The 57671-nt window shown below is 44.5% G+C and carries 43 protein-coding genes (2 of these 43 running past the window's edge); 33 read left to right on the top strand and 10 right to left on the bottom strand.

Translation table 11 applies throughout. From position 1 onward, the window contains the following. The 3 genes in view from EWU21_RS04420 to EWU21_RS04410 are tightly spaced (at most 8 nt apart) and all read left to right on the top strand, a layout consistent with a single transcriptional unit that may run on beyond the window. Window positions 1-3457 carry the 3' portion of a LamG-like jellyroll fold domain-containing protein gene (locus EWU21_RS04420; protein WP_130895602.1) on the top strand. It extends 2609 nt beyond the left edge of the window, so the window shows 3457 of its 6066 coding nt (coding positions 2610-6066); the start codon falls outside the window, past its left edge; the stop codon is at window positions 3455-3457. Between the two features lie 8 nt (window positions 3458-3465). Further along, entirely contained in the window at window positions 3466-4368 is a 903-nt protein-coding gene (locus tag EWU21_RS04415) for a PorP/SprF family type IX secretion system membrane protein (protein ID WP_130895601.1), read from the top strand. 1 nt (window position 4369) lies between these two features. Then, window positions 4370-5734 (top strand): OmpA family protein, encoded by a 1365-nt coding sequence (locus EWU21_RS04410; RefSeq protein WP_130895600.1) that lies wholly within the window; start codon window positions 4370-4372, stop codon window positions 5732-5734. Between the two features lie 33 nt (window positions 5735-5767). On the opposite strand, the gene EWU21_RS04405 is transcribed toward EWU21_RS04410, so the two are convergent. Then, window positions 5768-6922, bottom strand: a complete 1155-nt coding sequence (locus EWU21_RS04405) for a helix-turn-helix domain-containing protein (RefSeq protein ID WP_130895599.1) — start codon at window positions 6920-6922, stop codon at window positions 5768-5770. Window positions 6923-7128: 206 nt separating this feature from the next. Here EWU21_RS04405 and EWU21_RS04400 point away from each other — a divergent pair, with 206 nt between their 5' ends. From EWU21_RS04400 to EWU21_RS04320, 16 genes are read left to right on the top strand one after another with little or no spacing between them, the layout of a single operon-like run. Continuing rightward, window positions 7129-7725, top strand: coding sequence for a hypothetical protein (locus tag EWU21_RS04400; protein ID WP_130895598.1), 597 nt, complete (start codon window positions 7129-7131; stop codon window positions 7723-7725). Window positions 7726-7733: 8 nt separating this feature from the next. Further along, window positions 7734-14807: a hypothetical protein gene (locus tag EWU21_RS04395; protein WP_130895597.1), complete on the top strand. Its 7074-nt coding sequence runs from the start codon at window positions 7734-7736 to the stop codon at window positions 14805-14807. A 20-nt stretch (window positions 14808-14827) separates the two neighbouring features. Continuing rightward, on the top strand, window positions 14828-15106 hold the full coding sequence (locus EWU21_RS04390) for a hypothetical protein (RefSeq protein WP_130895596.1): 279 nt from the start codon (window positions 14828-14830) through the stop codon (window positions 15104-15106). Window position 15107: 1 nt separating this feature from the next. Beyond that, complete coding sequence (locus EWU21_RS04385) at window positions 15108-16067, top strand: hypothetical protein (RefSeq protein WP_130895595.1); 960 nt, start codon at window positions 15108-15110, stop codon at window positions 16065-16067. Further along, window positions 16067-17401, top strand: a complete 1335-nt coding sequence (locus tag EWU21_RS04380; protein ID WP_130895594.1) for a PA14 domain-containing protein — start codon at window positions 16067-16069, stop codon at window positions 17399-17401. Before EWU21_RS04385 ends, EWU21_RS04380 begins: the two co-directional genes overlap by 1 nt. Continuing rightward, the gene (locus EWU21_RS04375; protein ID WP_130895593.1) at window positions 17391-18062 is read left to right on the top strand and encodes a hypothetical protein; all 672 of its coding nucleotides are present in this window, start codon (window positions 17391-17393) and stop codon (window positions 18060-18062) included. Before EWU21_RS04380 ends, EWU21_RS04375 begins: the two co-directional genes overlap by 11 nt. A gap of 1 nt (window position 18063) precedes the next feature. Then, window positions 18064-19950: a LamG-like jellyroll fold domain-containing protein gene (locus EWU21_RS04370; protein ID WP_130895592.1), complete on the top strand. Its 1887-nt coding sequence runs from the start codon at window positions 18064-18066 to the stop codon at window positions 19948-19950. A gap of 6 nt (window positions 19951-19956) precedes the next feature. Continuing rightward, on the top strand, window positions 19957-20535 hold the full coding sequence (locus tag EWU21_RS04365; protein ID WP_130895591.1) for a hypothetical protein: 579 nt from the start codon (window positions 19957-19959) through the stop codon (window positions 20533-20535). Beyond that, window positions 20535-22751: a fibrinogen-like YCDxxxxGGGW domain-containing protein gene (locus tag EWU21_RS11305; protein WP_201738095.1), complete on the top strand. Its 2217-nt coding sequence runs from the start codon at window positions 20535-20537 to the stop codon at window positions 22749-22751. Before EWU21_RS04365 ends, EWU21_RS11305 begins: the two co-directional genes overlap by 1 nt. Before the next feature lie 9 nt (window positions 22752-22760). Next, the gene (locus tag EWU21_RS04350; RefSeq protein ID WP_130895588.1) at window positions 22761-24308 is read left to right on the top strand and encodes a tail fiber domain-containing protein; all 1548 of its coding nucleotides are present in this window, start codon (window positions 22761-22763) and stop codon (window positions 24306-24308) included. Next, window positions 24305-26164 carry a hypothetical protein gene (locus tag EWU21_RS04345; RefSeq protein WP_130895587.1) on the top strand — a complete coding sequence of 620 codons (1860 nt, stop codon included), beginning with the start codon at window positions 24305-24307 and terminating at the stop codon, window positions 26162-26164. The genes EWU21_RS04350 and EWU21_RS04345 overlap by 4 nt, the downstream gene beginning before the upstream one ends. A 20-nt stretch (window positions 26165-26184) precedes the next feature. After that, the gene (locus EWU21_RS04340; protein ID WP_130895586.1) at window positions 26185-28470 is read left to right on the top strand and encodes an O-antigen ligase family protein; all 2286 of its coding nucleotides are present in this window, start codon (window positions 26185-26187) and stop codon (window positions 28468-28470) included. Between the two features lie 2 nt (window positions 28471-28472). Continuing rightward, window positions 28473-29642: an OmpA family protein gene (locus EWU21_RS04335; protein WP_130895585.1), complete on the top strand. Its 1170-nt coding sequence runs from the start codon at window positions 28473-28475 to the stop codon at window positions 29640-29642. 59 nt (window positions 29643-29701) lie between these two features. After that, complete coding sequence (locus EWU21_RS04330) at window positions 29702-32572, top strand: invasin domain 3-containing protein (protein WP_130895584.1); 2871 nt, start codon at window positions 29702-29704, stop codon at window positions 32570-32572. Beyond that, window positions 32569-33384: a sterol desaturase family protein gene (locus EWU21_RS04325; protein WP_130895583.1), complete on the top strand. Its 816-nt coding sequence runs from the start codon at window positions 32569-32571 to the stop codon at window positions 33382-33384. Before EWU21_RS04330 ends, EWU21_RS04325 begins: the two co-directional genes overlap by 4 nt. Beyond that, a complete protein-coding gene (locus EWU21_RS04320) occupies window positions 33381-34625 on the top strand; it encodes a serine hydrolase domain-containing protein (RefSeq protein WP_130895582.1) in 1245 nt (414 codons plus the stop codon). The genes EWU21_RS04325 and EWU21_RS04320 overlap by 4 nt, the downstream gene beginning before the upstream one ends. A 38-nt stretch (window positions 34626-34663) precedes the next feature. Here EWU21_RS04320 and EWU21_RS04315 read toward each other — a convergent pair whose 3' ends face one another. After that, window positions 34664-35965: an alpha-L-fucosidase gene (locus tag EWU21_RS04315; RefSeq protein WP_130895581.1), complete on the bottom strand. Its 1302-nt coding sequence runs from the start codon at window positions 35963-35965 to the stop codon at window positions 34664-34666. Window positions 35966-36040: 75 nt separating this feature from the next. Between EWU21_RS04315 and EWU21_RS04310 the strand changes: the two genes are divergently transcribed. From EWU21_RS04310 to EWU21_RS04295, 4 genes are read left to right on the top strand one after another with little or no spacing between them, the layout of a single operon-like run. Continuing rightward, on the top strand, window positions 36041-36496 hold the full coding sequence (locus EWU21_RS04310) for a DinB family protein (RefSeq protein ID WP_130895580.1): 456 nt from the start codon (window positions 36041-36043) through the stop codon (window positions 36494-36496). After that, window positions 36493-36789 carry a Dabb family protein gene (locus tag EWU21_RS04305; RefSeq protein ID WP_130895579.1) on the top strand — a complete coding sequence of 99 codons (297 nt, stop codon included), beginning with the start codon at window positions 36493-36495 and terminating at the stop codon, window positions 36787-36789. Before EWU21_RS04310 ends, EWU21_RS04305 begins: the two co-directional genes overlap by 4 nt. Window positions 36790-36795: 6 nt before the next feature. Beyond that, the gene (locus EWU21_RS04300; RefSeq protein ID WP_130895578.1) at window positions 36796-37983 is read left to right on the top strand and encodes a parallel beta-helix domain-containing protein; all 1188 of its coding nucleotides are present in this window, start codon (window positions 36796-36798) and stop codon (window positions 37981-37983) included. Beyond that, entirely contained in the window at window positions 37983-38972 is a 990-nt protein-coding gene (locus EWU21_RS04295; RefSeq protein ID WP_130895577.1) for an SO2930 family diheme c-type cytochrome, read from the top strand. Before EWU21_RS04300 ends, EWU21_RS04295 begins: the two co-directional genes overlap by 1 nt. Before the next feature lie 33 nt (window positions 38973-39005). Here EWU21_RS04295 and EWU21_RS04290 read toward each other — a convergent pair whose 3' ends face one another. Next, the gene (locus tag EWU21_RS04290; RefSeq protein WP_130895576.1) at window positions 39006-39845 is read right to left on the bottom strand and encodes a VOC family protein; all 840 of its coding nucleotides are present in this window, start codon (window positions 39843-39845) and stop codon (window positions 39006-39008) included. 166 nt (window positions 39846-40011) lie between these two features. Between EWU21_RS04290 and EWU21_RS04285 the strand changes: the two genes are divergently transcribed. Continuing rightward, window positions 40012-40380, top strand: coding sequence for a BlaI/MecI/CopY family transcriptional regulator (locus EWU21_RS04285; RefSeq protein ID WP_130895575.1), 369 nt, complete (start codon window positions 40012-40014; stop codon window positions 40378-40380). Beyond that, complete coding sequence (locus EWU21_RS11355; RefSeq protein ID WP_130895574.1) at window positions 40373-41770, top strand: M56 family metallopeptidase; 1398 nt, start codon at window positions 40373-40375, stop codon at window positions 41768-41770. Before EWU21_RS04285 ends, EWU21_RS11355 begins: the two co-directional genes overlap by 8 nt. Window positions 41771-42417: 647 nt before the next feature. On the opposite strand, the gene EWU21_RS04275 is transcribed toward EWU21_RS11355, so the two are convergent. Next, entirely contained in the window at window positions 42418-43035 is a 618-nt protein-coding gene (locus EWU21_RS04275; RefSeq protein WP_130895573.1) for a peptidoglycan DD-metalloendopeptidase family protein, read from the bottom strand. A gap of 36 nt (window positions 43036-43071) precedes the next feature. On the opposite strand from EWU21_RS04275, the gene EWU21_RS04270 reads away from it, so the two are divergent. The 3 genes from EWU21_RS04270 (at window position 43072) to EWU21_RS04260 (ending at window position 46700) form a co-directional block, all read left to right on the top strand. Further along, on the top strand, window positions 43072-44148 hold the full coding sequence (locus EWU21_RS04270; protein ID WP_130895572.1) for a carboxypeptidase-like regulatory domain-containing protein: 1077 nt from the start codon (window positions 43072-43074) through the stop codon (window positions 44146-44148). An 84-nt stretch (window positions 44149-44232) separates the two neighbouring features. Beyond that, window positions 44233-45399, top strand: a complete 1167-nt coding sequence (locus EWU21_RS04265; protein ID WP_130895571.1) for a cytochrome-c peroxidase — start codon at window positions 44233-44235, stop codon at window positions 45397-45399. 35 nt (window positions 45400-45434) lie between these two features. Beyond that, window positions 45435-46700 carry a M28 family peptidase gene (locus tag EWU21_RS04260; protein ID WP_130895570.1) on the top strand — a complete coding sequence of 422 codons (1266 nt, stop codon included), beginning with the start codon at window positions 45435-45437 and terminating at the stop codon, window positions 46698-46700. 52 nt (window positions 46701-46752) lie between these two features. On the opposite strand, the gene EWU21_RS04255 is transcribed toward EWU21_RS04260, so the two are convergent. The 3 genes from EWU21_RS04255 to EWU21_RS04245 all read right to left on the bottom strand — a co-directional run bounded on the left by EWU21_RS04255 (window position 46753) and on the right by EWU21_RS04245 (window position 51987). After that, window positions 46753-48207, bottom strand: coding sequence for a RagB/SusD family nutrient uptake outer membrane protein (locus EWU21_RS04255; protein ID WP_130895569.1), 1455 nt, complete (start codon window positions 48205-48207; stop codon window positions 46753-46755). Window positions 48208-48228: 21 nt separating this feature from the next. Beyond that, on the bottom strand, window positions 48229-51441 hold the full coding sequence (locus EWU21_RS04250; protein WP_130895568.1) for a SusC/RagA family TonB-linked outer membrane protein: 3213 nt from the start codon (window positions 51439-51441) through the stop codon (window positions 48229-48231). A gap of 135 nt (window positions 51442-51576) precedes the next feature. Next, complete coding sequence (locus EWU21_RS04245) at window positions 51577-51987, bottom strand: GNAT family N-acetyltransferase (RefSeq protein WP_130895567.1); 411 nt, start codon at window positions 51985-51987, stop codon at window positions 51577-51579. Between the two features lie 69 nt (window positions 51988-52056). Here EWU21_RS04245 and EWU21_RS04240 point away from each other — a divergent pair, with 69 nt between their 5' ends. Next, on the top strand, window positions 52057-52905 hold the full coding sequence (locus tag EWU21_RS04240) for a sugar phosphate isomerase/epimerase family protein (RefSeq protein ID WP_130895566.1): 849 nt from the start codon (window positions 52057-52059) through the stop codon (window positions 52903-52905). Here the strand turns inward: EWU21_RS04240 and EWU21_RS04235 are convergent. Together EWU21_RS04235 and EWU21_RS04230 are read right to left on the bottom strand one after the other, a co-directional pair. Then, complete coding sequence (locus EWU21_RS04235) at window positions 52902-53777, bottom strand: LSm family protein (RefSeq protein ID WP_130895565.1); 876 nt, start codon at window positions 53775-53777, stop codon at window positions 52902-52904. The two genes, EWU21_RS04240 and EWU21_RS04235, sit on opposite strands and share 4 nt — an antisense overlap. Next, the gene (locus EWU21_RS04230; protein WP_130895564.1) at window positions 53774-54412 is read right to left on the bottom strand and encodes a DsbA family oxidoreductase; all 639 of its coding nucleotides are present in this window, start codon (window positions 54410-54412) and stop codon (window positions 53774-53776) included. Before EWU21_RS04230 ends, EWU21_RS04235 begins: the two co-directional genes overlap by 4 nt. A gap of 98 nt (window positions 54413-54510) precedes the next feature. Between EWU21_RS04230 and EWU21_RS04225 the strand changes: the two genes are divergently transcribed. The 4 genes from EWU21_RS04225 to EWU21_RS04210 are packed head-to-tail and all read left to right on the top strand — an operon-like array spanning window position 54511 to window position 57609. Further along, window positions 54511-55950: a DUF2271 domain-containing protein gene (locus EWU21_RS04225; protein ID WP_130895563.1), complete on the top strand. Its 1440-nt coding sequence runs from the start codon at window positions 54511-54513 to the stop codon at window positions 55948-55950. Further along, a complete protein-coding gene (locus tag EWU21_RS04220; protein WP_130895562.1) occupies window positions 55947-56525 on the top strand; it encodes a PepSY-associated TM helix domain-containing protein in 579 nt (192 codons plus the stop codon). Before EWU21_RS04225 ends, EWU21_RS04220 begins: the two co-directional genes overlap by 4 nt. Then, a complete protein-coding gene (locus EWU21_RS04215) occupies window positions 56522-57184 on the top strand; it encodes a hypothetical protein (protein WP_130895561.1) in 663 nt (220 codons plus the stop codon). Before EWU21_RS04220 ends, EWU21_RS04215 begins: the two co-directional genes overlap by 4 nt. Beyond that, window positions 57184-57609, top strand: a complete 426-nt coding sequence (locus EWU21_RS04210; protein WP_130895560.1) for a DUF6174 domain-containing protein — start codon at window positions 57184-57186, stop codon at window positions 57607-57609. The genes EWU21_RS04215 and EWU21_RS04210 overlap by 1 nt, the downstream gene beginning before the upstream one ends. Here the strand turns inward: EWU21_RS04210 and EWU21_RS04205 are convergent. Then, a protein-coding gene (locus tag EWU21_RS04205; protein WP_130895559.1) for a hypothetical protein crosses the window boundary here: on the bottom strand, window positions 57606-57671 show its final stretch. It continues 303 nt past the right edge of the window; only the last 66 of its 369 coding nucleotides appear in the window; its start codon lies beyond the right edge, outside the window; the stop codon is at window positions 57606-57608. The two genes, EWU21_RS04210 and EWU21_RS04205, sit on opposite strands and share 4 nt — an antisense overlap.

Raw genomic sequence — 57671 nt, 5'->3', positions numbered from 1 at the left:
CTTAACAGCGACTACTTATTATCGTGCGGTTGTTACTTTAGGATCTTGTACTGCAGCAACTAGTTCGGTAGCAACAGTAACTGTGAATGCGTTACCTACGGTTTCAGTCAATGTCATTCCAGATGTGACGACATCAGCAACAAGCTTTACCGTTCCTTACACTAATTTGACTGTTGGGGCAGATCAGTACTCATTAACGGCGGGTACTACAGCCATGACAAATTTTGTAGTGGTTTCGAATGCTTCTGTTACAACTAGTCCATTGACCATATCGATTCCAGCGAGTGCTCAGAATAGTTATGATTTTAACTTAACGGTAAAGAATAGTACGACGGGTTGTACATCAGCAATTGTACCATTTGTGTTAAGTGTTAGCGATATAACGCCTGGAACAGTAAGCGGCGATCAATCGATTTGTTATGGTTCTACCCCAGCAACAATTACCAGCTTAACTGACGCTTCTGGAGGGGGTTCGCCTACTTATATTTGGCAAATTTCTACCAATGGTCATTCAGGTACTTATACGGATATTTTAGGGGCTACGTCTGCATCTTACTCGCATCCAGTTGCCTTGACGTCCACGACTCATTTTAGAAGAAAAGCGACGATCGGTGTTTCATTTGCCGTTACACATCCAGTTGAGGTGTTAGTAAATGCGCTGCCTACAATCGCCGTATCTCCGTCATCGGCCTCTATTACAACGGGATCTTCTGTGTCATTGTCTGCCTCTGGAGCGAATTCCTACAGCTGGACTCCATCAACAGGGTTGTCTGCCGCGAATACCGCAGCAGTCACCGCGACACCAACTGTTACAACCACCTACACTGTTACGGGGACGAATTCAACGACTTCATGCTCTTCTGCTGTAACAGTGACGGTTAGTGTTAATCCGGCATTAACTGCCGGAACGATTTCAGCTGATCAAACCATTTGCGTAGGCGCTACGCCGGCTAGCTTAAGCTCAGCTATTGATGCAAGCGGAGGAACTGGGTCGCTTGTTTATGTATGGCAGTCTAGTATTGATGGTACAACCTTTAATACGATTTCGGGCGCTACTTCATCGACCTATTCCCCTGGAGCAATTTCAGTGAATACCTATTTTAGACGCGGAGTGAGTACAGCAATTGATGCGGTGGTTTATACTTCAGCGATTCTAATTACGGTTCAATCAAGTGTGGGTGGAACGATAGCAGGATCTGCAGCCGTTTGTGCTGGAACAAATAGTACAGTGTTGACATTATCAGGTTATACTGGATCGGTAACGAGATGGCAATCTGCTTTAGCGGCGGATTTCTCTGGAACAGTAACGAATATCAATAGTGTTTCAACCAGTATTACGGAAACTAACTTAACGGCAACTAAATATTACAGAGCGGTAGTTAGGGTAGGTGTATGTGCAGCATCAAATAGTTCTGTTGCAACAGTGACTGTGAATGCATTGCCAGTAGTATCAGTTTCACCTTCGGCGCCATCGATTACATCTGGATCGAGCGTTACGTTAACAGCCTCTGGCGCATCGACCTATACTTGGACTCCTTCCACAGGATTGTCTGCGACTAATACGGCTGTAGTGACAGCATCACCTACAGTAACGACGACTTATTCTGTATCAGGAACTAGTTCTTCTTGTTCATCCACTGCTACCGTGACTGTCACCGTGACGACTCCAACTCCAGTAGCTGACACAGACGGTGATGGAGTCACCGATGCACAAGAGGCCATTGACGGAACAAATCCTAACGACGTTTGCTCTTACCTAGTAGCTAGCCAAACGTTGACGCCTACCTCTGCATGGTCAACGGCGGATTGCGACGGAGACGGTACGCCTAACGGAACAGATACAGATCCTAACGATCCTTGCATTCATTTAGCAGGCGCAACTCCAGTAACCACGAATGCGATCTGGCGTGCGGCGGATTGCGATGGTGACGGTGTGACCAATGGAAAAGAAACGGATGACGGAACGGATCCGAATGAGGGATGTTCTTATGTAGTCGCGAGCAGAACCTTAACGCCTAGCACGGCTTGGGGAACGCTAGACTGTGATGCGGATGGAAATTCGAATGCAACGGATCCAAATATTGATGCGCCAGTGGCCTCTAATGATTTGGTTAACTTACCAAGTTCGGGTGCTTTAACGGTTAACATTTTAACGAATGATGATTTCTTGCCAGGTGCAAATACAGAAATTTCGAGACAATTGCCTCCAAATGACGGTACGGCCAAAGGAACCGTCACCTTTAATCCGCTTACGGGCGAGATGACGTATAAGCGCGCTCCATTTGAGACCGGCCTAGTAACGATGGGTTACAAGGTAACTAATAAGGCGGTATCGCCACCGGTTTCTGCGTTCGCTTTTGTGACGATTTTGGCTTGTGACTTACAGGATCCATTATCCGATTGCGACGGTGACGGTGAGCCGAATGGAACGGATTTGGCCCCTACAGATCCTTGCGTTTACGAACCTACGCGTCAAGTGAAAGCGAACGTATCGGATGACTGGAAAGCCTTGGATTGTGACGGCGACGGCGTTTTAAATGGAACGGAATTAGCAGATGGCACTTCGCCTTCCGATGCTTGTTCATTTAAAGCGGGAAGTATTACCATGGCTCCTAGCGCGGCTTGGTTACTATTAGATTGTGACGCGGATGGCGTGACGAATCAGGTAGAAGGAACGCAGGATTTAGATGGAGATGGAATTCCAAATTGCTTGGATACGGATTCAGATGGGGACAGCATCTCGGATAAATTAGAGACGATAGTGGATACGGATAGGGATGGTAAGCCGGATTATTTAGACTTAGATTCTGATAACGATGGTATCCTCGATTCCGTTGAAAACAAGGTGTGTACGGGCACCGGAATTCTCTGTGACACGGATGCAGATGGTACGCCTAACTTCCGCGATTTGGATTCTGATGCAGACCAAATCAAAGACGTAATCGAAGCGAGCGGTTCGGATTATAATCAAGATGGTATCGCGGATGGAAACATCGATGAGAAAGGAATTCCGTCCTCTGCGAATAAAGGTTTAACGCCGCCGGATACGGATCGCGATGGGAAATTAGATCCATACGATGTGGACTCGGATGGAGATGGAATCTCTGACTTTGACGAAGAGTATAATGAAGTGGCGGACTTCGCTGATTGTGATAAAGATGGGATTGTGAATCGACTAGATCCGGATGAGTGTGAGATTTTTGCACCTCAGGGGATTTCGCCTAATAATGATGACAAAAACGATCGATTAGTCTTCAAAGGATTGGTGTTCCGGAAGTTACCGAATCACTTGTCGGTGTACAACCGTTGGGGAACCTTAGTCTTTGAAATGGATGACTATGATAACAGCTGGAGTGGTACGATTCTGCCAGACGGAACCTACTTCTACGTGTTAGATTTCTATGGTAGAAAGCCTACCATCAGTAATTATTTAGCCATCGATCGTACGATTAAATAAGCAAGAAGATGAGAATAGTAATAATAGCAGTCCTACTTTTGGGATCTTATATAACAAACGCACAAATCGAATCGATGTACTCGATGTACCGATTAAACCCAATCGTTGTTTCACCAGCCTTTGCGGGACAGGTGGAACACCAAGGGGAAATCATCGCGATGAACCGCCAGCAATGGGTGGGGATTCAAGGGGCTCCTCGCACGATGGGTTTTACGGGTAATTTTAAATGGAAACCGAACACCGGTCTAGGGTTTGTTTTTCTTTCAGATGTGTCAGGTCCCTCGAAGATTATGACGGCCGCAGGGGATTTTGCCTACCAAGTGAAATTGAATGAAAGCTGGAAGGTTTCCGGTGGCGTTCGCGTGGGGATGTCAAGTCTAGGATTAGATTACGATGGTATCCAAGTCGTGGACCCTACGGATCCCGTTTTCCAGGGCAGTCGCACTACCGGAATGAAGTTCAATACGGGCTGGGGTTTGCGCTTAGCGAATAACAAAGGTTTGTTTGTGGCTATTTCGCAGCCGCGGGTGATTGGCTATGATTTTGGTTCTGGGAATGGGGGTTATAAAGATGTGACGTATCATTATGTGAATGCGGGAACGACCGTTCGACTTTCGAATAGCCTGGCTTTACAGCCTTCGTTTATGGCGCGTATCGCGAAAGATGTGCCGGTTAGCTGGGATGTAAACGTGAATGCTCGCATCGGGAATGCCTTCGATACGGGGATTTCGTATCGCCACAAAGATAGCTACGGTGCTCGTTTAGGCGTGCAGGCGAGTCCTAAAATCTATTTGACCTATATCTACGAAATGCCTATTTCGTCTTTAAGCAAAGTCACTTTGCAGTCTCACGAGATCGCGATTCGCTTATCGATTTTTAAGAAAGACGCACCAACTGAATCAGCCAAATAACATGAAGAACTTTATACTTTTATTGATACTAACGACCCTGTTTACGCCCACTTTTGCGCAGGACAGTACACAAGCCAAAACACCCAAGCGTCAGAGTTTCGCGCTAATCGGTGGCGTCTCCGATATGTGGCACCAAAACTTTGTGACTCGCCGGGATTACGTGCAGAGTTATACGCATTTTGGGATTCAATATGCGGCTGAAGTAAAGCCGAATGTGGATGTCTATGGAACCCTCATTTACGGTATACGAAATGCCAAAGATATGGCCTCAGCCGGCCTAGGTCTTCGTTACTATTTATTAGATCGCGAAACACACAAAAAGTTTAGACCATTTGCGAATTTCAGTGGTGAAGTCGTGGCAGATAACTCGACGCGTACGACCTACAGCGATGTGGATTTGACGGGTTCCGTAGGATCTGGATTTGACTTTAAAATCTTAGGCTCTTTGTACGGTCGCGCCATGGTGAATGTAGGTTTTCCTTTCTTCCAATTAGGTAAGGTAGACTTCACTGACGGTCGTGGTACTTATGCACATTATACCGCAGGTCTAGTGTACGAATGGGGGAACAAGCCTAAGCCAGCCCCGGTGAATGTAGCCGAGCCCTTATCGATCGATACAGACGGCGATGGCATCGTAGATAAAGAAGATAAATGCCCTACGGTAAAAGGCGTTCGTGCGAACAACGGTTGCCCACTAGATACGGATGGTGACGGCGTTATTGATGCAGAAGATAAATGTCCTACGGTGGCAGGTGTTCGGGCTAATGCTGGTTGCCCAGCGGATGCAGATGGCGATGGAATCATCGATGCGGAAGATCGTTGCCCTACACTAGCGGGTATTAAAGCGAATCAAGGTTGCCCAGCAGATTCAGATGGCGATGGAATTTATGACAGCGAAGATGCATGTCCTAACGTAGCTGGAATTGCTTCTTTAAAAGGCTGTCCTGCGCCTAAAGATGCGGATGGTGACGGTGTAATCGATGCAGATGATTTGATGCCAAACGTGGCCGGTTTAGTGGCCCTTCAAGGGGTGCCAGAGAACTTAGTGATCTACTTTAATACGAATCGATTTAGCTTAACGGCAGAGTCGATAAGCACCTTTGATATTGCGTTGGCCTTGTTAAAAGCTCAGCCTAGTCTAAAGCTGAAAGTGACGGGTCACACGGATTCTCGCCAAACCGTACAATACAACGTCGAACTTTCGAAGAACCGTGTATTCGAGGCGCGCAACTACCTGATGAAGCATGGGGTGAAGAAAAAGCGAATGAAATTGGCTTGGTTCTCAGAGTTAGTGCCAGCCGCACCGAATACGACGGTGGATGGCATGAAGCTGAATCGAAGAGTGGAAGTACAGATCGTAAAATAGAAAGAGGAGGCTTCTGAAAAGAGGCCTCTTTTTTTATAAGCTTTCCAAATATTGACTCGGCGTCATCCCCGTTTCCGCCTTAAACGTCGCATAGAAACCAGAGCGCGAAGAGAAGCCAGACTGGGCGCCTATTCCGTCGATGGACAGGGTGTCTGCCTTACCTGCTTTTAACAACTCTTTTGCATGTTCGATGCGTACTGTGGAGCGGTAGGCTGTGAATTTTTTCTGCAGGATCATGGTGAAGCAATAAATGATATGGTGCTTCGGGATGTCGAGTTTTTCCGAGATATCTTCGATGTCAAAATCCGGATATAAATAAGGTTTTTCGTTGTTGATGTAATCGACGATGAGTTGAGCGGTTTCTGCCAAAGGATCCTCCGAATCAGCCTCCTGAATCGTTATTTTAGGCGCCTTTTTAGTCGAGGTTGCGATAGGCATCCCGTATAGTATTTGCGGGAAGAATACGATTAAAACGAGGGGAAGTAAGGCGTAGGCAATTCCAGAAATATTGTAGGTAGGCTCGGATTCCATGATGACGCTGTTAACAGGCGCATCATATAGATCTAGCGTCATCACAAGGAAATTCACCGCCACGATTAAGGTGACTAAAATGAGGGTAAACAGCCAGTTATAGACGAGTTTATTTTGCTTGTTCCCATCTAAGTTTTTCCGCTCTCTCCGATGGTATTTTTGCAAGATGAAAACGCTGGCAATAGCATAGATAATCACCAAGCTAGGTCGTGTCACAAAGGAGATACTAGGTGGAATAAAGAAGCCGCTTCCTAGGGTTCGGACATTGTTTATATTCTCATTGATTAGCCTTGCCGTTTGTAATTTAAAGTCAAATGTGCTGAATAAATAGGGCGCAATATTGACAGTTTGAATGAGAAAAGGCAACAGATGCAGGTAGTCTTTTTTAGATGAAAATAGGCTTTTATCCGTGATGGTATTCCGCGTATACACATACAACATCGGGCCTGGTAAATACCATAAGGGAGAGAGATTACCGTAGAAAATGGCTGTCCAAAAAATGTCGTGGTGGTAAACCGTGAAATAATGGGTTAAGCCATACGTGGAGAATATCCCGAAAATCCCTGTTAATAATAACGCGTTCGGATTAATGCGCCAGTTGTAAATGGCGATAATCGCAGAGGTGATAATAGAGAACAGGGAGATGTATAAAATCATTTAATAAATGAATGCCGTGCAATTTAGTACATAAAAAGGAAAGTATTTTTTCTTGTCCAAGAAAAGATTCTTTCTGGAGTAGTCCAAAAAAACACAATTTGGACTAAATCCATTTTATCCTATAAAGAACAATCGCATTATTAATTCCAATTTTACTTATTAAATGGTTCAGAAAGCAAATTAAATGGCCATTTGAAGGTAAAATTATGAAAAGAATCACGCTTCTTTTATTGTTCGTAATGAGCTCAGTATCAGCTCAAACCTGGAATTTTTCCGTAGGGGCGAACACCACGAACTTTGTTTACACGGATTCGCAGGGGGTTAATCCTACCTATTTAAAGCCTAGTTCTGGGTTTAATATGACGCTAGGTTACGAGAAATCCATGTCGCGTCGTTTCCAATATGACCTGGGTCTAGCCTATTCACAATACAATGCCGTGGGTGATGTCCAAAATATTCCCTTCTCCTACCAGACCGATTTCATGGGACTTTCCGGGGGCATCGGTCCGAAGCTGGAATTTAGAAATGATTTCACTTTAATGCTGAAAGCGAGAGGAGCGGTCCAAAAAATGATTAACGGCAACCAGTTCTTACAAAACCATTACGAGGATTTAGCAGAAGACGAGCAGTTCAAAGGGCTTCGGTATTTCGTAGGATTCTCTTTAGAATTAGAGAAGAAAGTGAATTCAAACTTGTATGTGTATACGCAATACCAGCATTTGGACACGATTCAGTTTGGGACTTCGAGCCTGAACTTTGTACCCTCAACGGTTTCTTTTGGCATTAAGATACAGTCGAAATAGTATTTTTTATGAAGAAAATAAGTACACTCATCGCATTCATCTTGATTTCTTTTGTCGGTTTTTCACAGACCAAAGGAATCTCCTATCAAGCCGTCATCATCGATCCGAACCCGATTCAAATTCCGGGTTCCGATGTGTCAGCGCAACCTTACGTGAGCAAGGAGGTCTGGATCCGTTTTGGAATCTATGCCGGCACGACCTTGCAATACGAGGAACTTCATAAGACCAAAACAGACGAATACGGTCTGGTAAACCTGATTATTGGCGGTGGTGTCAATACCGGCAAAGCGGGTACGTTTACGTCTTTGAGCTGGGATGGCGTCACAAAAAACATCATCACAAACGTGAGTTTTGACCAAGGGGGTCGCTATACCGAGGTAAGTAATCAGAAATTAAATTACACGCCTTACACCTTGCTAGCAGAGACAGCGGTGAAATTAGCGGGGGTTTTACCGATCGCTTCGGGAGGTACGGGTGCGACGAATGCCATCGCTGCGCGAACAAATTTAGGCTTAGGCAATGTGGACAATACGGCGGATATCGACAAGCCGGTGTCTACGGCGACTTTGGCCATCTTAGACGTCAAAGAATCTGTCGCAAACAAATCAACGAACATCATCGCGGACTCCGCCTCGTCCGTAAAATACCCGTCTGTGAAGGCGATTAAGGAATACATCGATAACAGAAACTCCGCCATGGCGCTGCAGTCGCAACAGGCAAATCGCGCTAATTTAGCGGCCAAAGCCACGGCACTAGAAACCCCGCGCACCATCAACGGAATTCCTTTTGACGGTACCACAAACATCACGATTCCAGTAGGTGTAACCCCGCCAGATGCGGATGCAACCACAAAAGGTTTAGTCAAATTAACGGGCGATTTAACAGGAACGGCAGATGCGCCGGCCATTGCTATCGGCGCTGTAACGACCGCGAAAATCATAGACGGGGCGGTTACTGATGCAAAAATCACCTCCGTTTCCGGATCGAAAGTAACGGGAAATATCACCGGGAATGCAGCGAATATAACAGGAATGCTTGCTGTCTCAAACGGCGGAACAGGTGCAACGACGCCTTCTGGTGCCTTAACGAATCTAGGCGCGGAAGCAGTAGCGAATAAAAGTACAGATCTTAGTGCTGACGCAAATTCGACTCAGAAATACCCTTCCGTGAAATTAATTAAAGACTACGTGGATACACGCGTAGCCGCAGCTGGGGTGAGCGACGGGTCGATTACCTCTGCTAAAATCGCAGATGCAACCATCGTCAGTGCAGACATCGCATCGAATGCAGCTATCACAAACGCACAATTAGCGAATAGCTCGCTGACCTTGGGAACGACGAACATTGCTTTGGGTGGAACGGCCACTTCGTTAAGCGGGCTGAGTTCTGTTACGGCTACTGGCTTCACAGGAGCTTTGACGGGTAATGCGACGACCGCGACTTTGGCAGATGCAGCCACAAAACTAGCGGCTACAAAAAACATTAATGGTGTGGCCTTCGATGGTTCTGCTGATATTACGGTGACGGCGGACGCGAATACATTAACTGGGACCTCATTAGCGAGCAACGTATTGAACTCAAGTTTGACATCGGTGGGAACGATTACGTCTGGAATCTGGAGTGCGACTACGATTGATCTGTCCAAAGGAGGTACCGGCGCCACTACCGCAACCGGCGCCTTAACAAACCTAGGCGCAGAGGCAATTGCAAATAAAAGTACAGACTTATCAGTAGACGCGAATTCGACAGATAAATATCCATCTGTCAAATTAATCAAAGACTACGTAGACACCCGCGTGGCTTCAGCCGGCGTTAGCGATGGGACTATTACTTCGGCTAAAATCACGGATGCTACCATCGTAAGCGCTGATATCGCGGCGAACGCAGGTATTACGAATGGACAATTAGCAAATAGTACAACGATTTTAGGAGCGACCACGATGGCTTTGGGCGGTACCGTAACTTCAGTGACGGGCTTAGAGTCCTTGTCATCTACAAGTTTCACCGGAGCTTTAACTGGAAACGCCAGCACTGCAACAAAATTAGCTACTTCACGCGCCATTAACGGGGTGAGTTTTGATGGTTCAGCTGATATTACGATTGCAGCAGATGCGAATACATTAACGGGAACTACACTTGCGAGCAGTGTGGTAAACTCGAGCTTAACGAGCTTGGGAACGATTACGAGCGGTATTTGGAGTGGAACGGCGATAGCTATCGCGAATGGAGGAACAGGATCTACGACGAAAAACTTTGTGGATTTAACGACGGCACAAACGATAGCGGGAGCTAAGACCTTTAGCAATCAAATGACTGTTCCATCGATTGTATTAAATAACGGAACAGCGATTTGGGAGTTTGGAGCAGGGGTAGGTTCGACTGGAATTTCTTTATTACAGGGCGGATGTTGTGGTCGGTTAATGATGGATGATAATGGCAGATTAGCTTTAGGCGCGAATTATGCACCTACCACTTTTCAGTTCGATGTGCAAGGAAATGCCAGGTTTACGCAAGATGTGACAGCCCCTAATTTTCTAGGCAATGCGACTACTGCCACGACAGCGGGTAACATTACTGCGACATCGAACACAACTTTGACATCATTAACCAATTTAGCTACAGTAGGTACAATCACTTCCGGAACTTGGAGTGCGTCCACAATTGATATTGCCAAAGGAGGTACCGGCGCCACAACCGCTGCAGATGCCAGAGCAAATTTAGGCTTAGTGATAGGAACAAATGTACAAGCACCATTAACGGCTGGCTCCGGAATTTCAATTGCTTCCGGAACTATTTCGGCAACAGGATTAACTACTGCGAATTTAAGCTCAACGGCAGGCATAACTGTAGGGCAATTAGCGAACAGTACGACGATTTTAGGTTCGACAACCATGACATTGGGCGGAACGGTTACTTCGGTGACCGGCTTAAGTTCTGTTACTTCCACAAGTTTCACGGGAACCTTAACGGGTAACGCAAGTACCGCCACAAAACTTGCCGCGACGAAAAACATCAACGGTGTAGCGTTTGATGGTTCAGCTGACATCACGGTGACGGCTGATGCGGGAACGTTAACGGGGACAACACTTGCGAGCAATGTGGTGACCTCGAGCTTGACTTCAGTAGGAACGGTTACGAGTGGTGTTTGGAGTGGAACGGCGATTGCGATTGCCAAAGGAGGTACCGGCGCCACAACAGCCGCAGACGCCAGAGCAAATTTAGGCTTGGTAATAGGGACAAATGTACAAGCACCCTTAACCGCAGGATCGGGCATTTCGATTGTATCTGGAACAATCTCTGCCACGGGATTAACCACTTCTAATTTGGCTTCTAATGCAGCCATTACAAATGGACAATTAGCGAACAGTACGACAATCTTAGGTTCGACGACCATGACTTTGGGCGGAACGGTGACTTCGGTGACGGGATTAACTAGTTTGGCTGCGACAACTCTTACGGGTACCTTGTCGGGAACGGCTGCCGCATTAACGACAGGCAGAACGATTTCGACTACTGGTGATGTAACCTATACTTCAGGTATTTTTGATGGTACAACGAATGTCACCGGATCCGCTACTTTGACGAATACGGCGGTTACGGCAGGATCTTATGGTTCGACGACGGCCATCCCTACGTTTACGGTCGATAGTAAAGGCCGCTTAACCGCTGCTGGAACGGCGTCGATTATAGCGGAGGCGGGTACTTTATCAGGGACTACGCTTGCGAGCAATGTGCTCACCTCTAGTTTAACAGGTGTTGCTACGATCACTTCTGGAACGTGGAATGGATCTACCATCGGTGTTGCTTATGGTGGAACGGGAGTGACCTCATCGACGGGTACGGGAAGTGTTGTTTTGTCAAACAGCCCTACGCTTTTAACTCCGGTATTAGGGGCGGCGTCTGGAACTTCTTTGGCCTTAAGCGCCGGATTAACTGCCTCTAACGCAACCGTTTCCGGAACGATCACGGCAAATGCATTTGTAGGAAACGGTTCTGGTATCACGAATTTGAGCAATAGCGCAACAACGGCGACAGATGCGAATACGGCCTCTGCCATCGTGGCGCGTGATGCCAATGGAAACTTTAGCGCGAATGTTATAACGGGAACCTTATCGGGAACGGCCACCGCATTAACGACAGGTAGAACGATTTCTGTCTCTGGAGACGTAGACTTTACAACAGGCGCATTTAATGGAACAAGTAATGTAACGGGTTCAGCCACTTTAACGAATACGGCGGTTACGGCAGGATCCTATGGTTCGACGACAGCCATCCCTACGTTTACGGTCGATAGTAAAGGTCGTTTAACCGCGGCTGGAACGGCGTCGATAATTGCGGAGGCGGGCACCTTATCAGGGACAACTCTTGCGAGCAATGTGGTGACCTCGAGCTTGACTTCAGTTGGGACAATCGCGAGCGGTGTTTGGAGTGGAACGGAGGTTGCGATTGCCAAAGGAGGTACCGGCGCCACCACCGCAGCCGGGGCTAGAACGAATTTAGGATTAGGATCTTTGGCAACAAAATCAACCATCGCAAATGCGGATGTAGCCTCAGGCGCAGCAATCGATTTCGCGAAATTAAATATCACCAGAGCAGATATCGCCGGCTTAGGAATTCAAGATGGTTTAACGGCTGGTTCTGGTATTTCACTTTCCTCTGGAACCATCTCCGTAACGGGATTAACTACGGCGAACTTGACTTCATCGGCCGGAATTACAAATGGTCAATTAGCGAATAGCTCTATAATGTTAGGTTCGACTACTATGAGTTTGGGAGGAACAGTTACAAGTGTGACAGGATTGACTAGTTTAGCTGCGACCAATTTTACCGGTACATTATCTGGAACAGCAACTACAGCAACAAATCTTGCAGGAGGTGTTGCAGGCTCTATTCCTTACCAAACTGCAGCAGGTACAACAGCTATGATTCCGGTGGGATCTGCGAATCAGGTTTTAACCTCGGTTGCTGGTGGTACTTATACTTGGACTACTCCAGCTTCGGGAATAAGAGGTTCTGGAACAGTTAATTATTTGTCAAAATTTGACGGATCAACAACTAATCTAGGGAATAGCAATCTTTATGACGATGGAACTAGTGTTTTTGTTAATGCCACATCAGGCGCCGGTGGAAATAAATTTGTTATTAATTCTGGAGCAAGAACTTTACCTGCAACAACCGGTACAACACAATCTGGAGGAGCAATTCGTTTAGGAGGTTCGAGTAATGATGTGATGGATATGGGTATTGGGTCATTAAATGGCTGGATACAGGTAGCTGACAAATTAAATTTAGGCTTTAACTATTCATTATTATTAAATCCCAATGGAGGAAATGTGGGAATTGGAGTAACAGCTGCACCTAGTTCCAAACTTGAAGTAGCGGGCAATATAAAGGCCGCTTCAATTAATGAAATGGTTGTTAATACAAAAGGGACTAATGTTATTTTGGGCCAAGGAAACGTACTAGGAAGTTTAACGACAGGGTCCAATAACGTAGCAGTAGGTCAATACACGTTAAATTATTTAGAAAGTGGAAGTGAGAACTTAGGAATGGGTTATTCAGCTATGTACAGCACTAGAGGTAGTAATAATGTGGGACTAGGACATAATTCATTATGGACAAACAATACTGGAAATAATAATACAGCTTTGGGCCATAGTTCAGGTTATGCAAATACAGGTTCTAATAATACATTTTTAGGATATCAATCAAACTCATCAGGATCTGTTACGAATGCTACGGCCATTGGTAATGGAGCAATTGTAACATCAAACAATACCATTCAACTAGGTAATTCTAGTGTAACGAGTGTGGTGACAAGCGGAACGATTAGTGCAACTGGATTCACCGGGGCTTTAACGGGTAATGCGAGTACAGCAACGAAATTAGCCACTTCGCGCGCAATTAACGGAATTGCTTTTGATGGGTCAGCTGATATTACAATTGCGGCAGACGCTGGAACCCTAAGTGGAACCATATTAAAGTCTACCGTCACAGGTTCTAGCTTGACAGGCGTTGCAACGATTACCTCTGGAACTTGGAATGGATCAACTATTGGTGTTGCTTATGGTGGAACAGGCGTTACGGCATCGACAGGTAGTGGTAACTTAGTTTTGAATACGAGTCCTACGTTAGTAACTCCTAATTTAGGAACTCCTACCTCTGTCACTTTAACCAATGGAACGGGCTTACCTATTTCAACGGGTGTAAGCGGATTAGGTACGGATGTGGCGACGTATTTAGCTACTCCATCTAGTGCAAATTTAGCTACTGCTATGACGGATGAAACAGGAACAGGGGCATTAGTATTTGCTAATACACCTACTTTGGTCACTCCAGTTATCGGATCAGCCACAGGAACATCTTTAAGCTTATCGGGTAACTTAAGTGCTGCAGCAGGAACGTTTTCTTCGACTTTAAACGCGGGAGCTTCTACACTGGCGAGTGCGGCTGTTACGGGTAATGCGACAGTGGGAGGAACACTAGGAGTAACGGGAGCTACAACTTTATCTTCTACATTAACAGCAGGAACCTCTACCTTAACTAGCTTAAGCGTCACAAATAGTGGAACAGTAGGTGGAACATTGGGAGTTACTGGGGCGACAACCTTGGGAAATACATTAAGTGTATCGGGTGCTACAACACTAGCAGCAGTAACAGCAACTGGTGCAGCAACATTTAGTAACACGGTGAAGATTACAACAGGAGCAGCTGCAGGTAAAGTCTTAACTTCTGATGCAACCGGAAATGCCACATGGAGTAATGCAGGTGGAACGGTAACAACTACAAGTTCAAATACAACATATACTACAAGTAATGTAACCTATATCATTTTTACAGGTTCAACCGCATCTCAAACAATCACATTACCCACAGCTTCAGCTGCAGGTAATGGAAGAGAATATACCATTAAGAATGTCGCTAGTGTTAGTGTAACTATTTCGGCAGGGGGATCTAATATTATATCGGATAGTACTACAACTGCCGCTACATTAGCTTTACTTGGTATAGAGCCATCTAACAATTGGATGAAGTTAATTTCAGATGGTACAAGTTGGTATGTCATGAGAGCTCTATTCTAAAAAATTATACAAACAACAACATGAAAAACATCTTTCTACTCGCCGGAACTTTGGCCCTATTCTCTTTCGCCGCTGATAAATTCATCTCGATGCGCATCGCGGAACCTACCGTGAATTACCACTGGAATAATTTGAATTCCATTAAGGCGATTGCGGACCAAAGCAACTTGCCCCACTCGCAAGTGAAATTCATCATCGCTTCGATCGATAGTTTACAAAAAGACATGGCGCGCACAGCTCGTTTGGACAGTATGGTAGCGGCTCCTGCTCCTGCAGCAGCGCCATCTAAAAAGAAATAGGGTGAAAAAAGTAGTTTTCCTTTTATTGGTATCGTTTTATTCCTTTGCCCAAACGGGTATAGGGACGACTACGCCTGTGAATAAATTCGAAGTAGTCACAACTACGGCGGATCCAGCATCGACAGGGTTAAATGCGAATGGAAATTTAAGAATAGGCCCTAGTGTTGGGACGCATGTGTTAGACTTTGGCCTTAGCTCAACATCTACTTTTTCTTGGTTGCAAGCGAGGTCAAAATCGGCCTATGGAACTACCTATAATTTAGCCTTAAATCCGATAGGTGGAAATGTGGGGATAGGCACTACTAACCCGACGGCTAAACTGAACCTCATGGGTGGGGGTATTCGTATTCATGGTGGGTTTAGTAATAGTTCCACTAGGCCAGCGATCAATACTTCTACGATAGGGAACTATGAAATAAGAGGAGTTGGAAGTGAATCTGGAACAACCCAAAGAGATGGTGGAGATGATGGTTTCTTAAGGTTATCCGCAGGAGGGGGTACAAATGCAAATACTCAATCTTCTATTGATATTTCCGGGTTTTCTAATCAGGCAGATATGGATAACAATATTGTTATCAAAACCGCAGGTGTAGAAAGAGTAAGGATAGATAAAAATGGATCCACATCGGTTACAGGAAGTTTAACAGGAGGCAATACGGTAAGCTCTAAATTAAGTGGATTTGTCTCTAATACCAGCTCGGAATCCGTTAGTAGGTCTATTTCAGTTATTGATAATGGAATGATTCTAAAATGTAGCGCAGGGATAACTCTTACGCTCCCTGCATCCGGTATTCCAGAAGGGTTTAACTGTATGGTTTTGCAACAAAGTACTAGCCAAGTTACCTTTTCTGGTACGTTTAACAATCGAAATGGCTTTTCAAAAACAGCCGGCCAATATGCTATCGCCACAATACTTTATGTTGGGGGCGTTTATATCGTGTCTGGCGAAATGAGCAATTAATGAAAAAGATAGTATTTCTTTTATTGTTTTCGATCAGCGCAATTGGCCAAATAATGTCAACCTATTATCCTACTTTTGAATCGAATCGTGGAAAAGGGAATAAGTATTTGTTTTACAGGTTATATAGCACATCATCATCTACTTTTCCCGCATCTGCCGCCGAATTTGAAGCTAACTTTACCACTCCGGCAAATTTTAAACTTGCTGGTTATGTACCCTTATCTAGTAATGCAGGAGGTTTAAATTCATCTTCTAGTTATAGTGCAAATCTTATTAATTTTTTAAGTCAGACTGATTTAAAAAATGCTATAAATAATCAAACTCCCTATAGTGGTTTTACTGGTGATGGTTTTACTATCGTAGTGTCTGGTTATTTTATTCCAAAGCAGACTGGGACCTACACGTTTACGATTGAAGGGGATGATGCAGTAGATTTATTTATAAATGACCAAAATGTAGTTAATCACTATGGCGCACACGGTTATAGTGCAATAGGTACTCACACAGGTACAATTTCTTTAATAGCCGGGAAAAAATATCTGTTCCGAGCTAGGATGCAAGAGGGTGCAGGAGGAGAAGTCATGCAACTTTTTTGGAAAAAACCATCGGAATCATCTAGTTCAACCTGGTACCAGGATATGGAGGAGTTATCAGGAGAAGAAGTTGTTCCCAATGGTCTCGTTTTTAATGTTGATCCGGGAAATTTTTATTCGTATCCTAAAAATGGGACCTCTGTGTCTGATTTAAAACGAAATGCTACGGGTACAATAGGCGGCAATATGGTTTTTAGCAATACGGCTGGGGGAGCTTTTTCATTAGATGGCAATGGAGATTATATTGATTTTGGTAAGACTCCCACAAATTTCCCCACTGGTGATATCAGTGTTTTTGCTTGGATAAGACCCACCTCTCTGACGAACGGTTGGAATATATTTATGAGTAAATGGTTCACTGATTTTGCAGGCAATGGTGGATATAGTGATTTTCATTACGCCATTTACCCTAATGGCGGAATTTATTACCAAAATTTATACACGGCAACCCAATATAATTTATTTGGTGCTACTGCTATTTCAACAAACACATGGTATCAAGTTGGCTTTACTATAGGTGGCGGATATATGCAAATGTATATTAATGGAACTACAGACGGTGCTCTTAGAGCTAATAGTCGCACTAATTATACGCAGTCATACTTTTGGTTAGGCGATGGAAGGGTAGGGGCAGGTGGACTAATAGGAAATTTGGGTTCTGTATTTATCTATAATCGAGTGATTGCAGCTGACGAAGTACTTCAAAACTATAACGCAACGAAACATAAATATGGGCTTTAGAATATATGCGCGTCTTATTTTTGTGTTCCTAAGCTTTTCTATAAAAGCCCAAACGGGCATAGGCACCACCACGCCTAATGCTGCCGCGAAACTGGAAATTGCAGCAACAGATAAAGGATTACTGATTCCTCGCATGACGAAAGCTCAACGTGAGGCAATCACTCTTTCTTCTGCGGCAAATGGACTGATGGTTTATCAAACGGATGATTTAGCCGGCTTTTATGTTAATACAAGTACTACAACCACCGTTTCTTGGACTCGCGTAAATAGTAATTGGACACGATCGGGCAATGACATTGCCTTTACGACTGGCAATGTCTCAACAACAGGAACATTGACGGGAGGGAATACAAGCAGCTCTACGATTTCTGGATTTGCAGCGAATGTGGGAACCATATCATCGGCATACAATATAAGCGCTGCTGATAATGGTAAAATTTTACAATCCACCAGTGCCACTGCTATTACGATAACCATTCCCACGGGATTGCCCACTGGGTTTAATTGTACAGTAGTCCAAATGGGTGCCGGTCAACTAACCTTTTCCGGAACCTACTTTAATAGAGGGAGTTTTACCAAATCAGCTAGTCAATATTCCGTTATAAGTATTATTCATTTGGGAAGTAATAACATCATCGTTTCAGGCGAAATGAGTAATTAAGATGAAAAAGCTAGTATTCTTTTTATTAGTATTCTCCTTAAATGCTTGGGCACAAATGGCGCTACCTGTGCAGCAATCTGTTTTGCCTAAAAATAGTTTAGTACTAGATTATAACTTTTCAAATGCGAGTAGCTATACGCGTGATGCCACATCGGTTACTAATATCGCAAGTAAGACATCGGGAAACGGGACATTAGTTAATAGCCCCTCTTTCATAAATAGCTTGGGGTATATTGCATTAAACGGAACGGATCAATATGTGGTAACTCCTAATATTAGACCTTACTTTAAATCAGTCAACTCTTCGGTTCAAAAAAGCTTTACGATGAGCATGTGGGTATTTCCTACTCAATTGAATGGGGTTATTGTAAGTGAATTAAATTCGCAAACTCCTGGATCAGGCTGGCATGCAAGTAATATAGAAATTGTCAATGGCGTCTTTAAATTTAGAGTTTGGTCAACTAGTACAGCTATTTCCTCTTCGAGCGTCGCTTTAAATCAATGGTATCATTTAGCACTAGTTTATGATGGTACTACATCTAAAGCCTATCTAAATGGAATCTTACAAGGTACTCATGTGATCGATCGTGAAATTCCTACTACAGCCCAGCACTATGCTATTGCTGCAACAGAGCCTACTAATATGGGTTCAAGTGGGTATGGAGGATTTAATTTAGCGCAATTTAAAATACATCAATTGCCCTTAACTGATAGCGATATTTTACAGGAATATGAGACAAGGAAAAGTGAATTTGATTATGTGATTCATAGTCCTTCCACAAATTCGAATCCTATTTATTGGACTGTTTCAAGCGCATGGAACTCATCTACAGGTGGTACAGGAGCTTCTGACGCATTTGCCGCTGGTCATTATAACCCTTGGTTGAATTCCACTTTAGGCTGGGCCGCCCAAGCAAATAATACAAGTCAATTTATTACTTTAAGTTATGATTCTCCCGCTTTACTAAAGGGAATAGTGACACAAGGAAGGGCATATAATGGAAACCAATGGGTAAAACAGGCTACTATCGAAACCAGTATGACGGGTGCTGCTCCATGGACAAGTGTCTGGACAAATAAAGCTTTACATACAAATTCCACAAATGATCTTCTTACTTTATTTTCAACTCCCATTTTTGCGAAAGCCGTAAGGATATCACCCACTGATTGGAACAATCACATTACACTGAGAATGGGATTAGTGGTTAAAAAAAATGATTTTATATCAGATAATTTAGTTTTACACTTTAATCCAGCTATGACGGAAAGCTATAGTGGATCAGGGACAACCTTGATTGATTTAGCGGGAAATGGATTGAATGGGACAGCAAGTAATTTGACCTATTCTACTCCCTCATTTACCTATAATGGATCCTCATCACAAGTTAGTATTCCAGACAATGCTTTATTGGAACCTGGGACAGGAAATTGGACAATTGAAACCTGGATTAAGCCAACTCAATTTACTACTAGTTCTCAAACGGTACTAGGGAAATATAATAATGGTGGATTAACGGCAACTATATCCTACGCTTTGCGTGTGTATAATGGTTCAATTATAGCCAATTTCAGCAACGGATCTACCGGCTTTTTAAGTGATTCTTTTTTGCTCACATTAAATAATTGGGTACAAATGGTATATGTGTGGGATAAAGCCAATAACAATTTATATACCTATTTTAATGGAGAATTAAAGCAATCAAAAACAATTACAATTTCAGGTATTTTGAATGCTACTACGAATTTGTACTTAGGATCGTACAATGGGGGGGAATATCCTCAATATTTTAATGGTCACATAGGTATAGTTCGATTATATAAAAAAGCACTTATTGCGTCTGAGGTAGCTAAAAATTTCAATGCAAATAAAGTTTTGTACGGATTATAAGTAAGTATGAAAAAAATAGTTTTGTTTTTATTTGTTTCTCTTGGTGCACTTGCCCAAACCGGCATAGGCACCACCGCGCCCGCAGCTTCCGCAAAGTTAGAGGTCTATGCAACAAACAAAGGCTTTTTACCCCCTCGCATCGCTTTAACTGGGGCTGCTGATGCTTCCACAATTGCATCTCCTGTAGCCGGCTTGTTAATCTACAACACAGCTACCGCAGGAACTGCCCCTAGCAATGTCGTCCCTGGCTATTATTATTGGAACGGAACAGCTTGGATACAATTAACAGGTGGATTAGTAATCGATGCGAGTAAAGGGGCCAGTTTTTCAGTCACTGCGGCGGACAATAATAAATTGTTTTTGATCAGCTCTTCTACGGCCGTTACGGTCACAATTCCTAATACCTTACCCGTCGGTTTTTCATGCCAATTTATCCAAACAGGGTCAGGTACAATTACATTAGCCGGTTCTGGTTTTACCCTAAATTCTGCGAATGGCTTAACGAGTCGTTCCATCAATAGTGCCATAGGTTTAGTGATGAGCACATCTACGTCTGGCTATGTTTTTGGCGATACCATGAACTAATGAAAAAGATTTTCGCGTCCTTTCTAGTACTCATTTCTTTCACTTTGCCCGCGCAATTGATGGTGAAAAACCTGGCCCTACGTAAGCCGGTGATCCCTAATACCTATATATTTCCGTACAAAGGGGAAATCCAACAATTTGTAGTACCAAATCGGGTCACCAGTATTCAGGTGAATGCAATAGGGGCCAAAGGGGGTACAGGTGCCGGTGGAATGGCCGGAGGAGCAGGAGCCAATATCACTTCAACACTCAACGTTACACCAGGTCAAATTCTCTACATTGTCGTTGGCGGCGCACCAGGGCAATCGCATATCGCAAAATATGGATTTGCGGGTAATGGAGGTAATGCAGATGCTGCAAGCGGGTATGGTGGGGCAGGCGGTGGGTTATCGGGGGTGTTTTCTTCTAGTACGCCTTCTAATTCCAACGCATTGATCGTCGCCGGTGGAGGCGGAGGCGGATCTGGAACCGGAGGAACAACAGGATACACGGGAGGAGCTGCGTTAAATGCTGTTTCGGGTACTGCTGCAAATGGACTTGGGGGTACAGGTTGGCCCGTCTCTGGACGGAATCAATTTGGCTATGGAGCGTCCACGACAGCTGCAGGAGTAGGCGGCTATGCATTTGATAATGCACCAGCTCAACACGGCTTAGATGGAAATAATATTAATGGGGGTGCTGGAGGACCGGGTACCATTTGGCAAGGAGCAGGTGGTGGCGGTGGAGGGTTCTTTGGTGGCGGCGGTGGTGCAGGCGGTGGTGGCGCTAATGGCGGCGGCGGTGGCGGATCTACGAAAACAACCTCTGGCCATAATTCCTTTGGAACCCCTAATACCACTGGAGATGGAAGCGTATCCATTACGTGTTTATCAAATTCCAGCTTAGTATTGCATCTGGATGCCGGAAATCCTGCAAGCTACAGCGGATCAGGAACGACTTGGAGCGATTTGTCTGGAAATGAATCTCATGTAACATTGACAAATACGACATTTAATTCAGCTAATGGTGGCTCGATTGCTTTCAATGGAACTTCTAGTTATGCTGATTTTACGGCTAATATTGGTGTCACTAACGTTGTGACTGTTGAAATGTGGGTGAAAACAAATTCTTTGAAAGCCCCTGGCGGAGCCATGTATTTTGGTTTTGGTTTGTATGACGCTTGGACTGTTAACGGAAATATTGGTTTCAATACGGCTAGTGGAGATCAGTTTGGATTTTCAAGTGCTAAAGTCGATTATTTAGGAATTCAGGGGAATTGGAGGCATCTCGTTTTTGTTATGAATGCGGGATCAAAAACAAATAATAAAATATATGTAAATGGAGAGAGCCAAGCCCTCGAGCAGCTTGCAGGTGTATTTAGCACAATTAATTCAAATTTTAATTCAGGTATCGGAAGAATTGCCTGTTGGAAAAATGACTTGAATTGGTTGATGAATCTACAGGTGGCCAGTTTTAAGATATACAATAGAGAATTAACAATACAAGAGATTACTAATAATTTTAATACGAGCAAAACCCGTTTTTATGCAGAGAAAGACGGGTTGAGTCCAAACACTGCTTCTTCAAGCGCTTATCAAATCAAGCAGGATTATCCTAACTCGCCTGATGGCTTATATTGGATCAAAAATGCCAATATTAATGGTGGTAGTCCCATTAAAATATATGCCGATATGACGACCGATGGCGGAGGCTGGACTTTAATTATGAAAAACTCGTCTTATGTCGGTTGGACGTATGCAAATGCTATAAATTATAATTCCACCATCCCCTTTACCTCTCCTGATGACGTTCTTAGTAAAATAACCCAAAATTATTCAATTTTAGCCTGGGCTGATTACATTAAAAGAAGCCCTAGTGGGTTTCAGTACATGATTGACGCTTCCACTAGAAAAAGTTTTGGAGGAATATGGACAGCAAATGGGAATTATAGTTTTGTCAGTACGAGCAATACTCAAACGGATGTAGTGTTAAATACAAAATTTGGAAGTTGGACATATGAACCTGAACAAGGTATTGCACAACGAATGCCATGGTATAGTAGCACTGCTGGAGGAGGAGATGGTCTCATAACAACTGACGATGGGACGGTAAACTGGTGGGGGACTTTAATTTCTAAAAGAAATGCTTATTCGCCTTCACCTTGGATTGCAGAGGCTGCAGTTGGTGGGACGGCTACGTCTGCAAACCCCGGCATCATTTGGTATTGGGTTCGTTAAATTTGTAATATGAAAAAGATTTTATTTCTCTTCTTGATCTCAGGGAGTGTTTTTGCTCAGACAGGTATTGGCACTACCACGCCTAATGCATCAGCAAAACTAGATGTTACCTCTTCAAATAAAGGTTTTTTACCACCACGAGTGGCACTAACTTCAACGAGTGTATTTGCCCCCGTAACAGGATTATCTGGCTCTACTGCGCTAGCTTCTGCTGCAGGATTATTAGTGTATAATACCACTTCGAATGGAGAGGTAAGCCCTGGTTTCTATTATTGGAGTGGAACTGCTTGGATTCGTTTGACAATACCCTCTGATAATGCGGCTAATGTGACTGGAACGGTCGCTGTTGCGAATGGAGGAACAGGAACCACGACCGGTTCCATTACGGGCTCAGGGGCTCTTACTTTCTCGGCAGGTGGAACTAATCAAAATATTATTTTAAACCCTAGTGGGACTGGTTACACCCTTTTGAACAACAGTGTTGGCTTAGGGACTAATACCCCTGTAGATCGATTAGATGTGCGAAGTGCTATGAGTCTCAATGAAATTAAATTTCGGAATCTTGACGGTGGTGACGATACAGATCCCTATCGTTTAAGAAAAACGCAAACATCTTCAAATATAAATGAATTGCAACTTCATTTGAATGATGACTCCTCAGAACGTTTTGCCATTTATGGAAACTCTTGTGCATCACCCGGAGGATGTGGAGAATACAGTTCGGTACTATATCATTATTTTCGATCAGATGGGAATGCCTACCATGCTGGTAATGTAGGAATTGGTACCACCTCACCGTCTGCCCCTTTGCATGTGGCCACCTCCGTTTCACAATATGTCAGTGTTTATGGCTATTTAAACCAAAATCAAGCGCAAGGGGCTTATACGGCCAATACAAATGTCTATTATTCTATCATGGCTGATCAAAGAATCCGTTGCCCTGAGTTCAATGCCATTTCAGATGTTAGAATTAAAAAGGATATTTTGAAATTGAATACGGGAAATTCCTTAAGCGAATTGAATAAACTTCAAGTCGTCAATTATGCCTACATCGATCAATTAGCGAATGGAAGTAAAACCAAAACAGGATTTATTGCGCAAGAGGTAGAGCAGGTTAATCCGCGATTTGTGAATCAGTCCACCGACTATATCCCGTCTGTATTTGCTTTAGCAAAATCTGTTTCGGTTGAGCAGGATGCATTGAAAATTTCTACAGAAAAGCCTCATGATTTTGCCAAAGGTGATCAAGTCAAGTTTTTTGCTCAGGGCAATAAAGAAATCATTTTGACTGTTGAATCCATTACTGATTCACATACTTTCACTATTAAAGGATGGACTGAAGCAACAGACAATGTATTCATCTATGGAAAGAAAATAAGCGATTTTAGAGCGATCGATTTTGACCAAATCACCGCCTTAAGCGTAGGCGCTATTCAAGAACTAAGCAAACAAATGGATAGCCTAAAACTTGAAAATGAAAAATTAAATAAAGAAGTTCAGGCAAAACAAGCGGACTTTGAAAACCGTCTAAAAGCCATAGAATTGAAGCTTAAATGATACGAATAATTTTCCTTTTCCTATTTATTTCAACCGGTCTTTTTGCCCAAACCGGCATAGGCACCACTACGCCTCATGCTTCGGCAAAATTGGATGTAAGTTCAACCAACAAAGGCTTTTTGCCACCGCGTGTCACCTTAACTAGTACCACAGATGCTTCAACAATTGCCTCTCCGGCGGAGGGACTTTTGGTGTATAATCTAGGTTCTGTAGGATTGCAAGCAGGTTATTATTATTGGAATGGGGCAAACTGGGCAACGATTGCGACGGCGACTTCGGCTGGGAATGGGGTGACGGCATCTGATATGGTAAAAATATATGATGGTCTGGGGAATGCAGCCACAATTAATACGACCGGGGCTACTTTTTCAGTGACAACTTCCGGCAAATATGCATTTGATTTTTCCACGAGCGCGACTTGTGGTAACTGTGTCGTTACGCTTAATTTTCAAGTGAGAGATGGTTCAAATAGTAATGCTGTGATTGGTTCAGATATGCAAACTAGTTATAGTAATAATGTGCATGCAGAATATAATGGTAAAGTAGAAACAAACCTCATAGCGGGTAGATCTTATAATGTATTAGTGACTGCATCAAGTGGTGCTATTTACAGTAATGATTATACGAGAGTGTATATGAAACAAGTTGCGGGTAATTTACCCGTTACAGGCCAAAGCGTGGATTACGTCTCTGTAAGTACTATTTACCAAACGGCTGTGGGAGTTAACAAAGATTTAATTTTTACTTCAAATAATGGCGGCACTATTCCTTACAATACTTCAACAGGTGTTTTTTCCTTGTCGGCAAATAAAACATATTTATTCCAGGCTCAGGTAAGAGCAAATACACCCTCAGCTGATGCAAATTATATTGAATACGGTTTTGTAGATGCTACCACAAATGCTTTATTAGTGGACGGAACGCAAACCATAACATCTTCCACTACATCTACTGCAGGATACGGTTCCAATCCTGTTATTAATTTCATCTATACTCCAGCAACAAATCAAACTGTTAAGTTAAGAACAATAGGTACTACTAGAGGTACACAGCTTGTTATCTCCGGAACTGCTAACATTACACAAATCGGATCATCAGCGATCATAAATCCTTGGACACTTTCTGGTACGAATACTTCCAATACAACAGGAAAAGTGGGAATAGGTACCTCTTCGCCTGATGCCTCCTCCATACTTGATATTACGTCTACAAGTAAGGGGTTGTTACCACCCCGTGTGGCTTTAACTGCAAAGAGTGGAACTGTTACCCCAATAGCGTCACCCATAACCGGACTAATCGTTTACAATACGGCATCAGCGGGTACAGGTGGAGATGCTGTAACTCCTGGATATTATTATTTTAAAGGGACAATTTGGACTAGAATGGATCCTGAGGGGTGGTCGACAGGAGTGCCAATTACATTAGGTGCGATAACTACTGCCCCTACAAAAGGAACTACCAGTATAGATTATGTCCGGTACAGAAACGTAGGGGGGAAGGAATATGAAGTAGAATACAATATTTTGTTTACAAGCGTTGGTACTGCGGGTAGTGGCGATTATTTATTTACATTGCCTGGTGGTTTGCAGTTTGATTTTACATCTCCTGGTCTAATCGCTTATACTGGTGCTAGTGGATATAACGCGATGAAGAATAGAATTGCGAGTTCTTTTGGCGATTTAATCGTAAGTGGGTTTCATAGTTCAAGTGAAGCTATACCCTATAATGCGACACAGTTCAGAATTATGAACAATAACTGGGGGAATAATACTTGGCTTATGCATGGGCCATCAAATTATGCTATGTCTGATAGTACATTTGGCATGAAAATGATTTTCCGTTTTAAGGCACTTTAATAATTTCTTAAATTTACCCCATGAAACCCACCCTATCCTCTTTCATCGCCATCATAGCCAGCGTCCTCTACCTGGCCGTCTATTTCATCCCAGACATGGGTGGATCCGATGTGATGGGTGCGCAGTGGTTGTATTCGAGCAGCTTGAGTTTAGGAATTTTGGCCTTCATCGGTGTACGGTTTAAAGTCTACGAAGAGGCGATAAAACAGGTGCTTTTATACAAGTTTACGTGGGTGTTTTCGCTGTTGGTTTTTTGGGCGATTGGGTCGTATGTGTATGCGATTAATCCCACGGAGACGCTGGTGACTTTGGCCCGATTGATTACCACCTATTTCGTCTTTTTGAATCTCTCGATTCTCTATTATAATCAAGATCGCGCGTTTCTGTTTACGGGGATTGCCTATGCGATTACGGCCTTTTTGTTCTTCGATGCCATCTATGTGATCAAGGGTTTCAGCGCGAATTTGCGCACGATGGATTTAGACGCAGCCATCCTTGGTTTGAATAAATACCACGGGAATAAGAACGTGACGGCGGCGACGCTGTTGATATTGATTCCGTTTGCGATGTATATCATTATGTCTGCCAAATGGCTGGGCAAAATCGCCGGAATCATTGCCCTATTTTTAGGGATTTTTGGTCTGTTTTTATTGAACACGCGTTCCACTTATGTGGGCTTTGCGTTGATCTTTTTCTTGTTTTTCAGTGGACTTATTTGGAAGAAAAGAGCGGCTTTAAAACCAGCGCTTCTTTTCGTTTTATTGCCGGCGGTCTTAGCGATTTTCGCGTCGAACATGCGCTTGAAACTCGCGGTGGCTGGGCAAGAAAATGCGGGCGGTTATGGAACCGTAACGAAGCGTATCGGAGACATCAATATCGCTAGCGAACAGAATTCCCGTATTCACTTATGGGGAACAGCTGCAGATTATGCACTTCACAATCCCATCCTAGGTGCCGGTTATGGTAACTGGAAATTAGCCTCGATTCCGTACGAGCGCGACAGGGCGAACGAGTTATTTGTGCCATATCACGCGCACAATGATTTCATTGAAATGTTTGCGGATTTAGGTCTGGTGGGCGGACTTTGTTTTGCTGGATTGTTCCTGCTTTTGCTCTATTATACGGTTCATTTTTTAGCCCAAAAACGGGGTGACGAACTCATGGTCATCATCGCCTTTTTAGCCGTTACCTGCTACGGCATCGATGCGCTTTTAAACTTCCCGGCAGAACGCACAGCGATGCAAACGATGCTGTCGCTGGCGGCGGCGTTGGTGTTGATTCCTTTGGACAAAACCTCCCAAAACCTACGCGCGCTTCCCTTCATTTACCTCATCGCGGGAGCCGCTCTTTTAATCCCAGCGATCTACATCGCGAACGAAACGTTTGAGTCCTTGAAGATCCAAAAATTCGTGATGGGCGAAGTAAACGCGGACCCTAAAATGGCGACCATTGAGGTGGAAAAGCTTCCAGATATTCCGAACTTGTCTTCGTCCACTTTACCGATGAAAGCCATGTTATCTCGCTACTACATCCGGGACAAACGTTTTGATGACGCGTTGCGCGTATTGAAGGAGAGTGAAAACGACAACCCTTTCTTGCACTATAACGACTTTTTGCGTACTTCCATTTATGCCTCGTTGAACAAAATGGATTCGGCTCATTTCTATGCCAAACGTGCCTTTGATGCTTGGCCGCGCGCGTCTAGTTATTACAAGAATATGATTTTTACGTCGGCTAAACTCAAGGATACGAATGAGATCAAGCGGGCGTTGCAGGTTTCTTTGGACGTACACAACGACAACGCCTTAACGTGGAATCAATACTTGCTAGGCATGTTCGAAGTGAAGCAAGGGGCAGACAAAAACTTACTGGCGCAACTAGAAACTACGCTGAAGAAATTCCCAGCGGACACCGCGATTCTGAATCCGACCAAGAACATGTTGCGCGGAGGCAACCGCGATTTACGAGGCTTAACAGCAAAAGGGAATGCCCTATTTGTAAAAGGGAAATACGTGCAAGCGGCTACCATCTATAAGGAACTTTCACAACTGGATCCGGGCAACTTCTCCCATCTAGAAAACGTAGGTATCTGCTATTATGCGGGTCGCAAATTCTCAGAAAGTTTGTTCTATTTTGCCAAATCCGAACAACACCCCGGAAACAATACCGGAAAATCGGCGTACTTTGCGGGTATGTCTCAGCTGTCCACTGGCAAGAAAGCAGACGCCTGTGCTAGTTTTAACCGATCGCAAGCAAAGGGCTACCCAGACGCAGCTGCAGCGATTGCGCAGCATTGTAAAAAATAATTATGAAGAAAATCTTACTATTTCTCTTGTTCCTGAGTGGTACCATCGTAGCACAAGAAAACGATAAATCACTAGTCATCATTGGCGGTCCCACCGATTTGTGGACCAATAACCGGGGGACGGGAAAGGATGAATTTAATGCTTTCACGAACTTAGGATTGCAATTCTCGAAGCGCAAATCGGCGAACATGGATGTGGTTTATACGTCTTTGGCCGGGTTTAAAGGTGATTTCTTCAGTCCCGGGAGCTGGAACAACAAATTCATCACCACTGGAGCAAACATGCGTTATTTTCTAATTCCGCGTAAAAAAACCTCCGTATTCAATCCCTTTTTCCAAATAGGCGCAGAAGCTTTCGCACGCCGCGACTACGGTTTTCCGGGAAATGCGTATGAAGTAAGTGCTTTAGGTGGTGTAGGATTAGATCTAAAATTATCGAGAGATTTCTCCATTATCGTTCAATCGAATTTAGCCATCCCGATGGCGCAAGCGACAGATGCGGGAGTAAAAGTAGCTTCTGTACGTGGATCGAATAACAGTACTTCTTTCGGACTTGTCTACCATTTCGGTTGGAAAGCGGCGAAGAAGAAGGCAGAGGAAGAGGCAGCCATTGCGGCAGCGAAAGCAGCGGAAGAAGCAGCGGCGAAAGCGGCGGCGGAGGCAGCAGAGCAAGATCGAATTGCACGCGAGACGGCAGCTAAAAAAGCGGCAGCTGACGCGAAAGAAAAGGCAGAGGCTTTGGCAAAAGCAGAAGCAGAAGCGAAAGCAAAAGCGGAGGCCATCGCGAAAGCGGAGGCAGAAGTGAAGGCTGCGGCTCAGTTGAAAGCAGATCAAGAGGCGATGGCGGAAACGACCATTTTATACTTGAATAACCAGTGGGAGTTGACGGCGGAATCGCAAGAAAAATTAAAAGTGGTAGCTTCAGCCTTGACGGCTCGTCCGGAAATTAATGTGCGCATTGATGGTCACTCGGATGCTTTTGGTACCTCGAAAAATAACTTAAAGGCATCTCGCTTTAGAGCGCAAGGAGCGGCGAAATTCCTAGTAAAAAGCGGAATTGCCCCTTCTCGATTAAAGGTAAATGCCTACGGAGAAGACAAGCCTATCGCATCGAATAAAACGAAGGCGGGAATGGCACAGAATCGACGCATTGAAATTAGAATTATCAAATAATAAATTTCAATTTTTAAAGGCTATATTTAGACTTTAAAATCAAAATTGAAATCTATTATATGGGATCATCTAGCACAAACTATTACTTTAGGGTATGGGGCTGGATGATCCTATTTTTTTGTTCCGCGTTCAGCGGCACTGCGCAATGCAACGTAAATGATCCCTACGATAAAATTATAAGTGGCTACCACGCCTCCGTGGCGATCAAGAGTACAGGAGAATACTCCATCTGGGGAGCGAATATGGCGCCCACAGGTTTACTAGGACAATTAAATCCATTAGAAATTAATGGAACGAATTATTCCGGGATATCAGGAACCATCTACAAAGCGGGTATCGGAGGGACTAACACCGGGGCGTCTATTGACCAAGCCGTTGTCTTAACCTCGACTGGATTATTTGCCTGGGGCGCAGTAGGATCACTATTTAACCCATCACTCACCACTTCCGCCGGGGTTGCCCAAATCACGCCTCCCAGTGGCTCTTCACCTATCGGTTTGCCTATTGGATTAGAACCGCAAGATGTAAAAATGCTTTTTGCCGTTTACAGAACCTTGGTATTATTAAGCAAGGCTGGCGATGTGTATGTATTAGGTTATCTGTCTGGAGCGTTGGATGGGAATGGTGCCGTGCAAGGTACCACCGGGATGAATAGCTGGCAACGCGTGAAGATAGACGCGACGACCTATTTAACCGGTGTGAAAAATGTGCGGGGGCAATCTGCCCGGGCGAATTACAATGCCTTCGTGGCGGAAACGAACGATGGTAAAATGTACACATGGGGAGCCTCAACCTTTTTAGGGGACGGCACTGGATCCGCTTATCGCTCGTATGCCACAGAGATGACGCTGCCGGACGATGTGAAAACGAAGGGAATCAAAATGATCGGTGTCACCGGTGGAATATCTGGCGGTAGCTCGTATAATACCTATTATGTCTTGAGTAATTCGGGGAACCTCTACGCGATGGGGGACAATAAAAATTACCAATGCGGCGCCTTTACGCGGGATTTAGTTCACTTGAATTGGGTTCAAGCCCAAAAATCTTCCGCCCCCAATGACTTCCTCACGAACGTCATTTTTGTGACCGTTCAGGAGCACAGTAATTCCGTTCCGGCAGCTTCGGCCATCACGAAGGCGGGCGATTTATACTCCTGGGGTTTCAATGCCCGCAATATGTTAGGGAGGCCCATAGAGAACGGTTCCTATGATCCCGGTCTGGCAGGTGGATTTAATCAAGGAACTGATAAAGCACTCTTTGCGGAAATGGGGGGTCATACGCTGTTATATGTGAAGGAAGGCAGTTCGAAATTCTGCTATGTAGGCCACCGGATAAACGGATCTATGGGAGATGGAACGTCGTTTGATGCCAAAGAACCTATCTTTAACTGCGACCAAACCCCCACCATCGACCTCTGCGGAGCTGTACCGAATGTTTCCGATTCGACAACCTCGACCATCAATGCAAGTCCTAAAATCATTAAGGCAAACAACAAGGATTATTCCACGATCTTCGTACAATTAAAAGATTTTAAAGGGAACAATCTGAAAGGGAATGGAGGCTTAGTAACGATCTCTTCTACCTTGGGAACGGTTTCAGCTGTGGTGAATAATAATGACGGAACCTATACCGCCATTTTAACGGGTGGCATCACGGCGGGTACGGCTATCATCAGCTTCACGATTAATGGATCGAATGCCGTCCAGAAGGACTCGGTGACGATATTGCCCTATCTTTGGCCTGGTGAAATTGCCTCTGACCAATCCCTCTGCTACCCGGCTAAACCCTCGCCATTAACGTCTAAAACAGATGCCTACGGCGTCCCTAGGCCGATTACGTATGTTTGGCAAGCAAGTACGGACAACATTTCATTCACGCAGATTCCTGGAGCCACCGCTAAAACCTACACGCCACCGCTTTCGAAAACGGTTTATTATTACCGCCGCGGGGCTCGTTCATCGCTGGATAGTTTGGAATTCACGAATGCTGTTGTCATTCGAACCGAAGAAATTGCGGGCGGAAAATTAACCGGAACGGGGACCTTCTGCGGGGATAAGAATAGTCAACCAATGAAGCTGAGCGGGCACATCGGGACGATTGCGAAATGGCAATCGGCAGATACGCCGGATTTCTTAGTGGGGGTGGCGGACATCGCGAATACGGATTCCAGTTATACGGCCACGAATTTGCCTAACACGAAATATTTCCGCGCCGTGATCACGCAACCCGTTTGCGGAACGGCCTATAGTTCCGGAACAGTGGTTGTGATTAACCCGATTCCAGTCATTACGTTTGTGCCTAATCCGGCGGAAGTAGTTCGCTGGTCTAGTTTGACCATAACAGCTTCAGGCGCGGATCGCTTTGCTTGGTCGCCGCGCTATGGTCTTTCGGCGGTGGACAAAGCGGTGGTGATTGCGAACCCGATTAAGACGTCAACCTATTCCATTAAAGGAACCAATAACACGGGTTGCAATAGCACGACTTCCCTTACGGTGACGGTTTTATCAGCCGGAACCTTGGATACGGATGGTGATGGAATTTATGATGAGGACGAGGAAAATCCCTTGAAATACAAGCCGGATTGCGATGGCGATGGGATCGAAAATCGCTTAGATCCGGATCCTTGTCCGTTCTTCGAGCCCCAAGGAATTTCGCCTAATGGGGATGGGAAAAATGATGTGTTAGTCTTTGAAGGCCTATTAACAAAGCCGATTCCGAACCATATTTCAATCTTTGATCGGGTAGGAAGTTTAGTATATGAGACGGATAATTACCAAAACAATTGGGCCGGCGAAACATCCAAGGGTACTTCTTTGTTTGAGAAAACGGGTTCAGTTCCAGACGGAACCTACTATTATATTTTGGACTTTTATGACAAAAGACCGACCGTGAAAAACTTTGTATATGTCTTACGTAACATTAAAAAATGATGATTGAATCGTATTTTGCTACCATCCCTAGTGCGCACCGCGGCTTGATTTTAGCTGGCGGAATTATGTTGTTTTGGTTGATCGAAACCGGGATTCCCTTAGTGAATTTCAAAGGGAATAAGTGGGCTCACGCGAAGCTAAACCTCTTTTTGACCTTCACCACCATTGCGATTAATTTCCCGTTTGCGGTGCTATTAGTGATGGCGAGCGACTGGACGACTGAAGCGAACTTTGGCATTTTGCACTGGTTTGCGATGCCTAGCTGGGCCTTTTTAATCGTGGGATTATTATTGATGGACTTAGTGGGAGCCTATTTAGTGCATTTGATCGAGCACAAGATTAAGGTGCTGTGGAAGTTCCACATGGTGCACCACGCGGACACGCAGGTGGACACGACTACGGCGAATCGCCACCATCCGGGCGAGAGCGTGATTCGTGCGGTCTTCGCCATTTTAGCGATTTTGGTGTGTGGAGCGCCTATGTGGATCGTGTTTTTGTACCAAAGCCTCAGCGTCGTACTTTCCCAATTCAATCACGCGAATATCCGTCTGCCGCTTTGGCTAGACACGGCCCTTTCTTATGTGATCATTTCGCCTAATATGCACAAGGTACACCACCACTTCGAGCGCCCACAAACGGACTCGAACTACGGTAACATTTTCGCGTTTTGGGATCGTCTTTTCGGCACGTTTGACGCCACACCGATGGACAAAATTACGTATGGTTTAGACGTGTTAGAAAACGACAAAGACCAATCTTTTGCTTACCAATTAAATCTTCCCTTTAACCAGAATATCAAAACAGACGAATGAAAAAACTCCTAATCCTCTTCTTGCTCCCGCTATCCTTAGCGGCGCAAGTGTTGTCGCCAGTGGTGCAGCCCACGGCAGATTTTGATGCGAAAAAATTAGAATCCATTGACGCCTTAGTGAAATCCTATGTGGAGAAAAACCACTTAGTAGGAGCGGTTACCTTGATCGTGAAGAACAATCAACTCGTGCATTACAAGGGCCATGGCTACGCGGATTTGGCCAGTAAAAAACCGATGCCGGCTGACGCGATCTTCCGCATCATGTCACAGACCAAAGCCTTAACCAGCTTAGGTATCTTGCAACTTTTCGAACAAGGCAAATTGCGCTTAGACCAACCGATTTCAGACTTCCTTCCGTCCTTCAAATCACCGCGCGTCTTGAAGGATTTCAATGCCGCAGACACGAGCTATACTTCGGAACCGGCGAAACGCGAGATCACTTTCCGCGACCTATTAACGCACTCTTCGGGCTTAGACTATGCGGGAATTGGATCCGATAAGATGAAGGCGATTTACGCGAAAGCCGGCGTCCCATCTGGCCTAGGCGACAACGGAACCACTTTATTGCAGGCGATCACAAAATTAGGTACCCTGCCTTTAATCCACAATCCAGGTGAAAAATTCACCTACGGTTTGAACACGGATGTGTTAGGCTGTTTGATCGAGGTAATCAGTGGAGAGACTTTGGAAGCCTATTTAACAAACCATATCTTCATCCCATTAGGCATGAAAGATACCTATTTCAATTTGCCAGCAGATAAGGGATCGCGCCTGCCCACCGTGTACACGGAAAACGAAAAGAACGAAATCATCACCTGGTCACCCACTTTCCGCGGCATTAACCCGAACTATCCCTTATTCAAGAAGACCTTCTTCTCAGGTGGCGCTGGCCTTTCGTCTACGGCATTTGACTATGCGATTTTCTTGCAATGCATCCTGAATGGCGGTAAATACAACGGAAAGCAGATCATTGGACGCCGTACCGCAGAATTGATGGTGAGCCCGAACTTCAATTTAGGCAATGATGATTATGGTTTAGGGTTCCAAATCACCGGCGAAAAAACCGCTAACCGCAAGATGCGCAACAAAGGTTCCTTCGCTTGGGGCGGCTACTACGGCACGACCTATTGGGCAGACCCGAAAGAGAAAATGATCGTGTTAATCATGTCACAACACACGCCAAACTCCCACGGTGATTACCAAGAAAAAATAGAAAACATTATTTACGGTGCATTGAAATAAAAGAGGAGGGGCCGCTCTAGAAAGAAGCGGCCCCTTTTTTATTTTATAAGTTCGATCACCTGCGTCCCCATCGGCACATCCGCCACCAGAATTCGCATTCCATCCTTCTCGATTTTAGCTTTTACAGCGGCGCCATTTAAAACGGATGCCTTCTTGTATTTGCCTGGAATGAACATACTCTCTTCACTCGGTTTGCGGAACAAATGCACGAATACGCTGCTCGCGTTCTCCGTTGTAACACCCCATTGTTGCGGTTTCACCGGACCTCCGCGCGTTCCATAAACCGAACGGCCGTTCGCCTCTAGCCACTTGCCTACTACTGCTAAACTATCCGTGAATTCCGGTTGAATCTTGCCTGTAGGCATGGGGCCCACGTTCAATAATAAGTTCGCATTGCGACCTGCTGCGCCCACTACTAACTGGTGGATTTGGGTAGGCGTTTTGTACTTGTGGTCGTTCATGTTGTATCCCCAGGCGCCGTTGATGGTTTCGCAGGTTTCCAAAGGCAAAGCAGACGCCGTTTGAAAGCTCAAACCATGTAGATTTTCGCCTGGAAGATCTCGTTCGAACATTTGGAAATCTTCTCCTGGAATCGGATCCAAATGGTGGTTATTCCCGATCATACACGCCGGCTGAATCGAGTGAATCAAGCCATAAATCTCATCGTATTTCCAATCAATCCGCGAGCTGCGATCCTTATTTCCCTCCGGATTCGTTTGATCCCAATGGCCATCAAACCAAATATTCGAAATCTCGCCATAGTTCGTCAATAATTCCGTTAACTGCGCCTTCATGAATTTCAAATAAGACGCGTAATCGCTCTTGCCTGTTCTGCCGGAGTTTTGTCCCGTGCGCCCCGTTTCCCGCGGATAATCATCGCGGTACCAGTCCAAAGTGGAATAGTATAAACCCAGTTTAATCCCCTGCTTCTTGCATTCCGCCGCTAATTCCTTCAGCACATCTCGCTTAAACGGCGTATTCGTGATCTTCCAATCCGATTGCTGTGTGTCCCAATTCGAGAAACCATCGTGGTGGCGCGTGATGAAAATAATGTATTTCATGCCGGAATTCTTGGCCACAGAAACCCACTCGGCTGCATTGAATTCAGACGGATAAAAGCCCTTCAATAGGCGTTGGTAATCTTTCTTTTCGATCTTCCGGTTGTTCATTACCCATTCGCCATCGGCTAGCATCGAAGAGATGCCCCAGTGTACGAAAAGACCGTATTTATTGTTTTGGAAGTCCGTTCTCGCCGCTAGATTTGCGGGAGTAGGGGAGTAAGTTTGGCTGAAAACCAGCGTGCTGGTTAGCAACAACGATAGTAAAAGTACTTTTTTCATAGGTCTAGATTTTCCTCAATTTACTAGTTGTCAGCGCTATTCAAAAATTTTACCGCAAATTCCTTAACTTGGGGTATGGAAACTACCCTTCACTTTGTCGCTCAATGGCTTGAGGCCCGCACGCGATTTTCGAATCAATTGAAATCGCTACATGCAGTAGATTTAGCTAAAAAATTAGGTGATTCCCCTAATTCGATCGGGTTTTTGATTCGCCACATCGGGGATGTGGAATTGTTATTTTCGAAGAATGTGTTTGGGAATTCTTCGGTGCAAGTATCCGCTAAAACGGTTATTTCCGGCCACGATACGGGCGAGTGGGTAGATTTGCCCGCCTTGTTAGCCTATGTGCAGGAGTCTTTCGAAACCCTACATGACACCCTTGTAGCACAGCCCGATTCGGTTTGGTCGGAGGTGATTACGACGAAGGAATTTGGGACAAAAACAAAAGCGGAAGCCTTGGGTAGAATTATCTCCCATACGGCTTATCATGCTGGACAAATAGCCAGCATTCATAAATACGGTAACTCATGAGTTTACGACACGCAGGCATTTTTAATTTTAAGGCAACCGTTTCTGAGTCACAGAAGCACGAATTTTTCTTGGCGCTGAAGGCTTTGGAGGAAATTAACGGAGTAGAAAAAATGGAAGTTTCTCGCCAAACCAGCCCAAAAAATAAGTTCAAATACGGCTTCTCGATGGAATTCGCCTCGCCTGAACTGTACCAAGCCTATTCCATTCACTCTCAACACGACGCCTTCGTGCAGGAATTTTTCATTCCCTTAGTGGAGGACTTTATGGAAATTGATACCGAACAATTAATGTAAAACCGGATGAAATACCTCTTCCTTTTCCTGTGTTTTTCGGCTTTAGGCCAAGCAGACTTTGAAAAAAGCCTGCAAAAGCGCCTCATTTTAGCTGAAGATGGCTCCACGATCGAGATCGAGGCGGGGCGTTTCCAGCTGACCAAAAGCCTTTCATTGGAGGGCAAAAAGAACATCACCTTGCGCGGTAAAGGCATCGATAAAACGATTTTAAGTTTTAAGGGCCAAACCCAAGGCGCAGAAGGCATCAAGGTTTCGAACTGCGAAAACATCGTGATTGAGGATATGACGACGGAGGATTCCAAAGGCGATTTGATCAAGACGATGAATGTAAAAGGCATCACCTTTCGCCGCCTGAAGGCCGCCTGGACAGGTGGTCCCAAGCCCACAAATGGCTCTTACGCACTCTATCCCGTGTTATGCGAAAACGTGTTAATCGATTCGTGCATCGCGATTGGCGCTTCAGATGCGGGCATTTACGTGGGGCAGTCTAAACATATTATCGTTCGGAACTCGGAGGCCTACGAAAATGTAGCTGGCATCGAAATAGAAAATTCCCTCTATGCGGATGTCTATAATAATAAGGCGATCGGGAATACGGGTGGCATTTTGGTTTTTGATTTACCGGATTTAGTCCAAAAAAAGGGCGGCCACGTCCGTGTCCACCACAACTTGGTGAAGGACAATAATTTGAAGAACTTTGCCCCTAAAGGAAATATTGTGGGAAATGTGCCTAAAGGAACGGGGATGATGGTTTTGGCGGCGAGTAACGTCGAGTTTTTTGAGAACCAAATCATCAACCACGCCACCATCGGCGTTGCGATTATCTCGTATTATATGACCGAAAACGCCATCAAAGACAAGGATTACGATCCCTATCCTACGGCGATTTCGATTCACCATAACACCTTCGAGCGAAAGCCGCGTCGAGTGCCTATGGACAGCCGTTTTGGCAAAATGTACCGCTTCGTTTTACGCTTCGGTCGCCACGTTCCCGCGGTCGTATATGACGGCATTTTGAATCCCGCGAAGGTGGGTCCAGACGGAAAATACCCACTGGATTATTCGATTTGCGTGCGGGATAATGTCAACCAAAGTACGGCTAACCTAGATGCAGAGCACAATTTCAAGGGTTTGCAGCAGGGTAAAGATTTGTTTGATTGTGATTTAGAACATGTGAAATCTATTAAGTTCTAATGCGGATACTAATCGTTTTATTGGTAGCGTTTATTGGGCTAGTTTCGGCGGAATCGAATTACCGAGAAAACCTGTCTGATTACGGTTTTTTCAAAGGCACCTTAAAGGACCAAATCCCGGCTGATGGCGTCGTTCCCTACGCCCTCAATTCCCCCTTATTCTCTGACTACGCTTCGAAACTACGTTTCATAAAACTCCCAGAAGGGCAATCGGTCTCCTATAATCCGGATTCCGTTTTGCAATTCCCCGTGGGTACGGCGATCGTCAAAACCTTCTATTATCCGGTGGACGAACGCAATCCGAAGAAGGGCCGTCGCCTGATGGAAACCCGCGTTTTATTGCATGAAGCCAAAGGCTGGGTGGCATTACCTTACATTTGGAATAAAGAACAAACCGATGCGACGCTGGAAGTGGCTGGCGGAAGCGACATGGTGGCATGGACAGACGCCTCCGGCAAAAAGCAATCTTTCGAATACCAAGTCCCTAACATGAACCAATGCAAGGGCTGCCACGAAAGATCAGGGGAAATGACGCCTATCGGCCCATCCGTTCGTCAATTAAACGATGGCCAACAATTGCAACATTGGGAGACGGCAGGCATCTTAAAAGGCTTGCCAAAAGACCACATTCCCGCTCTGGTGAATTATTCGAACACAGCGGCCTCGCTCGATGATCGCGTGAAAGCCTACCTCGATATCAACTGTGCCCATTGCCATAATCCCACCGGACCAGCCCGCTCTTCTGGCCTTTATTTAACCTGGGATTCCAAAGATCGCACCGCCTATGGTTTCCTAAAATCCCCTGTTGCTGCCGGTCGCGGCTCCGGAAATCTGAATTATGACATTGTTCCTGGCAAGCCGGAACAGAGTATTTTACACTACCGCATGGCTTCCCGTGACCCCGGCGTCATGATGCCGGAATTAGGCAGGCAACTCACTCATCACGAGGGAGTTGAATTAGTTCGCTCTTGGATTCAATCGATGCAGTAATTGTACGGATTTGCTCCCTTTTTTATTTACCGCCTATTTTACGGCAGCCTCTAACTCTGCAATCACAAATTTAGACATCTGTAAAAAGGCATAAGTCGCCTTAGGAGCGGTCTCTGGATTAGTCATTAATTTTCCTAAAACCGAAGGGACAATCTGCCAAGAAACACCGTACTTATCTTTCAACCATCCACATCTTCCCGGCGAACCACCATCAACTAAATGATCCCACAAGTGATCAATTTCTTCCTGCGTATCGACCGAGACCATCATGGATACACCCTCATTAAAGTTATGTTGGTGCTCCATCGAACTCTCCATTAAGTGGAACGGTTTGCCATTTAGTGTAAACTGTGAATATTTCACATTCCCCTCTGTGTCGTGTTCCCCTTTTTCATACAGCGCTTTGTGCAGTATTTCAGAATTTGGGAAAAGAGAGGTATAGAAATCAATCGCTTCGTTTGCCTTACCATTATTGACGCCGTTAAACATCAAATTAGGGGCCAGCTTAGCGTGTGATTCATGGTTCTTCATGATCTGCCAATTCACCCCAAACTGATCCGCGCACCAGCCATACAAAGGACTCCAAGGATAGGTATTTAGATCCATTAATACGGTTCCATTTTCGGTTAACTTCGCCCAAACACGTTTGATTTCTTCCTCGTCTTCTAGGTTCAAGAAGAAGGAAATGGATGGATTAATTGGGTATCCCGGTCCGCCATTTAGGTGCATAAAGCGTCTATCGAAAAGACGGTAATTCACCGCCATCGGATTTTCGGAAAGAGGTTCAAAGCCTGAAAAAGTGCTTTGATAAAAGTCAGCAGCCTCTTTTGCATTCTTGTCAAACCAGAGGCAGGTCGCGATTTCGTGTACCATAGTGGAATTAAATTTCGATAGATTATTTGACTTTCCAAATTACTACACACAAAATAATAACTAAAAAAATAGTTAGAAATATTTTGTAACTAAAATTTTAGTTATACATTTGCCTCAACGAAACGCAAAAGAAACTCGAACGCAAAGCATACGAAAAGTAAAACGAATGAAAAAATTAACACAAGCAGAGGAGCAGGTCATGCAGGTCATTTGGAATTTGTCGGAAGGCGGATTTTTGAAGGACATCATCGAGCTGTTGCCGGAGCCGAAGCCACACTCGAATACGGTGGCGACGCTGTTGAAGATTTTAGTGGAGAAGGATTTTGTCCAAATCTCTAATCCGAACCGAAATAATCTCTATTCCGCGAAAGTCTCGAAACGGGATTATTCTGGCCAACGCATGGCCGGTTTAACGGAATCCTTTTTCGATGGATCTTACACGAATGTCGTGTCCTATTTAGTGGACAAGAAGCAGATGTCGATCGAAGATTTAGAACTCCTTTTGCAAAACTTAAAATCGAAAGGCGATGAATGATACATTTATTTACCTGCTGAAATCGATGATTTATGCAGGGATTTTCTTTGGCTATTATACGCTATTCTTAAAGAATACGATTTACCACGCCTATAATCGCTTTTATCTGTTAGCGGCGATGGCTTTAAGTGTAGTTTTTCCCATGTTTCATCTAAGTATTAGTGTTTTTGAAGAAGAAGTAGCTGCCACACCCGCATTAAAATACCTGATGTATGGTTCAACCGCGCCAGTGCAGGGATTAAGGGTAACGAGTGCAAATATTCCTTCGGAATTAGTGCCAATGTATGTAATCAGTGCCTTATTACTCTGTTATTTAGCCTATTCGATTATTCGGATTTTCCGATTGAAGGCGATGAATGCCAAAAAACAAATGGGCGATTTTACCTTCATCGAAACAGACTTAGAGGAGGCGCCGTTCTCGTTTTTCTCGAACCTTTTTTGGAAAAAATCCATCTCCATAGAAGACGAAAATGGCCAAAAAATGCTGCAGCACGAGCTCACTCACATTCGGGAGAAACACTCCTGGGATCGTCTTTTTTCTCAATTGATTTGTTCCGTTTTTTGGATGAATCCTTTCAACTGGATCATGCAAAAGGAATTGCAAAACATTCATGAATTTATCGCTGACCGCGACGCGGTGGGCACCGGAGAGGTGGATGCTTTTGCCAAAATGCTCTTACAAACCTATTACGGTAATCATTTTTTAAATCCGAGTCACTCATTCTATTACTCATCTATTAAACGAAGAATTATTATGTTAACAACCTCCAATACCCCTAAATACGCCTACCTTAGAAAGGTGGCCGTATTGCCTCTAGTGGCGATTTCTTTGGTCTTATTCTCGATCCAATTGAGCGCTCAAAAGCCTAAGCCTAAAAAGGAAGTGGCAACACAGTACACGGTTACGATGCGACCAGATTCGACCACTTTTTCTGACCCTAAAACAGGCAAGAAAGTATTTTCTGTTGCCACACGTGATATGCCACCTCCGCCGCCACCCGCTGGTGCGCCAGCACCGCCTACTCCGGCTGTTCTCACTTTACATGGCTCTGGTTCTGACGTCAAAGTGATCCATCTCGATTCAACTACTGTTGAATTCAAAGGACAAAGTGGTGGGAAAGAGATCGTTTTTCGTGCTGAAAAAGTGAACAATAACGACTTAGGTTCTGGAAAAAAGCCGAATGTTATCCTAAGTCCGTCAGCGTCTACTTCTCCTAAAGTCAAGCCCCTCATCGTCATCGACGGAGTCATTACCTCAGAGATAAACTTGAATGATCTTAACCCGAATAACATCCAATCGATGAATGTCTTGAAAGGCGAAAAAGCCACGACTAAATATGCAGAAAAAGGAGCGAATGGTGTGATTGAAATCACCACCAAAAAGCCCTAGCGCTAAAGGTTTTAAAAAATGATAGAATAATATGTAATAGCCGGTGATTTTCACCAGGCTATTACCGTTTATACCTAGTTGATTTCGGATTCATTTCAGGCCATATTCTTGAGCTCAGACTTGAATGTAGACAGTAAAAAAGCTGTTCAGAATTTCCTATACTGTACACAGAAGTGTTGGTGAAACCCGAAAAACCACTGAAGAGTAGGGGGAAATTGGGATATTAACTATTATCAATGTAAATTATCGGAAACAAGTATTCCTAGCTTGAATGAATCTATAGGTTGTGTTTCCATATCTACATTTGAATCTACACTAAACAATTAGCTATGAACCTTCTATCTCCCATTAACTCACTGATATTCAGAATTACGGTTGCAGGAATTTTCATTGCTTATTTTCTATTTTTGATAAAAGTTCTTAGGCAAATTATTTTGGAGAAATCATTTTCCAATTACAAAAAAACAATAGCGATAATGCTAGTTTTGTTTATTCCAATTGGTGGTCTAATGCTGTATTTCGCTTTTTTAAATTTTCAGAAAGAATTTAAAGTTAGTCCAAAGTAAATTTTGAAACTAGGACTAAAAGGCAAGACCGATTTCGCGAAATTCTTGTTTTCAAAAATGTCACATAATTGAATAAGAGCGCTAAAAAGTAGCTGGATCCGGGCAATTTTCCGCATAAAATGCTACATCCCGCTTAGAACAAACGCCCGGATAATCGCCGTGAAATCCTTGCAGGTCGCGAATGAGTTGAAAATGTAGGTGTGGAGGCCAGCCGCCATTTTCGTCCGAGTTGCCTAGGTGGCAAAGTAGTTCTCCTGCGTCAAAAGTCATTCCCTCGTCTATCTCGGCCATATCTTCCATCCCTAGATGTCCGTATAAACTGTAGATGTTTTCTGCCGGGTGGTAGAGGATAATCGTGGGGCCATAATTGCCAGAACCGCGATTAACCTGGTAGCTGTGCACGATACCAGCCAGCGGCGCGAAAACGGGTGTTCCAGCTGGAGCCCAGAGATCAACCCCTAAGTGAATGTTTCTGAAATCGTCCGAGTTCGTCGCAAAATTCTCGTGTGCCTCGTAGATGATGCGGTGTTCGAGGTAGCCGCCCACACCGTATTTGGCCCCTAATTTTTCTTCCATATACGCACAAAAAGCGTCGATTTTCGAATAAATACGGCGTTTTAGCTCCTTATTCTTCGCACTTAGATCCAGCGTGATACTGTTTTCAGGCGTTAATGGCTCGTAAAATAGGCGGTTAATCATTCTTGAATTTATTTGCTTAAATTTAGTCAAAGATAAATGATGCGCCTGCTATTCACCCTGCTTCTTGCCCCCTTTTTCCTCTTCGCACAGCAAAAATATCAGTTAACTGGTTCTGTGGTGGAGAAAGGAAACGTTTCCATTCCGGGCGCGAGTGTCTTCATCGAAGGAACGACGATAGGGACACAGGCGGATGCAAATGGGCACTATGTTTTGAGAAATATTCCGACTGGTCGACATCGCTTAGTCGCTTCGATGGTGGGGTATTTACCCAAGTTAGTTTCCCTGGAATTTCCCGCAAAAACCTCGGAATTGAATTTCAATTTAGAGGAAGACAACAAAACACTTGACGAAGTTCGGGTGGTGGGTTCGCAAGACAAGATCTGGGAAAAGCAATTCAGGGCCTTTGAGAAAGGGTTTTTAGGAGAAAGTTTCAATCGAAAAGAGGTCTATATCACGAATAGAGAGGTAGTTGATTTTTCCGAAGACGAGGACGTTTTTACGGCTAAAGCCTCACAGCCTGTGCAAATTGTGAACAAAACGCTGGGCTATAAGATCACGTATTTTATGGACAATTTTGAGAAGACGAATAGCTTGACGGCGTATAAGGGTTTGGCGAGTTTTGAGAAAATGGTGGCAGAGGACGCGAAGCAGGAGCGGAGATGGCAACGAAATCGTGTGGAGGCGTATGAGGGATCGATGAAGCATTTTTTGAAGGCTTTAGTGGATAATCGGGTAGAAGAGGAAGGATTTAATGCGTTTTTATTGAAGCCGGAATACTTGAATAATTTGCGGAGGGGCTTGTTTTTTGATCGGAATAATGAACGGCACGTTGCTTTTAAGGCAGCCGAATTAGCCGGACCTATTACTACAGATGGCTTGCGAACCCTTGAATGGCGAATTCCCATGGAAATTGTGTTTAATAAAAAACGCGTGACAAGACCCATCTTTATGGATGCCCCATACCCTTACACTATTTTGATTCCGAAAGGCCTGATTCAAGTAACGAATACGGGTGATATTATGAACCCTTATTCGATCGAGATGCGGGGAGATATGGGGAAGATAGGGATGGCGGACTTGCTTCCTTTGGACTTTGACATTAGTCAACCTTAGTCTGTTCATCGCCAGGATATTACGAAACGTCTACTTAGCCGGCTTATAGACGTAGATTTTCCTAGCTTCACAAAAAATCACCCTATGCGTTTATACACTCTTGTTCTATCAATCTTATTATTCAGCTGCAAAGATGCACTGGATACCGTTACCTCGGATCCGTATACAGAAATCCAAAAAGCCCTCTCCATCAATCCCTCCGCGCTAGAAAACTATGCCGCGCAAGGCAAGCCGGCCTACGTGAACAAGGATAATACCGGACCTAATGCAATCACGGACAAGGCTGCCACGCTAGGTCGTGTCTTGTTTTACGACAAGAATCTGAGTACGAATAATACGATTGCCTGTGCGAGTTGCCATAAGCAGGAATTTGCGTTTGGGGATACCGCTATTTCCAGTTTAGGCGTGGAAAATGGGCGGACGGAACGGCATTCGATGCGCTTGATTAATACGCGCTATGCGAACGAGGCGAAGTTTTTCTGGAACGAGCGTGCGGCGAGTCTAGAGGCGCAGACGACGATGCCCATTGTGGATCATTTAGAGATGGGTTTTAGTGGCCAAACAGGGCGCGGCAACATCACTTCACTCCTCACAAAACTGAATGGAATCGGCTATTACAAAGAATTATTTACACTCGCTTATGGCGATGCGACGATCACGGAGGCGCGGATGCAAACGGCTTTGGCCCAATTCATTCGCAGCATACAATCCTTCGATTCTAAATACGACATAGGCCGCGCACAAGTGGGCAATGATGGCGCGCCTTTCCCTAATTTCAACGCTCAAGAAAATGCGGGCAAGAACCTCTTTCTAGCTCCGCCTATCTTTAATGCGGCGAGCGAACGCATTGGCGGGGGCTTCGGATGCCAAGGTTGCCACCAAGCTCCGGAATTTGACATTGATCCAAACTCACGTAATAATGGTTTCATAGGTGTGATCGGAAGTACCAATACTGACCTCACCAATACGCGTTCTCCTTCCTTAAGAGACATTTTAAATGCGGCCGGAGTCGCAAACACGCCCTTCATGCACACGGCCGTTCCTGTCACGATTCGCCAGGTTTTAGCACATTATAATTCCATTGCCGCACCTGCCAGAAACACGAATTTAGATGCGCGTTTGAAGCCGAATAACATCGGTCAAAACCTCCAAATGACTCCCGACGAGATCAATTCCATGGTCGCCTTTTTGCGCACCTTAACCGGAAAGGATGTCTACACGAACAAGAAATGGGGGAATCCTTTTCTGTAGATAATTGTGTAATATTGTCGGAATAAAATCTTCCGATGAAAAAAATCTTCTTACTCTTAGCGCTGCCATTATTGGCTCAAGCGCAGAAAATTGACAAAATCATTACGCGCTCAGAAACCGAGCGTATCGAAACCTATTTAGCCTCTGACGAGCTGGCGGGCAGAAAACCGTTCACGCCGGGTATTGAAAAGGCGGCGCAATTCATCTCAGCTGAATTCGAGAAAGCGGGATTGCAGAAGACGAATGGCTCCTATTTGCAAAGTTTCCCGATGTATCAGTCGAAGGTGCTATCGGTAGCAGGTGGTCTAGATGAACAAACCTTAGAGTCAAAACAAGTCGCCATTATTTCCAAAGAAGCGACCATCCAGATCGACGAGAAATCGGGTTTTGAAGTGGCGAGCATTAAGGAAGGCGAGAATTTTGGCCAAAATGCTTACCGCCTGATGAGCGCCAAAAAACCAACGATCGCCTTCTTACACGAGAGCTTTGCCAAATACATCCCGCGTCTTTCTGGTAGAGGTCCACTCAGAGAAAATCAAGCTACGATTATTTTCGTAGTTGCGAATACCATTCCTACGAAGTTTAAAGTGAGCGCGACGCAGCAAGTAGAGAAACTACAATTATCTAACGTCGTGGGCATCCTTCCCGGCAAAAGCCGCCCGAATGAATACGTGATCTTCTCTGGCCACTACGACCATTTAGGCATTGGAAAACCCGTAGCAGGCGATTCCATCTACAATGGCGCAAACGACGATGCCGCAGGAACTACGGCGGTGATGATGCTTGCTAAATACTACGCTAAAAAGCGGAATAACCAACGCACCTTGATCTTTGCAGCCTTCACGGCAGAAGAAAGTGGGGGACATGGCAGCGTCTATTTCTCGAAGCAATTTAATCCAGATCAAGTGATGGCGATGTTTAACCTCGAGATGATCGGTACAGAAAGTAAATGGGGGAAAAACAGTGCCTACATCACCGGTTACGAGAAGTCGTCGATGGGTGAAATTTTGAAGAAGAATTTAGTGGGTTCTCCCTTCACCTTTTATCCAGATCCATACCTAGACCAAAACTTATTTTACCGCTCTGACAATGCCACGCTAGCAGAATTAGGCGTTCCAGCCCATACGATTTCTACGTCTAAGATGGACAGCGAGCCTAATTACCACAAGGCGAGTGATGAGATACAGACTTTGGACCTAGACAATATGACTGAAATCATTAAGGCTATCGCGAAGAGCGCCACCAGCATTATCTCTGGACAAGATACGCCTAGCCGCGTAGATACGGCTAAACTTAAATAAACAAAAAAGCCGCTCCCTCATAAGAAGGAGCGGCTTTTCATTTTAAACCTGATTACTTGTTCAAGTTCGGGTTGTTTTGAACTTCTTCGATTGGAATCTTGAAAGTTAAACGTGTATCGTTCGAAGGAATAGGAGTTCCTACAAATTTTAAGTGGTTAGCACCACGATTCACAGTTCCCTTGTTACGCTTCAATGATAAGTACGACTTTCCTTCACCCCAAAGCTCAATACGAGTCTGTAAGTAAATCTCATCTAATAACGCTTTTCCAGTCAATGCATCGATGTAAGATGCATCAGGAACACGTAGCGCCATGATAGCTTTTAACGATTTTCTTGCGCCTGCTTCATCACCTGTTTTAGCACAAGCTTCTGCATTTAACAAGTACATCTCTTCCACACGCATGTAGATATAATCCGCGTCGATTGTTCTTTGACCACCGATCACTTTGTTCGGGTGGTAGAACTTACCAATAGGAGCTAGTTTGCTCGCTGTTGCGAATTGCGCTTTTCTGATGTCATTCGCTGGGATTAAGTCATAAAGAGCTTTGTCCATCCCTTTGATATCACCCGCCCAGGCGTATGAGTACGTGTAAAGGTCCATTTGGCCCCACCAAGAGATCAAGTTTAACTTCGAATCTACTGTGATGTCTACACCCCACATCCACTGGCTAGTAGCTAGGTTATTAAAACCACCTGTTGCTTCCGCAGCTGTCATGATTTTGAAACCACCTGTTGCGATTACATCAGCCGTTACAGACTTCATCGCTGCGTTGTTACCCATCGCACCGTGAACATACGCTAACATACCTTTCGCTACTGAAGCGTTTACTTCCGATTTATTAGCGCGATTAAAGTCTGCTAACAAAGTCTGCGCATCTGTTAAATCTTTCACCATTAACGCATATACATCCGCCGCTGTGCTCTTAGGCAAGTTAGGATCAGTTGTATTTTTGTACAAAGGTAAAATCTTCTCAGAAGGGTTGTATTCGTTTTGGAAATACTGCGCTAAGTAGAAATACGAGAAGGCACGCATTGCCTTAGCTTGACCCATGTACCAACGACCAGCTGCCGTTGCTGGAACTGCATCGCTTCCACCTAAACCATCGATGACTGTGTTAGCAGCAAAGATAAGGCGGTAGTAGAAACGCCATACTTGGTAGTTATCTTGGAAAGTATAATCTACTGTTGTTTGGAATTCTGTAATCGTTCTGAACCAGCCATAGATAACCGAAGTTAAAGCCATGTCACCAGAAAGTAAGTCACCATACATATCGTATGATTTATGACCAAAGTCATCGTGACCCGTTGTACCGCCCGTTCCCGCGCCATACATCGTTGCATAAATACCTGCTACGTTCGCAGATTGTAAACTTGGATTTAAAGCAGAGGCTTCTGCGATTTGATTCGCTGAAATAAATTCGGTCGGTTCCGTCTGCAAAAATTCTTCTTTACAACTAACTGTTCCCATTAGGACAGCCGCAAATAAAAATTTATATACTGTTTTCATCTTTCTATTTCGTTTAAAAAATTAAAACTTAACGCGTAAGCCTGCTGTCAAAGTAGACAATGGCGAGTAACGGTATTGATCAGAGCTTCCTGTTTCCGCTGAGCTTGGGTTGAAACCATTTCTAGCTGAAGCTAAGAACAAGTTATCTCCAGATACCCAAAGGTACACACCTGTAATAGGGCTATTCGTGAAGAATTTGCTAGGGACTTTATATCCGATCTGAATGTTATTTAACGTTAAGAAATCTGATTTCGTAATGAAACGAGTCGATGCAGAGTTTACGTTTGCATCTTGACCAGCTGATAGACGAGGTACATCAGTTGCCATACCTGCTTTTGTCCAACGTGCTAAGATATCTGTGTGGTAGTTATTTCCACCTGCAGCACCACCTGAGTTCATTAAACCAGCATAAGCACCATCATAAGCGTAACCGCCTAAGCTGTAAAGGAATTGTGCACTGATGTCAAAGTTTCCTAATCCACCATTTAACGTAAACGCTCCTCTAACGGTAGGGAATGGGGACTTGTTAATGAACTTAGTTGTTCCATCCGCATACGTAGCTGTACGAGACACCTTCACTGTTTTCAATGTCTCTGCTGTAGCAGTCGCTTCGAAATCAGCCATTGACTTGATGTTTTCTGTTGCTTGACGCACATTGTCACCATTTGCATCTGCCCAATAGACGTTCCACTCAGAAACACCCGTCTCTGGATTCACACCTGCAAACTCACGTGTATAGAAATCAAAGATCGAGTGACCTACTGCTCTACCGTAGATACCATCGATATCGATGATCTTCTCTTTACCCGTTGCTGGGTCGATTGGTAAACGTAACATACGGTTCTCAATCAATTCACCATTAATCGTGAAGTCTAAGTAGTTTTTCTTCGATTGTAATAAGTGAGCTGTTACATCGAATTCGATACCTGTGTTACGTAAAGCACCATCATTCACACGAAGAGACGCATAACCTACGGAAGGTCCTACACGGCGATCGAAGATCAAGTTATCAGTCGTCTTTGTGTAGTAATCAATCGCAACATCTACGAATTTGCCTAATTTGAATTCAGCACCTACTTGCATTTGCTTTGAAATCTCCCACGTTAAATCTGGGTTACCCTTTGAAACGAATGATAAAGAGATGTTAGAGTTCAAGTTTTGTACTTGGAATAAGTCATATCCAGGATATAGACCGATACCACCTTGCTCTCCAATTAGACCATAAGAAGCCTTTAACTTCAAGTCTTTGATCACTGGAACATTGTCCATAAATGCCTCCTTAGATACTAACCACGCAGCACCTACGGAACCGAAATCACCCCATTTGTTTTTCAAGAAACGAGAAGATCCGTCACGTCTTACGGTAGCAGATAAGAAGTATTTGCCATCGTAATCGTAGTTCAATTGTCCAAAATACGACTCTAATGAGTAGTTATTTAAGTACGATTGAGGAGGGTTAGAGATAACCGCGTTGTTGAATTCAACACCGTCTGGCATCACTAACTTGTACATAGACGCCCACATGTACTTCGTTTCTGTCGCATAGCTCTCGTGTGCAACGAATGCTTCGAAGTTATGCACATCAAACGACTTCTTGTAACGTAATAAGTTTAACAAGTTGTAGTTTAAGGTTTCCGTTTTCTGCTTGTAGATATAACCACCTTGACCTGCGTTAGGACCGTAGAAAGGGTTGTTTTGGTTATCCAAAGAAGCGTTTGAATATTGTAAACCTAATTTGTTTTCTAATGACAAAGCAGGCGTAATTTGAATATTCAATGAAGTCGCTGCGTTTACATCGTGTGATTTCGTGTTACGGATACCTAATTTAGCATCAGCAATCGAGTTCGTTAACGCACCAAAACCACGACCTACACCGTAATCGTATTGGTATCCATTGTAGTATGGATCACGTACGTATTGAGATGTTGTGTTATCGTGTAAGAATAAAGGATAGATCGGTGGCAAGTTATCCACAAACCAGAATACAGATCCTGAGTCAGATGTTTGACCTGGGTTGTTTGTCACACCGTAAGAGTAACCGATGTTTGTAGTCGAGCTTAACCAAGACTTAGGGTTATGCGTCAAGTTCAAACGAGTAGAATAACGCTTGTAATCTGTGTTTACAGAGTAACCTACATCTTCTAATGCACCATAAGAGGCGAAATAACGAGTCTTGCTATTTCCTCCTGAGATTTTCAAGTTTGCTTCGTTACGATTCGAGTTTTGGAATGCGTAATCAGCCCAGTTCTCCGGGATATAACGACGCGGTGTTCCTGGAACGACTTGTCTTGTAGTAGGATCAATTAATTGAGCCGCTGGAACAGTCCACATATTGTAGTTAGGCATGTTTGCAAACAAGTTTGTGTTTGCATAAGCCGTAGGGTTAGCGTTAGCCAAGGCCACACCTCTGTTATACCAGCCTTCCCAAGTCAAACCAATGTATTGCTCTGGGTTACGGATGGTGCTGTAACGAGGTAATAAGCTCATGTTTTGGCCTGATTTTAATTCAAGTTCAATCACAGCATCCCCTGTTTTACTACCTCTTTTTGTGTTGATTACCACCACACCATTTGCTCCACGAGAACCGTAGATCGCTGTTGCAGCCGCATCTTTTAAGATAGTGGTGTTTTCGATATCACCTGGGTTAATCGAGTTAATGTTTCCTTCGAAAGGCACACCGTCTAACACGTAAAGTGGGCCACGGCTACCATTAACGGTACCGATACCACGGATACGAATAGCCGCTGAAGTACCTGGTTGTCCAGATGAGTTGATGACAGTCACACCGGCTGCTTCACCCGCTAATCCCTTAGAGATGTTAGAGAAGTTTTTACGCTCGATGTTTTTCGCATCTACGACTTTCGCCGTACCTGTAAAGGATTGTCTTGTTGTCGTAGAATAAGAGGTTACGATAACTTCATCTAACGTATTGTCAGATGTTAAGGCTACTTGAACAGATGAAGTGGCACTTGTTACAGCGACCGTAGATTTGTTGTAACCTACGAAGCTGAAAGTTAAGCTTTGGCCATCCGCGGCCGCAATCGAGAACTTACCAGACTTGTCTGTGTTTGTTCCCGTTTTTGTTCCATTTACGATGACAGATGCGCCCACTAAAGGTTGGCCGTTCTCATCTGCTACCGTACCTGTTACAGTTTTCGTTGCTTTCTGGGCGAACGATACCTGCATCATGAACACTAAGATTAGTGTCAAAAGGCTAGTAATTTTTGTTTTCATAAGCGATGAATTTTGCAAAAATTGGGTTAAAAAATGATAGAATTAATTTGGGTTTTATACTGAATGCCAAACGTTTATTTGGTTTTCAAACCGAAAATTTGCACAGAATGTTTAAAAATCAAAGAAAAAGCCAAACTATTTGATTTCATCAACGCTATCTAAAACGTAGCAATGTCCGTGATTTCTCATCCCAATTTTAGGGTAATATCCCTCCGCAGCCGGGGCTGCGAGTAAGATAATTTTAGCTCGCGGGAGGAATTTTTTCACCTCAATGATCAATTGTTTTCCTATACCTCTGTGCTGATAAGCTTCGTCAATGGCGAGATCAGATAGGTAGCTAGTGAAGACAAAATCGGTCATCACGCGGGCTAAACCTACTAATTTGTCGCCGTCGTAAGCACCCACATACACATTCCCATGGTCGAACATCATCTGCATCGCCTCTTTATCTGCCAGCGGGCGACGTATTCCTAAAGTAGACTTGTCCAGGATGTCGATGAAATCTTGAGCCGTGATTATAGGCTGAGCGATATAGGTGATAGGCATGGCAAATATTTTTTTACGTTTCTCGATTTATTCACAAAAAAAAGTCATTTTTACATAAAACCTATACATATGAAAATTAAACAACTGTTAATTGTTTGCCTTTTGGCATTGCCAGCATTCGTGCATGCGCAGAAATTATACACCTATCCCATTGGTGTTCAAGCCTATACTTTCAGAAATCAATTCCCTAAAGATGTAGCGAAGACGCTCGACCTGATTCAATCGATGGGTATTACAGAGATTGAAGGAGGTGCTCAAAAGGGTCAAACCCCACAACAATTCAAGCAAATGTGCGCGGATCGCGGCATCAGCATTCCCTCGTCCGGCGTAGGTTATGAGCAACTCGAGAATCCAGCGGAGGCGATTGCAAACGCAAAAGCATTAGGCGCAAAGTTCGTGATGTGCGCTTGGATTCCGCACAAAGTGCGCGGAGGCTTTACTTTAGAGGAAGCGGAGAAGGCCGTTGCTCTATTCAATAAAGCAGGAAAGCAATTCAAAGAAAATGGCTTGACCCTTTGCTATCACGATCACGGCTATGAGTTCCAGCCTTTTGGCAAAGACGAAACACTCTTAGATTACATCATCCAAAACACGAATCCGGAATACGTCTCTTTCGAAATGGATGTGTTGTGGACGATGCACGGCGGTGGTGCTTCGATGCCAGAGAAATTATTGAAAAAATACCCAACGCGCTTCAAGCTAATGCACGTGAAAGATTTGCGCAAAGGCGTGGCGGGTGATTTAACTGGCGGAACTCCAGCAGAAAACGATGTTCCGGTAGGAACGGGTCAAGGAAATTGGAAAGCCATCATCAAACTTGCGAAGAAGAACGGCATCGAACATTGCTTCATCGAGGACGAAAGCAATCAAGAAGAGCAATTTGTACCTATTAGTATTGCGTACTTGAAGAGTCTTTAGAATTTGATATTATAAGCTAAATAAGGAATCGCTCCACTTTCGATGCTGGTAGGAACTAAAAAGCCCACGTCGAAGGCGGAGCGTTCTAGTAAAATTCTCACGCCTCCGGAAAGAATCCCATTGTAAGCGGTAGTTTCATTTAGGAATTGCCCATTAGCGTCATAATTCACGGTCTTGTTAGAGAAAAACCAGTTCTCTGTGAGTAACATGACTTTATTCGAAACGCGTGTCATACCCGATAAAGTGAACATCGGATGGCTGGCAAACTTCCAGTTATAATCATCTCTACCTAAACCGGTGTTTTCATTATACGCCCCTAATCCCGTGTTTAAGGTTAGGTTGCTTTCTTTTGTCCCGTAGGTGACAGATCCGTAGACCGTTCCTACCCCAAAATTCAATCCTCCTATCAAGGAAGTGGCAAATAGAATTCCTCCACCTACGTGTACTTTATCCGCCACCTGATAGCCTATTTTAGGCGTGATAAAAAGCGCAAAAGGGACGACTAAACCACCCCCTATGGAGAAATGATCCGTTATTCCAGCTTGGAACGAATTGACTAGGAAAAGTGCGTTTTGGTAATATTTGTCTCCTTTTTTCAAAGGAATCGCTGAAGGAGCGAAGAAATAGCGGGTGGGGTGCGTGTTTTGGCCTTTCCCATCCTTTGAAATCAGGTTAATTGACTTGATAGCTGACCAAGCTAGCGTGACTTTGCCTAAATCCTTTGTAGCGACGGTTACTTCTGCCTCTGATTTATGGATCAATTGACCCGATACACTTTTCCCATTTTTCAGTTCGACGGAGACATAAGTGGAATCTTGTGCTTTTGCAGCTGTCGTTATTATTAGGAGTAAAAAAATTATGAGCTTTTTCATTCTGCGGCTGTTTGCAATAAGGTTTTCGTAAACACTTCGATGGGTTCCGCCCCTGAAATGCCGTATTTTCTGTCAAAAACGAAGAAGGGCACGCCTCGCACGCCCAGATTTTCGCCCTCTTGAATATCTTGTTTCACGCGGTACGCGTAATTCTCGTCTTGCAAGGCATTCAGAATTCCCTCGCGTGATAATCCTACAGCTTCTCCACATTCCACGAGCGCTTCGTCGAGTGCTAGGTTTTTGCCCTCCATAAAATAGGCCTGAAATAAGCGTTCCTCGATGGCGTCGCCTTTGCCCTGGTCCTTCGCGTATTGGATGAGGTGGTGGGATTTCAGGGAATTAGCGACTTTGGCCTGATCAAAATCATAGTGCAAACCTACCGCTTCTGCCATGTCTGACACACGGTCGTGAATCAGCTTCACTTGCTCTAACGAGAGGCCTTTTCTGGCGGCTAAATAATCGTAGACGTTGGTCTCCTCGCCCAAATCCATCGGAATCGTGGGGTCTAATTGGAAGCTCTTCCATTCAATCTCCACATCATCCTTTCCTGGGAACGTTTCCAATGCCTTTTCCAAATGCCTCTTGCCTATGTAGCAAAACGGACACATGATATCACTCCAAATCTCGATTTTCATTATTTCCCCGATTATATCTACAAATCTCTACGCTTTATCGCAAATATCATTCCATAAAATAGTTTATTTTTCAATATTGTGGTCTAAATACAAACCCTATGATCCATTCAATCGCCCTAAGTCTACTTAGTTTAACGCCCAGCGCGTCTACCGCTACCGGTTTATTAACCGCACATTTCGAAAATGTATTAGGTACTTCTTTAGATCTTAAGATCATCGCTTCGTCTAAAGCCGCTGCTTCCACCGCAGAATCGAAGGTGTTAGCGGAGATTAATCGCTTGAACGATATCCTTTCTTCCCGTGAATCTTCGGAGTTTAATGTATGGCGCTCATCGCACGGCGAGTCCATCGAAATTTCTTCCGAATTACGCGAGGTGTTGCAACATTTCGAGGAATGGAATTTGAAAACGGACGGAGCTTTGAATCCGGCGTCTGAGCATATTGCCAAAATGTGGGCATCGGAAATCCCCTCTGAAGGAGCGCGTGAAAATGCGGTGAAGGAAGTCAATCAGGCGCATTGGTCTCTAGACGAAGATGGAGCAACGCGATTAACGGACACAGAATTGAAATTACACAGCTTCACGAAGTCTTATGTGATGGAGAAAGCCGCCGAAGAGGCGATGAAAGAGGAGGGAGTAGCTGGAGTGGTCGTGAATATTGGGGGTGATTTTGTGGTGAAAGGGGATTGGACGGAGAAAATTGGTGTGTCAAATCCGCGAAATGATGCTGAGAACGCGGAGGTTTTAGGTTATTTGCAAGTGAATAATCAAGCGGTGGCGACATCTGGCGATTATAGAAGAGGTTCAGATATCGATGGTGTGCATTATTCGCACATTATGGATCCGCGGACGGCGGAACCAGCATCGGAAGTGATTTCGGCGACGGTGGCGCATGAGGATGCGGTGACGGCGGGAGCTTTGGCAACCGCATTTAACGTGTTAGGCGTGGCGGCTTCGATCGATTTAGCGGCTCAGTATCCGGAGGCGTCGTATTTAATCGTGGACAAAGAGGGTGCGGAATATAGAAGTGAGAACTGGCCAGCGACATCTGTAGAGAAGTCCGCGATCAGCCTAGTGAATATAAAAGAGAAGTTGTGGACGGCAGGCCAAAGCTTAGATATCAATTTCGAACTTGCGCGTTTCGAAGGACGCGCGCGTCGTCCGTTTGTGGCGGTTTGGATTGAAGATGAGAAGCACAAGCCGGTGAGGCGTATCGCGGTTTGGTATAACAAGCCTCGCTGGTTGCCGGATTTGCGTTCATGGTTTGCGGCGAAAAGAGAAGTGGAGTTTGATGCGGCTTCGGTGACGGGTGCGACGCGTGGGGCGGGGCAGTATACCTTGGTTTGGGATGGGAAGAATGATGCGGGGGAATACGTACCTTTGGGGAAATATACCGTGTTTATCGAGGCGGCTCGCGAGCACGGAACGTATCAGTTGATTAAGCAAGAAATGAAGTTTGATGGTAAGGCCAAAAGCCAAACCTTAGCCGGTGGCGAGGAGATGACCGCAGCTTCCTTAGTCTATAAAGCAATTAAATGAGAGATTTAGCGACTTGGTCGAGGTGGCTGCACATCTATTTGTCGATGTTCAGTTTCATTATCGTATTATTCTTTTCGGTGACGGGTTTGACCCTGAACCATGTGGATTGGTTTCCGGAAAGTACGGTGGTTTCAGAGCTGAAGGGTTCTGTAAATGCTAGCTGGGTTTCGGTAGCTGATACCGCCAAAATCCCCAAACTCGACATCGTCGAACAACTGCGCGCAAACCACAGCATTAAGGGACAACTGAACGATTTCAGAATCGATGAAGAAGAAATTTCGATCTCCTTTCAAGGACCCGGTTACACGGCCGATTTCTTCGTGAATCGCGCGGATGGCAAATACGAATTGACGGAAACGAAGATGGGTATTATCGCCGTGATCAACGATTTGCACAAGGGGCGTGATACCGGGAAGTCTTGGTCTTGGGTCATTGACTTTTCTGCGATCTTTATGATTGTAATCTCGGTAACGGGGTTAATTTTGTTATTATTTTTAAAGAAAAAGAGGACGAACGGGATGCTTTGGTTAGCTATCGGCGGGATCGTTGCCTGGGTATTTTATTATTTTGTATGAAACGTATATTCACCATTCACCATTTACCATTTACCATTTTACTTTTTTGTTCTATTGCCGTGTTTGGTCAGGACCACGCTCCACTTCCACCACTTCCGGTGGAGGCGACTTTTGGCAATAACCGTGTTCAGTTTATCGGTGTTATCAATCGCCCCGTTTCAGCGGATGGGAAATTGAGTTATTTTAATCTCAGCACTGGGATGGTGGATTATAATAACACCGCTTCAGAGACGGAATTAGTGATTGTGAATAACCTCACGTACAAGCTTTTTGGGAATATTCGAGCGACGGCTGGAGCGGAATGGCATTATAAATTAGGCTTAGTGCCACAGGTGGGTTTGCAGTATTTTAAGGCGAATCGGACGTGGTTATTTTTATTGAATCCCAATATAAATTTACAGCCATCGCGTGCCATCTCCACCATTGGTATCGTCGAATTTAAGCCGGCTATATCGAAGGACCTTTCTTTTTATTCCAAAGCCCAGATCTTACATGTCGCTAGTTTAAGCGAAGGAACGCACGCGCGCAGTGCTTTGATGTTGCGTGCGGGTATTACCAAAGGAAAATTCACTGTAGGCCTTGGAGCTAACTTTGATTACTATGGACCGATGAAGATGGAGAAAGATAATGTAGGTCTGTTCACTCGCTTAGCGCTGTAATGAAGAAATTACTTTTCCTTTTCTGTTTAAGTATAGTAGGCTGCAAAACCGTGGAGCCGCTGGATGAAGCGACGGTGAATCTGAATCTTTGGAATGAAAAGAAGATTGTTAACTATTCTTTTTCCTTTAAACGGGTATGTTTTTGTCCCCTGGAATATGTGGGTCCGCATCAAATTGTCGTTCAAAATGGTAAAATAACCACCGTAAATGGAGCGCCCTATAATGCTGCGGAGCGCTACGGTGTGATGTATACGATCCCGGAATTATTGCAAGTCATTAAGGCGAACGTCGACAAAAATCCAGCGAAGAAAGTGCTGAATTTCAATGCCACCTATGGCTACCCCACGAATGTCTTCTTCGACTTTTCGGAAATGATAGCAGACGAAGAAATCGGCTATGAAGTAACGAATTTCAAAATCAACTAGGGACAGATTGAGATAGGTAAAGATTTCCTAGGCGTAGGGCTGTAAGCCTTGCACGTAACGCA

The organism is Aquirufa antheringensis, from assembly GCF_004307425.1.
GTDB classification, from domain to species: domain Bacteria; phylum Bacteroidota; class Bacteroidia; order Cytophagales; family Spirosomataceae; genus Aquirufa; species Aquirufa antheringensis.
Note: the sequence above shows the minus strand (reverse complement) of the source record. Positions and strands in the feature narration are given on the sequence as shown.

Coding starts and splice junctions, on each gene's coding strand:
- EWU21_RS04350 (WP_130895588.1), top strand. CDS start 22,761: ATGAAAAAGATTTTATTTCTCTTCTTGATCTCAGGGAGTGTTTTTGCT.
- EWU21_RS04395 (WP_130895597.1), top strand. CDS start 7,734: ATGAAGAAAATAAGTACACTCATCGCATTCATCTTGATTTCTTTTGTC.
- EWU21_RS04365 (WP_130895591.1), top strand. CDS start 19,957: ATGAAAAAAATAGTTTTGTTTTTATTTGTTTCTCTTGGTGCACTTGCC.
- EWU21_RS04270 (WP_130895572.1), top strand. CDS start 43,072: ATGATGCGCCTGCTATTCACCCTGCTTCTTGCCCCCTTTTTCCTCTTC.
- EWU21_RS04300 (WP_130895578.1), top strand. CDS start 36,796: ATGAAATACCTCTTCCTTTTCCTGTGTTTTTCGGCTTTAGGCCAAGCA.
- EWU21_RS04245 (WP_130895567.1), bottom strand. CDS start 51,987: ATGCCTATCACCTATATCGCTCAGCCTATAATCACGGCTCAAGATTTC.
- EWU21_RS04400 (WP_130895598.1), top strand. CDS start 7,129: ATGAAAAGAATCACGCTTCTTTTATTGTTCGTAATGAGCTCAGTATCA.
- EWU21_RS04235 (WP_130895565.1), bottom strand. CDS start 53,777: ATGAAAAAGCTCATAATTTTTTTACTCCTAATAATAACGACAGCTGCA.
- EWU21_RS04410 (WP_130895600.1), top strand. CDS start 4,370: ATGAAGAACTTTATACTTTTATTGATACTAACGACCCTGTTTACGCCC.
- EWU21_RS04370 (WP_130895592.1), top strand. CDS start 18,064: ATGAAAAAGCTAGTATTCTTTTTATTAGTATTCTCCTTAAATGCTTGG.
- EWU21_RS04325 (WP_130895583.1), top strand. CDS start 32,569: ATGATGATTGAATCGTATTTTGCTACCATCCCTAGTGCGCACCGCGGC.
- EWU21_RS04210 (WP_130895560.1), top strand. CDS start 57,184: ATGAAGAAATTACTTTTCCTTTTCTGTTTAAGTATAGTAGGCTGCAAA.
- EWU21_RS04265 (WP_130895571.1), top strand. CDS start 44,233: ATGCGTTTATACACTCTTGTTCTATCAATCTTATTATTCAGCTGCAAA.
- EWU21_RS11305 (WP_201738095.1), top strand. CDS start 20,535: ATGAAAAAGATTTTCGCGTCCTTTCTAGTACTCATTTCTTTCACTTTG.
- EWU21_RS04310 (WP_130895580.1), top strand. CDS start 36,041: ATGGAAACTACCCTTCACTTTGTCGCTCAATGGCTTGAGGCCCGCACG.
- EWU21_RS04260 (WP_130895570.1), top strand. CDS start 45,435: ATGAAAAAAATCTTCTTACTCTTAGCGCTGCCATTATTGGCTCAAGCG.
- EWU21_RS04290 (WP_130895576.1), bottom strand. CDS start 39,845: ATGGTACACGAAATCGCGACCTGCCTCTGGTTTGACAAGAATGCAAAA.
- EWU21_RS04330 (WP_130895584.1), top strand. CDS start 29,702: ATGGGATCATCTAGCACAAACTATTACTTTAGGGTATGGGGCTGGATG.
- EWU21_RS04380 (WP_130895594.1), top strand. CDS start 16,067: ATGAAAAAGATAGTATTTCTTTTATTGTTTTCGATCAGCGCAATTGGC.
- EWU21_RS04220 (WP_130895562.1), top strand. CDS start 55,947: ATGAGAGATTTAGCGACTTGGTCGAGGTGGCTGCACATCTATTTGTCG.
- EWU21_RS04230 (WP_130895564.1), bottom strand. CDS start 54,412: ATGAAAATCGAGATTTGGAGTGATATCATGTGTCCGTTTTGCTACATA.
- EWU21_RS04295 (WP_130895577.1), top strand. CDS start 37,983: ATGCGGATACTAATCGTTTTATTGGTAGCGTTTATTGGGCTAGTTTCG.
- EWU21_RS11355 (WP_130895574.1), top strand. CDS start 40,373: ATGAATGATACATTTATTTACCTGCTGAAATCGATGATTTATGCAGGG.
- EWU21_RS04390 (WP_130895596.1), top strand. CDS start 14,828: ATGAAAAACATCTTTCTACTCGCCGGAACTTTGGCCCTATTCTCTTTC.
- EWU21_RS04215 (WP_130895561.1), top strand. CDS start 56,522: ATGAAACGTATATTCACCATTCACCATTTACCATTTACCATTTTACTT.
- EWU21_RS04415 (WP_130895601.1), top strand. CDS start 3,466: ATGAGAATAGTAATAATAGCAGTCCTACTTTTGGGATCTTATATAACA.
- EWU21_RS04225 (WP_130895563.1), top strand. CDS start 54,511: ATGATCCATTCAATCGCCCTAAGTCTACTTAGTTTAACGCCCAGCGCG.
- EWU21_RS04285 (WP_130895575.1), top strand. CDS start 40,012: ATGAAAAAATTAACACAAGCAGAGGAGCAGGTCATGCAGGTCATTTGG.
- EWU21_RS04335 (WP_130895585.1), top strand. CDS start 28,473: ATGAAGAAAATCTTACTATTTCTCTTGTTCCTGAGTGGTACCATCGTA.
- EWU21_RS04275 (WP_130895573.1), bottom strand. CDS start 43,035: ATGATTAACCGCCTATTTTACGAGCCATTAACGCCTGAAAACAGTATC.
- EWU21_RS04340 (WP_130895586.1), top strand. CDS start 26,185: ATGAAACCCACCCTATCCTCTTTCATCGCCATCATAGCCAGCGTCCTC.
- EWU21_RS04320 (WP_130895582.1), top strand. CDS start 33,381: ATGAAAAAACTCCTAATCCTCTTCTTGCTCCCGCTATCCTTAGCGGCG.
- EWU21_RS04240 (WP_130895566.1), top strand. CDS start 52,057: ATGAAAATTAAACAACTGTTAATTGTTTGCCTTTTGGCATTGCCAGCA.
- EWU21_RS04250 (WP_130895568.1), bottom strand. CDS start 51,441: ATGAAAACAAAAATTACTAGCCTTTTGACACTAATCTTAGTGTTCATG.
- EWU21_RS04345 (WP_130895587.1), top strand. CDS start 24,305: ATGATACGAATAATTTTCCTTTTCCTATTTATTTCAACCGGTCTTTTT.
- EWU21_RS04405 (WP_130895599.1), bottom strand. CDS start 6,922: ATGATTTTATACATCTCCCTGTTCTCTATTATCACCTCTGCGATTATC.
- EWU21_RS04315 (WP_130895581.1), bottom strand. CDS start 35,965: ATGAAAAAAGTACTTTTACTATCGTTGTTGCTAACCAGCACGCTGGTT.
- EWU21_RS04305 (WP_130895579.1), top strand. CDS start 36,493: ATGAGTTTACGACACGCAGGCATTTTTAATTTTAAGGCAACCGTTTCT.
- EWU21_RS04375 (WP_130895593.1), top strand. CDS start 17,391: ATGGGCTTTAGAATATATGCGCGTCTTATTTTTGTGTTCCTAAGCTTT.
- EWU21_RS04255 (WP_130895569.1), bottom strand. CDS start 48,207: ATGAAAACAGTATATAAATTTTTATTTGCGGCTGTCCTAATGGGAACA.